This is a genomic window from Thioalkalivibrio sp. AKL7 (genome assembly GCF_000381705.1).
GTDB lineage: Bacteria > Pseudomonadota > Gammaproteobacteria > Ectothiorhodospirales > Ectothiorhodospiraceae > Thioalkalivibrio > Thioalkalivibrio versutus.
Genome location: NZ_KB906954.1, coordinates 1 through 56749 on the forward strand (window position 1 = coordinate 1; position 56749 = coordinate 56749).

Annotated in this window: 51 protein-coding genes, 2 tRNA genes and 1 pseudogene (1 of these 54 cut by a window edge); 46 read left to right on the plus strand and 8 right to left on the minus strand. The window is 65.2% G+C overall.

The window, feature by feature from the left end; genetic code table 11:
- Window positions 1-435 precede the first annotated feature (435 nt).
- Genes carA through greA form a run of 3 tightly spaced genes read left to right on the plus strand, consistent with a single transcriptional unit; the run spans window position 436 to window position 5339 of the window.
- Window positions 436-1569: a glutamine-hydrolyzing carbamoyl-phosphate synthase small subunit gene (gene carA / locus G315_RS0111000; protein ID WP_018146246.1), complete on the plus strand. Its 1134-nt coding sequence runs from the start codon at window positions 436-438 to the stop codon at window positions 1567-1569.
- Between the two features lie 60 nt (window positions 1570-1629).
- Window positions 1630-4863, plus strand: coding sequence for a carbamoyl-phosphate synthase large subunit (carB, locus tag G315_RS0111005; RefSeq protein WP_018146245.1), 3234 nt, complete (start codon window positions 1630-1632; stop codon window positions 4861-4863).
- Window positions 4860-5339, plus strand: a complete 480-nt coding sequence (gene greA / locus G315_RS0111010) for a transcription elongation factor GreA (protein WP_018146244.1) — start codon at window positions 4860-4862, stop codon at window positions 5337-5339. The genes carB and greA overlap by 4 nt, the downstream gene beginning before the upstream one ends.
- Window positions 5340-5388: 49 nt before the next feature.
- Here greA and yhbY read toward each other — a convergent pair whose 3' ends face one another.
- Window positions 5389-5688, minus strand: a complete 300-nt coding sequence (gene yhbY, locus G315_RS0111015; protein WP_018146243.1) for a ribosome assembly RNA-binding protein YhbY — start codon at window positions 5686-5688, stop codon at window positions 5389-5391.
- A 67-nt stretch (window positions 5689-5755) separates the two neighbouring features.
- On the opposite strand from yhbY, the gene rlmE reads away from it, so the two are divergent.
- From rlmE to G315_RS0111170, 31 genes are all read left to right on the plus strand, one after another.
- Window positions 5756-6382: a 23S rRNA (uridine(2552)-2'-O)-methyltransferase RlmE gene (rlmE, locus tag G315_RS0111020; RefSeq protein ID WP_018146242.1), complete on the plus strand. Its 627-nt coding sequence runs from the start codon at window positions 5756-5758 to the stop codon at window positions 6380-6382.
- Window positions 6383-6425: 43 nt separating this feature from the next.
- The gene (gene ftsH / locus G315_RS0111025) at window positions 6426-8405 is read left to right on the plus strand and encodes an ATP-dependent zinc metalloprotease FtsH (protein WP_018146241.1); all 1980 of its coding nucleotides are present in this window, start codon (window positions 6426-6428) and stop codon (window positions 8403-8405) included.
- Between the two features lie 104 nt (window positions 8406-8509).
- Complete coding sequence (gene folP / locus G315_RS0111030) at window positions 8510-9397, plus strand: dihydropteroate synthase (RefSeq protein ID WP_018176463.1); 888 nt, start codon at window positions 8510-8512, stop codon at window positions 9395-9397.
- On the plus strand, window positions 9397-10737 hold the full coding sequence (gene glmM, locus G315_RS0111035; protein ID WP_018167905.1) for a phosphoglucosamine mutase: 1341 nt from the start codon (window positions 9397-9399) through the stop codon (window positions 10735-10737). Before folP ends, glmM begins: the two co-directional genes overlap by 1 nt.
- Before the next feature lie 145 nt (window positions 10738-10882).
- Window positions 10883-11650: a triose-phosphate isomerase gene (tpiA, locus tag G315_RS0111040; protein ID WP_018146238.1), complete on the plus strand. Its 768-nt coding sequence runs from the start codon at window positions 10883-10885 to the stop codon at window positions 11648-11650.
- Window positions 11647-12030, plus strand: coding sequence for a preprotein translocase subunit SecG (gene secG, locus G315_RS0111045; RefSeq protein ID WP_019612517.1), 384 nt, complete (start codon window positions 11647-11649; stop codon window positions 12028-12030). The genes tpiA and secG overlap by 4 nt, the downstream gene beginning before the upstream one ends.
- A 22-nt stretch (window positions 12031-12052) precedes the next feature.
- Window positions 12053-12137 (plus strand) — tRNA-Leu (locus tag G315_RS0111050).
- Window positions 12138-12402: 265 nt separating this feature from the next.
- A complete protein-coding gene (locus G315_RS0111055; protein WP_018146236.1) occupies window positions 12403-12759 on the plus strand; it encodes an NADH-quinone oxidoreductase subunit A in 357 nt (118 codons plus the stop codon).
- Window positions 12750-13226: an NADH-quinone oxidoreductase subunit B family protein gene (locus G315_RS0111060; RefSeq protein ID WP_012982122.1), complete on the plus strand. Its 477-nt coding sequence runs from the start codon at window positions 12750-12752 to the stop codon at window positions 13224-13226. The genes G315_RS0111055 and G315_RS0111060 overlap by 10 nt, the downstream gene beginning before the upstream one ends.
- Before the next feature lie 17 nt (window positions 13227-13243).
- On the plus strand, window positions 13244-13963 hold the full coding sequence (locus tag G315_RS0111065; RefSeq protein WP_018146235.1) for an NADH-quinone oxidoreductase subunit C: 720 nt from the start codon (window positions 13244-13246) through the stop codon (window positions 13961-13963).
- A complete protein-coding gene (locus tag G315_RS0111070; protein WP_018146234.1) occupies window positions 13956-15209 on the plus strand; it encodes an NADH-quinone oxidoreductase subunit D in 1254 nt (417 codons plus the stop codon). The genes G315_RS0111065 and G315_RS0111070 overlap by 8 nt, the downstream gene beginning before the upstream one ends.
- Entirely contained in the window at window positions 15209-15739 is a 531-nt protein-coding gene (nuoE, locus tag G315_RS0111075) for an NADH-quinone oxidoreductase subunit NuoE (RefSeq protein ID WP_019612518.1), read from the plus strand. The genes G315_RS0111070 and nuoE overlap by 1 nt, the downstream gene beginning before the upstream one ends.
- A gap of 1 nt (window position 15740) precedes the next feature.
- Window positions 15741-17021: an NADH-quinone oxidoreductase subunit NuoF gene (gene nuoF, locus G315_RS0111080; RefSeq protein WP_018146232.1), complete on the plus strand. Its 1281-nt coding sequence runs from the start codon at window positions 15741-15743 to the stop codon at window positions 17019-17021.
- Window positions 17022-17054: 33 nt separating this feature from the next.
- Window positions 17055-19454 (plus strand): NADH-quinone oxidoreductase subunit NuoG, encoded by a 2400-nt coding sequence (nuoG, locus tag G315_RS0111085; RefSeq protein ID WP_018146231.1) that lies wholly within the window; start codon window positions 17055-17057, stop codon window positions 19452-19454.
- 12 nt (window positions 19455-19466) lie between these two features.
- On the plus strand, window positions 19467-20531 hold the full coding sequence (gene nuoH / locus G315_RS0111090; protein ID WP_018146230.1) for an NADH-quinone oxidoreductase subunit NuoH: 1065 nt from the start codon (window positions 19467-19469) through the stop codon (window positions 20529-20531).
- Window positions 20532-20541: 10 nt separating this feature from the next.
- Entirely contained in the window at window positions 20542-21030 is a 489-nt protein-coding gene (gene nuoI, locus G315_RS0111095) for an NADH-quinone oxidoreductase subunit NuoI (RefSeq protein ID WP_018146229.1), read from the plus strand.
- 15 nt (window positions 21031-21045) lie between these two features.
- Window positions 21046-21702, plus strand: a complete 657-nt coding sequence (locus G315_RS0111100) for an NADH-quinone oxidoreductase subunit J (protein ID WP_018146228.1) — start codon at window positions 21046-21048, stop codon at window positions 21700-21702.
- Between the two features lie 89 nt (window positions 21703-21791).
- Window positions 21792-22097 carry an NADH-quinone oxidoreductase subunit NuoK gene (nuoK, locus tag G315_RS0111105; protein WP_018141813.1) on the plus strand — a complete coding sequence of 102 codons (306 nt, stop codon included), beginning with the start codon at window positions 21792-21794 and terminating at the stop codon, window positions 22095-22097.
- A gap of 6 nt (window positions 22098-22103) precedes the next feature.
- Window positions 22104-24113 carry an NADH-quinone oxidoreductase subunit L gene (gene nuoL / locus G315_RS0111110; protein WP_018146227.1) on the plus strand — a complete coding sequence of 670 codons (2010 nt, stop codon included), beginning with the start codon at window positions 22104-22106 and terminating at the stop codon, window positions 24111-24113.
- Between the two features lie 52 nt (window positions 24114-24165).
- The gene (locus tag G315_RS0111115; RefSeq protein WP_018146226.1) at window positions 24166-25680 is read left to right on the plus strand and encodes an NADH-quinone oxidoreductase subunit M; all 1515 of its coding nucleotides are present in this window, start codon (window positions 24166-24168) and stop codon (window positions 25678-25680) included.
- 13 nt (window positions 25681-25693) lie between these two features.
- The gene (gene nuoN, locus G315_RS0111120; RefSeq protein WP_018146225.1) at window positions 25694-27142 is read left to right on the plus strand and encodes an NADH-quinone oxidoreductase subunit NuoN; all 1449 of its coding nucleotides are present in this window, start codon (window positions 25694-25696) and stop codon (window positions 27140-27142) included.
- Window positions 27143-27145: 3 nt separating this feature from the next.
- Window positions 27146-27490, plus strand: coding sequence for a DUF2818 family protein (locus G315_RS0111125; RefSeq protein ID WP_026182153.1), 345 nt, complete (start codon window positions 27146-27148; stop codon window positions 27488-27490).
- A gap of 60 nt (window positions 27491-27550) precedes the next feature.
- Window positions 27551-27627 (plus strand) — tRNA-Met (locus G315_RS0111130).
- A gap of 214 nt (window positions 27628-27841) precedes the next feature.
- On the plus strand, window positions 27842-28297 hold the full coding sequence (rimP, locus tag G315_RS0111135; protein ID WP_018146223.1) for a ribosome maturation factor RimP: 456 nt from the start codon (window positions 27842-27844) through the stop codon (window positions 28295-28297).
- Window positions 28298-28374: 77 nt separating this feature from the next.
- Window positions 28375-29868, plus strand: coding sequence for a transcription termination factor NusA (gene nusA, locus G315_RS0111140; protein WP_018146222.1), 1494 nt, complete (start codon window positions 28375-28377; stop codon window positions 29866-29868).
- Between the two features lie 64 nt (window positions 29869-29932).
- Window positions 29933-32695, plus strand: coding sequence for a translation initiation factor IF-2 (gene infB, locus G315_RS0111145; protein WP_196799827.1), 2763 nt, complete (start codon window positions 29933-29935; stop codon window positions 32693-32695).
- Complete coding sequence (gene rbfA, locus G315_RS0111150; protein WP_018146220.1) at window positions 32695-33162, plus strand: 30S ribosome-binding factor RbfA; 468 nt, start codon at window positions 32695-32697, stop codon at window positions 33160-33162. Before infB ends, rbfA begins: the two co-directional genes overlap by 1 nt.
- Before the next feature lie 31 nt (window positions 33163-33193).
- Window positions 33194-34165 (plus strand): tRNA pseudouridine(55) synthase TruB, encoded by a 972-nt coding sequence (gene truB / locus G315_RS0111155; RefSeq protein ID WP_018146219.1) that lies wholly within the window; start codon window positions 33194-33196, stop codon window positions 34163-34165.
- Between the two features lie 114 nt (window positions 34166-34279).
- On the plus strand, window positions 34280-34549 hold the full coding sequence (rpsO, locus tag G315_RS0111160; RefSeq protein WP_018146218.1) for a 30S ribosomal protein S15: 270 nt from the start codon (window positions 34280-34282) through the stop codon (window positions 34547-34549).
- A gap of 122 nt (window positions 34550-34671) precedes the next feature.
- Window positions 34672-36759 carry a polyribonucleotide nucleotidyltransferase gene (gene pnp / locus G315_RS0111165; protein ID WP_018146217.1) on the plus strand — a complete coding sequence of 696 codons (2088 nt, stop codon included), beginning with the start codon at window positions 34672-34674 and terminating at the stop codon, window positions 36757-36759.
- Window positions 36760-36828: 69 nt separating this feature from the next.
- Window positions 36829-37446: a class I SAM-dependent methyltransferase gene (locus G315_RS0111170; protein ID WP_018146216.1), complete on the plus strand. Its 618-nt coding sequence runs from the start codon at window positions 36829-36831 to the stop codon at window positions 37444-37446.
- Window positions 37447-37623: 177 nt separating this feature from the next.
- Here G315_RS0111170 and G315_RS0111175 read toward each other — a convergent pair whose 3' ends face one another.
- Window positions 37624-37902 carry a hypothetical protein gene (locus G315_RS0111175; protein ID WP_018146215.1) on the minus strand — a complete coding sequence of 93 codons (279 nt, stop codon included), beginning with the start codon at window positions 37900-37902 and terminating at the stop codon, window positions 37624-37626.
- Window positions 37903-38013: 111 nt separating this feature from the next.
- Between G315_RS0111175 and G315_RS0111180 the strand changes: the two genes are divergently transcribed.
- Together G315_RS0111180 and G315_RS0111185 are read left to right on the plus strand one after the other, a co-directional pair.
- Window positions 38014-39462: a circularly permuted type 2 ATP-grasp protein gene (locus G315_RS0111180; protein ID WP_018146214.1), complete on the plus strand. Its 1449-nt coding sequence runs from the start codon at window positions 38014-38016 to the stop codon at window positions 39460-39462.
- A gap of 1 nt (window position 39463) precedes the next feature.
- Complete coding sequence (locus G315_RS0111185; RefSeq protein ID WP_026313083.1) at window positions 39464-40423, plus strand: alpha-E domain-containing protein; 960 nt, start codon at window positions 39464-39466, stop codon at window positions 40421-40423.
- A 19-nt stretch (window positions 40424-40442) separates the two neighbouring features.
- Here G315_RS0111185 and G315_RS0111190 read toward each other — a convergent pair whose 3' ends face one another.
- Window positions 40443-41267 (minus strand): proteasome-type protease, encoded by an 825-nt coding sequence (locus tag G315_RS0111190; RefSeq protein ID WP_018146212.1) that lies wholly within the window; start codon window positions 41265-41267, stop codon window positions 40443-40445.
- 162 nt (window positions 41268-41429) lie between these two features.
- Here G315_RS0111190 and G315_RS0111195 point away from each other — a divergent pair, with 162 nt between their 5' ends.
- Window positions 41430-42026 carry a histidine phosphatase family protein gene (locus G315_RS0111195; RefSeq protein ID WP_018146211.1) on the plus strand — a complete coding sequence of 199 codons (597 nt, stop codon included), beginning with the start codon at window positions 41430-41432 and terminating at the stop codon, window positions 42024-42026.
- A gap of 107 nt (window positions 42027-42133) precedes the next feature.
- Window positions 42134-42733, plus strand: a complete 600-nt coding sequence (locus G315_RS0111200) for a histidine phosphatase family protein (protein ID WP_019612520.1) — start codon at window positions 42134-42136, stop codon at window positions 42731-42733.
- Window positions 42734-42797: 64 nt separating this feature from the next.
- Here the strand turns inward: G315_RS0111200 and G315_RS0111205 are convergent, their stop codons facing one another.
- A complete protein-coding gene (locus tag G315_RS0111205) occupies window positions 42798-43247 on the minus strand; it encodes a host attachment protein (protein WP_018146209.1) in 450 nt (149 codons plus the stop codon).
- A 235-nt stretch (window positions 43248-43482) separates the two neighbouring features.
- Here G315_RS0111205 and G315_RS0111210 point away from each other — a divergent pair, with 235 nt between their 5' ends.
- Both G315_RS0111210 and G315_RS0111215 read left to right on the plus strand, forming a co-directional pair.
- Complete coding sequence (locus G315_RS0111210) at window positions 43483-44520, plus strand: DUF21 domain-containing protein (protein WP_018146208.1); 1038 nt, start codon at window positions 43483-43485, stop codon at window positions 44518-44520.
- A gap of 20 nt (window positions 44521-44540) precedes the next feature.
- A complete protein-coding gene (locus tag G315_RS0111215; protein ID WP_019612521.1) occupies window positions 44541-45122 on the plus strand; it encodes a GNAT family N-acetyltransferase in 582 nt (193 codons plus the stop codon).
- A gap of 29 nt (window positions 45123-45151) precedes the next feature.
- On the opposite strand, the gene G315_RS0111220 is transcribed toward G315_RS0111215, so the two are convergent.
- From G315_RS0111220 to G315_RS0111230, 3 genes are all read right to left on the minus strand, one after another.
- Window positions 45152-45538: a YajD family HNH nuclease gene (locus tag G315_RS0111220; protein ID WP_018146206.1), complete on the minus strand. Its 387-nt coding sequence runs from the start codon at window positions 45536-45538 to the stop codon at window positions 45152-45154.
- 70 nt (window positions 45539-45608) lie between these two features.
- On the minus strand, window positions 45609-46643 hold the full coding sequence (locus tag G315_RS0111225; RefSeq protein WP_038032303.1) for an alpha/beta fold hydrolase: 1035 nt from the start codon (window positions 46641-46643) through the stop codon (window positions 45609-45611).
- The gene (locus tag G315_RS0111230; protein ID WP_018146204.1) at window positions 46633-48654 is read right to left on the minus strand and encodes a site-specific recombinase; all 2022 of its coding nucleotides are present in this window, start codon (window positions 48652-48654) and stop codon (window positions 46633-46635) included. The genes G315_RS0111225 and G315_RS0111230 overlap by 11 nt, the downstream gene beginning before the upstream one ends.
- Window positions 48655-48920: 266 nt before the next feature.
- Here G315_RS0111230 and G315_RS0111235 point away from each other — a divergent pair, with 266 nt between their 5' ends.
- The 3 genes from G315_RS0111235 (at window position 48921) to G315_RS0111245 (ending at window position 51475) form a co-directional block, all read left to right on the plus strand.
- Window positions 48921-49535: a BMC domain-containing protein gene (locus tag G315_RS0111235; RefSeq protein ID WP_018146203.1), complete on the plus strand. Its 615-nt coding sequence runs from the start codon at window positions 48921-48923 to the stop codon at window positions 49533-49535.
- Between the two features lies 1 nt (window position 49536).
- Window positions 49537-50109, plus strand: coding sequence for an NUDIX hydrolase (locus G315_RS0111240; RefSeq protein WP_018146202.1), 573 nt, complete (start codon window positions 49537-49539; stop codon window positions 50107-50109).
- Window positions 50110-50185: 76 nt separating this feature from the next.
- The gene (locus G315_RS0111245) at window positions 50186-51475 is read left to right on the plus strand and encodes a TlpA disulfide reductase family protein (RefSeq protein WP_019612523.1); all 1290 of its coding nucleotides are present in this window, start codon (window positions 50186-50188) and stop codon (window positions 51473-51475) included.
- Between the two features lie 144 nt (window positions 51476-51619).
- Here the strand turns inward: G315_RS0111245 and G315_RS14575 are convergent.
- Window positions 51620-51718, minus strand: a pseudogene (locus G315_RS14575) (rhodanese-like domain-containing protein); the annotation flags it as partial.
- Window positions 51719-51899: 181 nt separating this feature from the next.
- Here G315_RS14575 and pgaA point away from each other — a divergent pair.
- The 3 genes in view from pgaA to pgaC are tightly spaced (at most 9 nt apart) and all read left to right on the plus strand, a layout consistent with a single transcriptional unit that may run on beyond the window.
- Window positions 51900-54296 (plus strand): poly-beta-1,6 N-acetyl-D-glucosamine export porin PgaA, encoded by a 2397-nt coding sequence (gene pgaA / locus G315_RS0111250; RefSeq protein WP_018146200.1) that lies wholly within the window; start codon window positions 51900-51902, stop codon window positions 54294-54296.
- Entirely contained in the window at window positions 54296-56350 is a 2055-nt protein-coding gene (pgaB, locus tag G315_RS0111255; protein WP_018146199.1) for a poly-beta-1,6-N-acetyl-D-glucosamine N-deacetylase PgaB, read from the plus strand. The genes pgaA and pgaB overlap by 1 nt, the downstream gene beginning before the upstream one ends.
- Window positions 56351-56359: 9 nt before the next feature.
- Window positions 56360-56749, plus strand: the 5' end (the start) of a protein-coding gene (pgaC, locus tag G315_RS0111260) for a poly-beta-1,6-N-acetyl-D-glucosamine synthase (protein ID WP_018146198.1). Its footprint extends 873 nt past the window's final position; 390 of the gene's 1263 nt are visible here — the first part of the coding sequence; the start codon lies at window positions 56360-56362; its stop codon lies off the right edge, out of view.

A 56749-nucleotide genomic window follows, 5' to 3' on the forward strand; every position in this document is an offset into this window, starting at 1 on the left:
CTTGGGTACTTCTTTGCACGAGCAAAGAAGTACCTCGCGGCGCGCTGGCGAGTCAGCGCGTGGCAGGCGGCCGGACGCAGCCACCGTAAACACCGAGCGATGAACCAGGGCTAGCCTGAAAAGGCCAGGCTAGCCACGGAGCATCGGCTTCATACCTGGGCCGGGTAGGCAGTGTTCGGGCCCGGAAAGCGGGCGTCGAGCGGCGGGCGGAGACGCCGGGCGTGGGGATCTCGTTGGACGCCGCGCGCGGCGCTCGCGTACACTTGAAGGCGTAATCGTATCTGTCCTCCGAGCACCGAATCGTTGCCGAAAAAGGGGTTCACACCCCGGTAGAATGGTGCGGACGAGGGCGGGTCGCAGATCCCGAACGAATCGCAGTACCGCTGCCGGCGAATCGCCTGGCGGCCCCGACCCAGACCACCCGGAGGTCCCCCTGTGTCCGCGCCTGCTCTGCTCGTCCTGGAAGATGGCACTGTGTTTCATGGTCAGGCGATTGGCGCCCTGGGCCAGACGGTTGGCGAGGTGGTGTTCAACACCGCGATGACCGGGTACCAGGAGATCCTCACCGATCCGTCCTATCACCGGCAGATGGTCACGCTGACCTACCCGCATATCGGCAACACCGGAACGAACCCGGAAGACGACGAGTCCTCGCGGGCTCATGCCGCGGGCCTGATCATCCGTGATCTGCCGCCGCTGGTGTCTAACTGGCGCTCGCGCGAGTCGCTGCCGGACTACCTGCTGCGTCACGGCATCGTGGCGATCAGCGGGATCGATACCCGCAAGCTGACCCGCATCCTGCGCGAGAAGGGCGCGCTGAACGGCTGCATCCAGGCTGGTGATGTGGACGAGGGCGCGGCCCTGGCGGCCGCGCGCGAGTTCCCCGGGATCAAGGGCATGGATCTGGCGCGCGAGGTGACCACGCGCAGCCGCTACGAGTGGCTGGAAGGGACCTGGCAGCTGGGCGAAGAGCCGGCGCGGGTCGATGCGAAGGCCGCCGACTATCACGTGGTGGCTTACGACTTTGGCATGAAGCAGAACATCCTGCGCATGCTGGCGGATCGCGGCTGCCGCGTGACCGTGGTCCCGGCCGAGACGCCGGTGGACGAGGTGATGGAGCTCAAGCCCGACGGGGTGTTCCTGTCCAACGGGCCGGGCGATCCCGAGCCCTGCACCTATGCGATCGAGGCGATCCGGGATTTCTGCGAGCGCAAGCTGCCGCTGTTCGGGATCTGCCTGGGGCATCAGTTGCTGGGTATCGCCAGTGGCGGCAAGAGCGTGAAGATGAAGTTCGGCCACCACGGGGCGAACCACCCGATCCGGCACGAGGCCAGCGGGCGAGTGATGATCTCGTCGCAGAACCACGGCTTCGCGATCGACGAGGACAACCTGCCGGAGACGCTGACGCCGACGTACCGGTCGCTGTTCGACGGCACGCTGCAGGGCATCGCCCGCACCGACTGCCCGGCGTTCAGCCTGCAGGGGCACCCCGAGGCAAGCCCGGGGCCGCATGACGTGTCCCCGGCGTTCGACGACTTTGTCGAGATGATGCGCACGGCGCGCAGCTAACGCCTTCCCCCCGATTTTCCGACCGAATTTCCGATTTCGACAGCCTGCGAGAGCCGTCACATGCCCAAGCGTACCGACATCCAGAGCATCCTGATCCTCGGGGCCGGCCCGATCGTGATCGGTCAGGCCTGCGAGTTCGACTACTCCGGCGCCCAGGCCTGCAAGGCCCTGCGCGAGGAGGGCTACCGGGTGATCCTGGTGAACTCCAACCCGGCGACCATCATGACCGACCCCGAGATGGCGGATGCCACCTACATCGAGCCGGTGGACTGGCAGACGGTCGCCCAGATCATCGAGAAGGAGCGCCCGGACGCGGTGCTGCCGACCATGGGCGGGCAGACCGCGCTGAACTGCGCGCTGGACCTGTCCCGGGAAGGCGTGCTGGAGAAGTTCGGTGTAGAGATGATCGGTGCCAACGAGGCGGCGATCGATATGGCCGAGGACCGCGACCACTTCAAGGCGGCGATGGCTGATATCGGCCTGGATACCCCGACCGCGATGCTCGCGCACTCCTGGGAGGAGGCGCAGGAGATCCAGCCGAAGATTGGCTTTCCGGTGATCATCCGGCCGTCGTTCACCCTCGGTGGTTCGGGCGGCGGCATCGCCTACAACCGCGAGGAGTTCGAGTACATCGTCAAGAACGGGATCGATCTCTCGCCGGTGAACCAGGTGCTGCTGGAGGAGTCCGCGCTCGGCTGGAAGGAGTTCGAGATGGAGGTGGTCCGCGACAAGGCGGACAACTGCATCATCATCTGCTCGATCGAGAACCTCGATCCGATGGGCATCCACACCGGTGACTCGATCACCGTGGCCCCGGCGCAGACCCTGACCGACAAGGAATACCAGATCATGCGCGACGCCTCGCTGGCGGTGTTGCGCAAGATCGGCGTGGAGACCGGCGGCTCCAACGTGCAGTTTGCGATCAACCCGGAAAACGGGCGCATGATCGTGATCGAGATGAACCCGCGGGTGTCGCGTTCCTCCGCGCTGGCCTCCAAGGCGACCGGCTTCCCCATCGCCAAGGTCGCGGCCAAGCTGGCGGTGGGCTACACCCTCGACGAGCTGAAGAACGACATTACCGGCGGCCTGACGCCGGCCTCGTTCGAGCCGTCCATCGATTACGTGGTCACCAAGATCCCGCGCTTCACCTTCGAGAAGTTCCCGCAGGCGGATGCGCGCCTGACCACCCAGATGAAGGCGGTGGGCGAGGCCATGGCCATTGGCCGCACCTTCCAGGAGTCGTTCCAGAAGGCGCTGCGCTCGATGGAGACCGGCATGGACGGCCTCGACGAGCGCATCGATCTGACCGCCGATGACGTGACCGATCAGCTACGCACGAAGCTCGCCAACCCCAGCCCCGAGCAGGTGCTGTACGTGGCCGATGCCTTCCGTGCCGGTTTCTCGATCCAGGATATCTTCGACCTGACCGCGATCGACCCCTGGTTCCTGGCCCAGATCCAGGAGCTGGTGGACGTCGAGAAGGGCGTGAAGGACCGCATCCTGGGCGAGATCAGCGCCGAGGAGATGTACCGTCTGAAACAGCGCGGATTCTCCGACCTGCGCCTGGCGAAGCTTGTGAACGATACCGAGAAGGCGGTGCGCAAACACCGCCATGGACTGGGCGTGCGCCCGGTGTACAAGCGGGTGGATACCTGTGCGGCCGAGTTCGCGACCACCACGGCCTACATGTACTCCTCGTACGAAGAGGAGAACGAGGCGGATCCCACCGACAAGCAGAAGATCATGGTGCTGGGCGGCGGGCCCAACCGCATCGGTCAGGGCATCGAGTTCGACTACTGCTGCGTGCACGCCGCACTCGCGATGCGCGAGGACGGGTACGAGACCATCATGGTTAACTGCAACCCGGAGACCGTCTCGACCGACTACGACACCTCGGACCGGCTGTATTTCGAGCCGCTGACGCTGGAGGACGTGCTGGAGGTCGTGGCGACCGAGAAGCCGGCCGGCGTGATCGTGCAGTACGGTGGCCAGACGCCACTGAAGCTCGCGCGGGACCTGGAGGCCGCCGGCGTGCCGATCATCGGCACCAGCCCGGACTCCATCGACCTGGCCGAGGACCGCGAGCGCTTCCAGGCCCTGCTGAACAAGCTGGGGCTCAAGCAGCCGCCGAACCGCACCGCGCGCAGCGAGGAGGAGGCCGAGAAGCTGGCCGAGGAGATCGGCTACCCGCTGGTCGTACGTCCGTCCTACGTGCTCGGTGGGCGCGCGATGGAGATCGTGCGCGACCGCGAGGACCTGCGCAGCTACATGAAGAACGCGGTGTCCGTCTCCAATGATGCCCCGGTGCTGCTGGACCGCTTCCTGGATGACGCCATCGAGGTCGATGTGGACGCGATCTCGGATGGCGAGAACGTGATCATCGGCGGGATCATGGAGCACATCGAGCAGGCCGGCGTGCACTCGGGCGACTCCGCCTGTTCCCTGCCGCCGTTCTCGTTGTCCATGGAACTCCAGGACGAGATGGTCGAGCAGGTGCGCAAGATGGCACTGGGCCTGAAGGTCGTCGGCCTGATGAACACCCAGTTTGCGATCAAGGGCGACGATATCTACGTGCTGGAGGTGAATCCGCGGGCCTCGCGCACCGTGCCGTACGTCTCCAAGAGCGTCGGACGGCCACTGGCCAAGATCGCCGCGCGTTGCATGGTCGGGCAGACCCTGCCCGAGCAGGGCGTGGGCGATGCGGTCTATCCGGACTATTATTCGGTGAAGGAATCGGTGTTTCCGTTCGCCAAGTTCCAGGGCGTGGACCCGATCCTGGGGCCGGAGATGAAATCCACTGGCGAGGTGATGGGGGTCGGGCGCAGTTTTGCCGAGGCGTTCGCCAAGAGCCAGCTGGGAGCGGGCGTACTGTTGCCGTCCACCGGCAAGGCCTTCGTGTCGGTGCGCGAGATCGACAAGCCGCACGTGGCGGAAGTGGCCCGGCGCCTGGTGGAGTTGGGCTTCGAGGTCCTGGCGACGCGTGGCACGGCGAACGTGCTGGAGGAAGCCGGCATTCAGGTGACGCGCGTGAACAAGGTCACCGAGGGTCGCCCGCACATCGTGGACATGATCAAGAACGACGAGATCAGCTTCATCATCAATACCGTGGAGGGGAAGCAGTCGACCTCCGACTCCTACACCATTCGCCGCGAGGCGTTGATGCACAAGGTGGGCTATACCACCACGATCGCCGGGGCCAAGGCCACCGTACAGGCCCTGGATCACCTGGGGGCGAATGACGTCTTCCGGCTGCAGGACCTCCACCAGGAAAATCTCGGAGGGAAAAGCGCATGAACAAGACGCCCTTGACCGTGACTGGCGCGGAAAAGATGAAGGAAGAGCTGAAGAAGCTGAAGGGCGAGGATCGCCCGCGCGTGGTCAACGCGATCTCCGATGCGCGCGAGCATGGTGACCTCAAGGAGAATGCCGAGTACCACGCGGCCCGCGAACAGCAGAGCTTCATCGAGGGCCGCATCCGCGAGCTGGAGTCGAAGCTCTCCAACGCCCAGATCATCGACGTGGCCACCCTGCCGCAGACCGGCAAGGTGGTGTTCGGGACCACCGTGGTGCTGGAGGCGACTGCGGACGGGCGCCAGGTCACCTACAAGATCGTTGGTGACGACGAGGCCGATATCAAGAACAACATGATCTCGGTGTCCTCGCCGATTGCGCGGGCGCTGATCGGCAAGGAAGAAGGCGACGTCGTGACCGTGCAGGCCCCGGGCGGGGAGACGGAATACGAGATCCTGGAGGTTCGCTACGTCAACTGATGACGTGGCGGGTCCCGGTCGCGCTCAGGGGCGCAACCGGGCGGTGGGGTCAGGCCGGGTCCAGGGAGACCTTCGGGTCATCCGGGTTGCGGCGGAACAGGGTGGCGACATAGCCGACGCGTTGCACTCGCGCGGCGCCAGTGCGTTCACAGAGCTCTTCCACGGTGCCGTTGCGGACCTCGCGGTCGCCGATGTTCACCTTGATCTTGACCAGCTCGTGGTGGGTCAGCGCCAGCTCCAGCTCCGCCAGTACGGCATCAGTCAGCCCATTGCGGCCAATGGTCACGATGGGCTTGCGCGGATGGGCGAGGCTGCGCAGATGGCGGCGTTGCGCGTCGGTCAGATTCACAGGAGGCCATTTTCAGTGTTTAAACATCAAAATTGTAGCATGCCGTCCGCAGCTGCGAGGCCGCTCAATGCCCAAGCGTAGCCGCTCCAGTCAGCGCTGGCTGAAGGAGCATTTCGACGATCCCTACGTCCAGCGGGCCCAGCAGGAGGGTTACCGCGGGCGGGCGGTGTACAAGCTGCAGGAGATCAATGAGCGCGACCGGTTGCTGAAACCCGGCATGCGCGTGGTGGACCTCGGTGCGGCACCGGGCGGCTGGACGCAGTACGCCGCTCGGAAGATTGGCCGCAAGGGCGTGCTGATTGCCACGGACATATTGCCGATGGACCCGGTGCCGGGCGCGGAGATCGTCACCGGCGACTTCCGCGAGGACGCCGTGCTGGACGCGATACTTGCCCTTGTGGGCGATGAGCGTGCCGATCTTGTGCTTTCCGACATGGCCCCCAACCTGACCGGGACGGGTGCGGTGGATCTGCCGCGTTCGATCCATCTTTGTGAACTGGCGCTGGACTTGGCGACACGCATTCTGAACCCCGGGGGCGCATTTCTGGTCAAGCTGTTTCAGGGTGAAGGTTCGGATGCCTATCTGGCCGAGGTGCGTCGGCGGTTCGGCTCGGTAAAGGTGCGCAAGCCGAAGGCATCGCGGCCACGGTCACGCGAAGTGTACGTATTGGCGCGCGAGCCCCGGGATGTGTAAAGCTGCCAAAAGCTAACGATTAAATGTTCTTCGAGGTGTCGTTTTGAACGGTCTGGCCAAGAATCTGATCATCTGGGCGGTAATTGCCGTCGTCCTGATGTCCGTCTTCAACAACTTCGGCCCGCAGCAGCAGACGCAGGATGTTCGGAGCATTACGTACTCCGAGTTCATCCGCGACGTGCAGGGCGGTCGCGTGGACAACGTGACCATCAAGGGCGAGAAGATCGAGGGTACGACGATCGAGGGCCAGGCGTTTACCACGGTGAACCCGAACGACCCCGGTCTGATCGGCGACCTGTTGCAGAACAACGTGGAGCTGAATGCCCACGAGGAAGCCGAGCGCTCCCTGCTGATGAGCATCCTGATTAGCTGGTTCCCGATCCTGTTGCTGATCGCCGTGTGGATCTACTTCATGCGCCAGATGCAGGGCGGTGGTGCCGGTGGCAAGGGCGCGATGTCCTTCGGCAAGTCCAAGGCCAAGCTGATGTCCGAGGACCAGGTCAAGGTCAGCTTCAATGACGTGGCCGGCTGCGACGAGGCCAAGGAGGAGGTGACCGAGCTGGTCGACTTCCTGCGCGACCCGTCCAAGTTCCAGAAGCTGGGTGGCCAGATTCCGCGCGGCGTGCTGATGGTCGGCTCTCCGGGTACCGGCAAGACGCTGCTTGCCAAGGCGATTGCCGGCGAGGCCAAGGTACCGTTCTTCAGCATCTCCGGTTCCGATTTCGTCGAGATGTTCGTTGGCGTGGGCGCCTCGCGCGTGCGCGACATGTTCGCCGAGGCCAAGAAGCACGCCCCCTGCATCATCTTCATCGACGAGATCGACGCGGTCGGCCGCCAGCGTGGCGCCGGTATGGGCGGCGGTCACGACGAGCGTGAGCAGACCCTGAACCAGCTGCTGGTCGAGATGGACGGCTTCGAGGGCACCGAGGGGGTTATCGTGATTGCCGCGACCAACCGTCCGGACGTGCTTGACCCGGCGCTGCTGCGCCCGGGTCGCTTCGACCGCCAGGTGGTGGTGCCGCCGCCGGACGTACGCGGTCGCGAGCAGATCCTCAAGGTGCATATGAAGAAAACGCCGATCTCCGACGATGTGCGTCCGGATCTGATCGCGCGGGGCACGCCGGGTTTCTCCGGCGCGGATCTGGCCAACCTGGTCAACGAGGCGGCGTTGTTTGCGGCGCGCTCCAACAAGCGCCTGGTGGACATGTCCGACTTCGAGCGCGCCAAGGACAAGATCATGATGGGCGCCGAGCGCAAGTCCATGGTGATGTCCGAGGACGAGAAGAAGCTGACCGCCTACCATGAGGCCGGCCACGCGATTGTTGGCCTGACGGTGCCGGAGCACGACCCGGTCTACAAGGTCAGCATCATCCCGCGCGGGCGAGCCCTGGGCGTGACCATGTTCCTGCCCGAGGAGGACCGCTACAGCCACTCGAAGACGCGTCTGGAGAGTCAGCTGGCGAGCCTGTTTGGCGGGCGTCTGGCAGAAGAGATTATCTTCGGCAATGACAAGGTGACCACCGGAGCCTCGAACGATATCGAGCGCGCCACTCAGATCGCCCGCAACATGGTCACCAAGTGGGGCCTGTCGGAAAAGCTCGGCCCGCTGGATTACGGTGAGGAAGAAGGGCATCCGTTCCTGGGTGGGCAAATGGGCAAGTCGAAGCCGATGTCCGACGACACTGCGCGCCAGATCGATGCCGAGGTCCGTCACATCATCGATGCGAACTACCAGCATGCGAAGCAGATCCTGGTCGACAATATCGATACGCTGCACGCGATGGCGCGGGCGCTGATGAAGTACGAGACCATCGACGACAAGCAGATCGCGGACATCATGGCCGGGCGCGAGCCCCGCGAGCCGGCGGATTGGGATAGCGGCGGCGGTTCCGGTGGCTCGGCGCAGGCCAGCGACGAAGCCGAGGGTGGTGCCTCGGATGCCGACGGCGACGCCAAGGACGGCTCCGATGGCCGGGGTGACGATGACAAGGGCGTGGTCGGCGGTCCTGCGCCGCAGTCCTGATCCGTCCACTTTGTGACCGGGCTTGGATCCGGTCGCCGCCACTGGCCGCCAGGCCCTCGTCCTGGCGGCCTTTCTCGTTGGGTACTCACAGGAGAACGCCGATCGTGCCGACTGACGCACCGGTACTGCAATGCGGGGGGCACGCCCTGGACCTTGGGCAGCCGCGCATCATGGGGATTCTGAACGTCACTCCGGACTCGTTCTCCGACGGTGGCCAGTACGCGCGGGTGGAAGATGCGCTGACGCGGGCCCGCGCCATGGTCGCGGAGGGGGCGGAGATCCTTGACGTGGGCGGCGAATCCACTCGCCCCGGTGCGGCGCCAGTGGCGCTGGAGGATGAGCGTCAGCGGGTGCTTCCGGTCATCGAAGCCCTGCGCGCGGAACTGGATGTTCCGCTGTCCGTGGACACCATGAAGCCGGAGATGATGCGCGAGGCGGTTGCCGTCGGTGCCGGGATGCTGAATGACGTGAACGGCTTTCGCGCCGAAGGGGCGCTGGCGGTCGCGATGGGGGCGGCCCGCGAGCGTGGCGTAGCGCTTTGCGCGATGCACATGCAGGGCGATCCGCAGTCGATGCAGCGGGCGCCGCATTACGACGATGTGGTGGACGAGGTGCGCGCCTTCCTCGAGCAGCGGGTGGCGGAGTTGTTGCGTGGCGGCGTGCCGCGCGGCCAGATCCTGCTGGATCCGGGCTTCGGCTTCGGCAAGACCCTGGAGCACAACGTCGCGCTGTTTCGCGGCCTGCCGCGCCTGGCGGCCTCCGGCTTGCCGCTGCTGGTGGGCGTCTCGCGCAAGTCGATGATCGGTCAGCTGCTGGATGACCGTCCGGTCGCTGAGCGGGATCCCGGCAGTGCCGTGGCGGCCCTGTTGGCGGCACAGGCCGGTGCGCGTGTCCTGCGTGTGCACGATGTCTCGGCGACCCGTGATGCCCTGGCGCTATACTCAGCGTTGCGACCGGATGGTGGCGACGGACAGGACAATCGAGGGAACTGATGGGCAAGTATTTCGGAACCGACGGCATCCGTGGGCGCACCGGCGACTGGCCGATGACGCCGGAGTTTGCGCTGCGCCTCGGGTATGCCGTGGGCGAGGTGCTGGGCGAGAACGGCCACCGCCAGGGGCCGGTCCTGGTGGGCAAGGACACGCGCGTGTCCGGCTACATGTTCGAGTCGGCACTGGAGGCCGGGTTGTCCGCCGCCGGGCTGGATGTCGCGTTGCTGGGACCGATGCCGACCCCGGCCATCGCCTACTTGACGCATACCTTCCGTGCCACTGCGGGCGTCGTGATCAGTGCCTCGCACAACCCATTCCACGACAACGGGTTCAAGTTCTTCACCCCCGAGGGCGACAAGCTGCCGGATGCGACCGAGGCGGCCATCGAGGCGCGTCTCGATCAGCCGGCACAGCCCATCAACAGTGCGCGTCTGGGCAAGGCCGTGCGCATCCAGGATGCCGCTGGACGCTACGTCGAGTTCTGCAAGAGCGCGATCCCGGCGCGTTCCGAGCTGCGCGGGATGAAGATCGTCATCGATTGTGCCCACGGCGCGACCTACAACGTCTCCCCGCACGTGTTCGAGGAGCTGGGGGCGCAGGTCGAGATCCTCGGCGCCAGTCCGGACGGCTACAACATCAATGACGGGGTCGGCGCCCTGCATCCGGAGAACGTCGCCGAACAGGTGCGGGCGACCGGGGCGGATCTCGGGATTGCGCTGGACGGCGACGGTGACCGGGTGATCCTGGCCGATGCCGATGGCACCGTGGTCGACGGGGACCAGATCCTCGGTATCCTGGCGCTGGCGCGGCAGCAGGCCGGGGGCTTCGACGGCGGTGTGGTCGGGACCCTGATGACCAACCTGGGTCTGGAGCAGGCCCTGGGGGGCGCCGGCATCCCGTTCGTGCGTGCGAAGGTCGGGGATCGCTATGTCCTGGAGGAGCTCCGCCGTCGCGACTGGACCCTGGGCGGCGAGGGGTCGGGTCATATTGTCTGTCTGGAGCACACCACGACCGGCGACGGTACGGTGGCGGCGTTGCAGGTTGCACACCTGATGCACCGTACCGGCCAGCCGCTCTCGGCGCTCGCAGCGGCCATTCCCAAGCTGCCGCAGTGCCTGATCAACGTGCCCGTCAGCGGTGCCGCGGCCGGCTGCCTGGAGGCCGAGCCAGTGCGCGCCGAGGTCGCCGCGGTGGAAGATCAGCTCGGCCAGCGTGGCCGGGTCCTGCTGCGTCCCTCCGGTACCGAGCCCCTGGTGCGGGTGATGGTTGAGGGCGAAGATGTCGACGAGACCCGCTCGGCCGCCGAGCGCATCGCAGACAGCATCCGGGCGGCGATCTGATCGCCGCTACGACGCCTCGCCTGCGCGCCCCGCGATGGCTTGGTTGATTTGCTACCGGTGCGCCGGTAACATCCCGCCGCTCTAATCATCATGATCGGACCCCGTGTATCTGCGGGGTTCGGCCGATCGCAGGAGGAAGATCCGCATGCGCACGCCGCTGGTCGCCGGAAACTGGAAGATGAACGGTTCGCGGGACGCGAACCGCGCGCTCCTGTCCGCCCTGAAGGGCAGCCTGGGCGACATCCGGGGCGTGGACGTGGCGGTTTGCCCGCCCGCGGTCTACCTCGCCGAAATCGCGAACGACCTGTCCGGTGGCTCCATCGCCGTCGGCGCGCAGGATTGTTCCGACCAGGAAAAGGGTGCCTACACCGGCGAACTGGCCGGCTCCATGCTGGCCGAGGTCGGTTGCCGCTATGTGATCGTCGGGCATTCCGAGCGCCGCGAGCGGCAGAACGAGGACAATGCCTGGGTAGCAGCCAAGTTCGTTGCGGCGCAGGCCGCCGGGCTGACGCCGATCCTGTGTGTGGGCGAGCAGAAGGCCGACCGAGAAGGCGGGCGCACCGAGACTGTGGTCGCCGAGCAACTCGATGCGGTCCTGGATGCGGCCGGAGTCGAGGCGTTCGACCGCGCCGTGATCGCCTACGAGCCGGTTTGGGCGATTGGCACCGGTTTGACCGCCACGCCGGAACAGGCCCAGGAAGTGCATGCATTCATCCGCAACCGTGTTGCGGGTCGTGACCCGCAGGTCGCAGCCGATCTGCGCATCCTCTACGGGGGCAGCATGAAGGCCGATAATGCGGCCGGCCTCCTGGCGCTCGAGGACATCGACGGCGGTTTGATCGGCGGTGCCTCGCTGGATGCCGACGCATTTTCCGCCATTGCCCGCGCCGCGGGCGAGCAGGTCGCGGCATGATTTACGGCCTGCTCCTGGTGGTCCAGGTCGCGGTATCGCTTGGCCTGATCGCGCTGATCCTGATGCAGCACGGCAAGGGCGCCGATGCCGGCGCGGCCTTCGGCAGCGGCGCTTCGGCGACGGTGTTCGGTGCGGCCGGGTCGGCCAACTTCCTGAGCCGCTCGACGGCCGTGCTGGCGGTGGTCTTTTTCCTCAACAGCCTGACGCTGGCGTATCTGGCGGCATCCAGCCCGGAGGCCGAGAGCCTGCTGGACCAGATGGAGGCGATGGAAGAAGAGGGCGATGGTCCGCCGGGCCTCCCGGCCGAAGTGCTCCCGGGGCAAGAGCCCCCGGGTGGCAGCGGCCCACAATCCGGCCGGCCGGCCGATGTGCCCGATTGAGATCCGGTACCTGTACGAATTGGCAGATGTGGTGGAATTGGTAGACACGCTATCTTGAGGGGGTAGTGGCGCAAGCCGTGTGGGTTCGAGTCCCACCATCTGCACCAAATACTCGTTGCCCCGGGCCGCTGAATATCTGTCGGCGCCCGGAGTAATCAGCAATAAAAACAGCATCTTATAAAATTACGAATACTTGACACCGTTTTTGGGCATCACCTAGACTCCGTGCCCGGTGTACGGCTCTGCCGCGTCTCTGCGGGACCGAGTCGTACCCGCGCTTTCAACCAGCAACGCTGAACGGCTCGCCGGCGCGCTCGATCCACGCGACGCCTCGCGAACCTGCCCGCCTGAGGCGGCGTACGGGAGAGAGAAATGCTGGAAGGTTATTTACCCATCCTGCTGTTCATCGCAGTAGGCATCGTGATCGGCGTCGTGCCGCTGGTGGTCGGTATGGCCGTGGGTCCGCACAAGCCGGACGCGGCGAAGAATTCGCCCTACGAGTGCGGCTTCGAGGCCTTCGAGGATTCGCGGCTGAAATTCGATGTCCGCTTCTACCTGGTCGCGATCCTGTTCATCATCTTTGATCTCGAGATCGCGTTTCTCTTCCCGTGGGCCGTGTCGCTAGACACCATTGGCCTGTTCGGGCTTCTTGCGATGGCCCTGTTTCTTGTCATTCTGGTCGTCGGTTTCATCTACGAGTGGAAGAAGGGGGCGCTGGAATGGGAATAGAAGGCGTTCTTGAGAAGGGCTTCGTCACCACCTCGGCGGACAAGCTCATCAACTGGGCCCGCACCGGGTCGCTCTGGCCGATGACCTTCGGTCTCGCGTGCTGCGCGGTGGAGATGATGCATGCCGGTGCCGCGCGCTACGACCTCGACCGCTTCGGGATCATCTTTCGGCCGAGCCCGCGCCAGTCGGACGTGATGATTGTGGCCGGCACCCTGGTCAACAAGATGGCGCCGGCTCTGCGCAAGGTCTACGACCAGATGCCCGAGCCGCGCTGGGTGATCTCCATGGGGTCCTGCGCCAACGGGGGCGGGTACTACCACTACTCCTACGCGGTGGTGCGCGGTTGCGACCGCATCGTGCCGGTGGATGTCTATGTGCCGGGGTGCCCGCCGACGGCGGAGGCGCTGCTCTACGGCATTATCCAGTTGCAGAACAAGATCCGGCGCACGAACACGATCGCGCGCTGACGCACCCGGGGTAGCAGATGGCTGAACAAGACAACTGGACCGACGCCCTGCGGGCGGAACTGGGCGATGCCCTGGAAAGCCTGCACGAGGCGAACGGCGAGATTACTGTCGATATCGCACCGGGCTCCTGGCGCGAGGCAGGCGAGAAGCTGCGCGACGCCCTGGGCTTCGAGATCCTGATCGACCTGTGCGGGGTGGACTACCTCGAATACGGGCAGGACGAATGGGGCACCGACTCCGCCACCAATACGGGCTTTTCCCGCGGAGTCGAAGCGGCGACCTCCGGGCGTTTCACCTTCGATGATGCGCCGGAAGATTCCAACTGGGACGGCCCGCGGTTCACCGTGGTGGCTCACCTGCTGTCGCTCGAGCATAACCGCCGCGTGCGGATGCGCGCCTGGCTGAGCGACGAGGAGTTCCCCGAGGTCGAATCCCTCGTGGATGTCTGGGCCTCGGCCAACTGGTTCGAGCGCGAGGCCTTCGATCTGTTCGGCATCCTGTTCTCCGGGCATCCGGACCTGCGCCGCATCCTCACGGACTACGGCTTTGTGGGGCATCCGTTCCGCAAGGACTTCCCGCTGATCGGGCATGTCGAGATGCGTTATGACGCCGAGCAGGCCCGTGTGGTGTACCAGCCGGTGACGATCGAGCCGCGCGTGCTGGTGCCCAAGGTGATCCGCGCCGACCATCGCTACAGCGAGGGCGAGAAGCCGGGCGAAGGAGCCGAGAATGCCTGAGATTCGCAACTTCACCCTCAACTTCGGGCCGCAGCATCCCTCCGCCCACGGCGTATTGCGCCTGGTGCTGGAGATGGATGGCGAGGTGGTGCAGCGGGCCGACCCGCACATCGGCCTGCTGCACCGCGGCACCGAGAAGCTAGCGGAGAGCAAGCCGTACAACCAGTCGATCGGCTACATGGACCGTCTGGACTACGTGTCCATGATGGCCAACGAGCACGGCTATGTGCTTGCGATGGAAAAGCTGCTGGGCATCGAGGCCCCGCTGCGCGCGCAGTACATCCGGGTGATGTTCGACGAGATCACCCGCATCCTGAACCACCTGATGTGGCTGGGCGCGCATGCGCTGGATATCGGCGCCATGGCGGTGTTCCTGTACGCCTTCCGTGAGCGCGAGGACCTGATGGACTGCTACGAGGCGGTGTCGGGTGCGCGCATGCACGCGACCTATTACCGCCCCGGCGGTGTCGCGCGGGACCTGCCCGGCACGATGCCGAAGTATCAACCGTCCTCCTGGAAGTCGCAGGAGGTGGTGGATGACCTGAACAAGATCCGTCAGGGCTCGTTGCTGGACTTCATCGAGGCGTTTACCGAGCGCTTCCCCGGCTGTGTGGACGAGTACGAGACCCTGCTGACCGATAACCGGATCTGGAAGCAGCGCACCGTCGGGATCGGTGTGGTCGACCCGGATCGTGCCAAGCAGCTGGGCTTCACCGGCCCGATGCTGCGCGGCTCGGGAATCGAGTGGGACCTGCGCAAGAAGCAGCCCTACGAGGTCTATGACCGTCTCGACTTCGACATCCCGGTGGGCACCAACGGCGATTGTTACGACCGCTACCTGGTGCGCATCGAGGAGATGCGCCAGTCCAACCGCATCATTCGTCAGTGTGTGGACTGGCTGCGCCAGAATCCGGGCCCGGTGCTCCTCGAGGATCACAAGATCACCCCGCCGAAGCGCGAGGAGATGAAGGCCGACATGGAGGCCCTGATCCACCACTTCAAGCTGTTCACCGAGGGCATGTGCCTGCCGGAAGGCGAGGCCTACGCGGCGATCGAGCATCCGAAGGGCGAGTTCGGGGTCTACCTGGTCTCGGATGGTTCCAACAAACCGTATCGTCTGAAGGTCCGTCCGCCGGGCTTTGTGCACCTGTCCGCGCTGGACGAGATGGCGCGCGGCCACATGCTGGCCGACGTGGTCGCCATCATCGGGACCCAAGACATCGTATTCGGGGAGATCGACCGCTGATGGCTGCCGAACAGAAAACTGTCGCCTTCCACAAGCACGCCGCGAAGAAGGTCGAGCTGAGCGCGCACGAGCGCGAAGAGATCGATGCCTGGCTGGCGCGCTATCCCGAGGATCAGAAGCGCTCGGCCGTTCTGGGTGCTCTGCGTGCGGTGCAGCACGAGGATGGCTATCTCTCCACCGCGAAGATGGACGCCGTGGCCGACTATCTCGGGTTGCCGGCGATCGCGGTGTACGAGGTGGGTTCGTTCTACTCCATGTACGAACTGGAGCCGGTGGGCAAGCACACCATCATGGTGTGCGACAACATCTCCTGCATGCTGCGCGGCGCCGAGCCGATCATCGAGCACCTCGAGAAGCGTCTGGGCATCAAGCGCGGCGAGACTACACCGGACGGCAAGTTCTACCTGAAGCTGGAAGAGGAGTGCCTTGCAGCCTGTTGCGGCGCCCCGATGATGCAGGTGGACCACAAGTACTACGAGAATCTCACCCCCGCGCGGGTCGACGAGATCCTCGACGGTCTGGAGAAGTAGCATGGCCAACCAGATCTGCTTTGCGACGCGTTACCTGGATAACGCCGCCGCGCTCGAGACCTACAAGAGCGTCGGCGGCTATCAGGCGCTGGAGAAGGTCTACAAGGGCAAGATGGCCCCCGAGGACGTGATCGAGGAGGTCAAGACCTCCAACCTCCGCGGCCGCGGTGGCGCGGGTTTCCCGACCGGTCTCAAGTGGTCGTTCATGCCGCGCAACAGCCCGGGGCAAAAGTACATCGTCTGCAACTCGGACGAATCCGAGCCGGGGACTTGCAAGGATCGCGAGATCCTGATGTACAACCCGCACGCCCTGATCGAGGGCATGGCCATCGCCGGCTATGCGATCGGCGCGACGGTGGGCTACAACTACATGCGCGGCGAGTTCATGGACGAAGTGAACACGCGTTTTACGGCCGCGCTGCAGGAGGCCTACGAAGCCGGCTACCTCGGCAAGGACATCTTCGGCTCGGGGGTGGACTTCGATCTGCATCCGTCGCTGGGGGCCGGTGCCTATATCTGTGGCGAAGAGACGGCACTGCTGGAATCGCTGGAAGGCAAGAAGGGCCAGCCGCGCTTCAAGCCCCCGTTTCCGGCCAACTACGGCCTGTACGGCAAGCCGACCACGATCAATAACACCGAGTCGCTCGCCTCGATCCCGTCGATCATCCGCAATGGCGGCCAGTGGTTCGCGGATCTGGGTGTGCCCAAGTCCGGGGGCGAGAAGCTGTTCTCGGTGTCCGGGCATGTGAACAAGCCGGGCAACTTCGAGATCCCACTGGGCACTCCGTTCCAGGATCTGCTGGAAATGGCCGGCGGTGTACTGAACGGGCGCAAGCTGAAGGCGGTGATCCCGGGCGGATCATCGGTGCCGGTGGTGCCGGGCGACGTGATGCTGAAGGCCAACATGGACTTCGATTCCATCGCGCATGCCGGCTCCATGCTGGGTTCCGGGGCGGTGATCGTGATGGACGAGACCGCCGACATGGTGAAGTCCCTGCAGCGGATCTCTCGCTTCTATTTCTCCGAGTCCTGTGGCCAGTGCACGCCCTGCCGCGAGGGGACTGGGTGGCTCTACCGCATGCTCACTCGCATCGTCGAGGGCCAGGGCCGACCCGAGGACCTGGAACGGCTGGACGACGTGGCCAGCAAGATCGAGGGCCATACCATCTGCGCCCTGGGCGACGCCGCCGCCATGCCGGTGCGCAGCTTCGTCAAGCATTTCCGCCACGAATTCGAATACTACATCCAGCACGGCCGGAGCCCGGTGGCAGACGCCGCCTGACGCTCTACCGCGCCATCGCATCAGGAATCGAGCATGAGTCAGGATCAGAAACAAGATCTGGTCAGCATCGAGATTGACGGCCGTACGGTGGAGGCGCCCAAGGGCGCCATGCTCATCGATGTCGCCGATGATGCCGATATCCGCATTCCGCGGTTCTGCTACCACAAGAAGCTGTCGGTGGCGGCCAACTGCCGTATGTGTCTGGTCGAGGTGGAAAAGGCACCCAAGCCGCTGCCGGCCTGCGCCACGCCGGTGATGGACGGCATGAAGGTGTACACCCAGTCCCCGCTGGCGCTGCGCGCGCAGAAGGGGACCATGGAGTTCCTGCTGATCAACCATCCGCTGGACTGCCCGATCTGTGACCAGGGCGGCGAGTGCGAGCTGCAGGACGTGGCCATGGGCTACGGCGAGAGCGTGTCCACCTATACCGAAGCCAAGCGCGTGGTGAAGGACAAGGACATCGGTCCGCTGATCGAGACCGAGATGACCCGCTGCATCCACTGCACCCGTTGTGTGCGCTTCGGCGAGGAGATCGCCGGGGTGCGCGAGCTGGGCGCGACCGGACGCGGCGAGCACATGCGCATCGGCACCTACGTCGAGAAGACCGTGGCCCACGAGCTCTCCGGCAACGTGATCGACCTGTGCCCGGTGGGGGCGCTGACTGCCAAGCCGTCGCGCTACAGCGCGCGTGCCTGGGAATACGCGCAGGCGGCGACGATTGCCCCGCATGACGCGGTCGGCTCCAACCTGTTCCTGCATACCGACGACGGCCGTGCGATGCGGGTCGTCCCGCGCGAGAACGACGCGGTCAACGAGACCTGGATCTCCGACCGCGATCGCTTCAGCTACACCGGTCTGTATGCGGAGGATCGACTGACCCGCCCACGGATCAAGGTCGACGGCCAGTGGCAGGAGGTCTCCTGGGAGACCGCATTGAGCTACGCCGTCGAGGGCCTGAAGGAAGTGGCCCCGGATCGCATCGGTGCGCTGCTGTCGCCCTCGCTTTCGCTGGAAGAACACTACCTGGCGCAAAAAGTGCTGCGGGGCATGGGTGTCACCGACATCGATCACCGCGTGAATCAGCGCGATTTCCGCGACGAGGCGGCGGCCCCGCTGTTCCCGTATCTGGGGGTCGCAATTGGCGAGCTCGAAAACGCGGATGCCGTTCTGCTGGTGGGCAGCAACCCGCGTCGCGAGCAGCCGTTGCTGGCACACCGCCTGCGCAAGGCGGCCTCGCGTGGTGCACATGTGAGCCTGATCAACGACATGCTGCTGGACCTGACCTATCCGGTTCAGGCCCAGCTGGTCGGCGACGAGCATGACCAGGTCCTGGCGCTCGCCGGGATCGCCGGGCAGCTCGCCGCGGCCGGCAAGTCGCTGCCCAAAAAGCTGGAGAAGATCGTCAAGGCGGCCGCGACAGACGACGGCGAGACGCGGGAAGCCTTCGAACGTGCAGCCCGGGCGCTGCTGGACGCGAAGCGAGGCCATGTGCTGCTGGGCGCCGCTGCAATCAACGGGCCAGCCTTTGCCACGTTGCGGGCCCTTGCAGGCTGGATCGCCAAACATACCGGTGCCAGCCTGGGCTACCTGCCGCAGGGCGCGAATGCCGCGGGTGCCTGGCTGGCTGGCGTCCTGCCGCATCGTGGCCCGGGTGGGGCGGAGCTGGATGTCGCCGGTACGAATGCCGCCGAGATGCTCGAGCAGGGACGCGATGCATTCGTGATCGCCGGGCTGGAGCCGGGCCGCGATGGGGTCGATCCGGCGGCCTTCCAGGCAGCCCTGGAGCGTGCCGGTCTGGTGGTCGCCCTGAACAGCTTCGCCACACCTGAACTGGAGGCTGTGGCAGATGTGCTGCTGCCGATCGCCACAAGCTTTGAGCAATCCGGGACCTTCGTGAACGCCGAGGGCCGTTGGCAGAGTTTCCGCGCCGCCTCGCGCGCCCCCGATGACGCCCGGCCGGGCTGGAAGGTCTGGCGCGTGCTCGGCAATCTGCTCGACCAGAGCGGCTTCGATTACCTGGATTCGCCCGCGGTGCGGGACGAGCTGAAGGGCCAGCTGGCGGATGCCAGCTTCGATACCGGCGTGAACCTCAACAAGGTACAGGTAGAGGTGCCCGAGGGCGGCGCGGGCGACGGGCTGTACCGTGTGCAGGCGGCCGCGCTCTACAGCGGTGATCCGCTGGTGCGCCGTGCCGAGCCGCTGCAGACCAGCCCCGAGGGGCTGCTGGCCGAGAGCGTGCTGGTGCATCCCGAGTCCGCCGGCGAGCACGCCCATGGCAGCCGCGTGCGACTGCGTCAGGGCAAGGCCGAAACGGAGTTGACCCTGTTGCTGGACGATTCGGTGCCGCCGGGTCTGGCCGTGACCTTTGCGGGTTCCGCGGCCATGGGGGCCCTCGGCCTGCCGAACACCACGGTCACGCTGGCGCGGGCCTGAGGGACTTAAGACATGTTCGACTGGATGATGAACCTCTTCTACAGCCTTCCGACGGTCATGCAGATCCTGATCGGCATTCAGCTGATCGTGATCCCGCTAATGCTGGCCGTGGCCTACACGACCTTCGCCGAACGCAAGGTCATCGGTTACGCCCACGTGCGCATCGGCCCGAACCGGGTGGGCCCGCGCGGCTGGCTGCAGCCGATCGCGGACGCCCTGAAGCTGTTGACCAAGGAGGTCATCCTCCCGACCAACGCCAATCGCTTCCTGTTCCTCAGCGCCCCGGTGCTTACGATTGCGCCGGCTTTGGCGGCCTGGGCGGTGGTTCCGTTTTTCGACGGCGGGGCCCTGGCGGACGTGAACGCCGGCCTGCTGTATCTGCTGGCCCTGACCTCCCTCGGTGTGTACGGCATCATCATCGCGGGCTGGGCCTCGAACTCGAAGTACGCGCTGCTGGGCTCGCTGCGCTCGGCCGCGCAACTGGTCTCCTACGAGATCGCGATGGGCTTTGCCCTGGTGGGCGTGCTGATGGCTGCCGGCACCCTGAACGTGGGCGGGATCATCGAGGCGCAGTCCGGGAGCATGTACCACTGGTTCCTGCTGCCGCTGCTGCCGATGTTCTTCGTGTACTTCATCTCCGGGATCGCGGAGACCAACCGTGCGCCCTTCGACGTCGCGGAGGGCGAGTCCGAGATCGTGGCCGGGTTCCATGTGGAATACTCCGGCATGGCGTTCGCAGTGTTCTTCCTGGCCGAATACGCCAACATGATCCTGATCTCGGCGCTGACCGCGATCCTGTTCCTGGGGGGCTGGCTGTCGCCGTTCCAGGGCATCCTGCCGGCCGCCGTGTTCGACTGGCCGGTGATCGGGGCGCTGCTGGATCACGGGATTCACTGGTTCCTGTTCAAGACGGCGGTGTTCCTGTTCGCCTTCCTGTGGTTCCGCGCCACCTTCCCGCGCTATCGCTATGACCAGATCATGCGCCTGGGCTGGAAGGTCCTGATCCCGGTGACCATCGTCTGGCTGTTTGTCGAGGGCGTGCTGGTCGCGTTCAACGTCGGCCCGTGGTTCGCCTGAGGAGATCGTGATGAAAGCCGTGCGCCGTTTCTTCAAGAGTTTCCTGTTCTTCGAGCTGCTGCTGGGGCTGCGCCTGACCGGGCGTTACCTGTTGAGCCGCAAGTTCACCGTGCAATACCCGGACGAGAAGACGCCGATGTCGCCGCGCTTCCGCGGGCTGCACGCCCTGCGCCGTTATCCCAACGGCGAAGAGCGCTGCATCGCCTGCAAGCTGTGCGAGGCGGTGTGCCCGGCGCTGGCAATCACTATCGACTCCGAGGAGCGCGACGACGGCACGCGGCGGACCACGCGCTACGACATTGACCTGTTCAAGTGCATCTTCTGCGGCTTCTGCGAAGAGGCCTGTCCGGTGGATTCCATCGTCGAGACGCACCTGTTCGAGTACCACTTCGAGAACCGGGGCGAGCAGATCATGACCAAGGACAAGCTCCTGGCCATTGGTGACCGCTTCGAGAAAGAGATCGCGCAGGCCCGCGCGGTCGACGCCCCCTACCGGTAACGCAGGGAACGCCTCATGACCTTCGAGCTTGTCCTTTTCTACCTGTTCGGTGCGATCCTGCTGGGAGGGGCGCTGGCGATGATCAGCGTGCGCAACCCGGTGCATGCGGCGCTGTTCCTGGTGCTTTGCTTTGTTGCCGCCGCGGCATTGTGGGTCATGGCGGAGGCCGAGTTCCTGGGCATCGTCCTGGTGCTGGTGTACGTCGGCGCGGTCATGGTGCTGTTCCTGTTCGTGGTGATGATGCTGGACATCAACCTCGCCAAACTGCGCGAGGGCTTCGCCGAGTATCTGCCGGCGGGGATCGTGGTCGCGCTGGCCATGGCCACCGTGCTGGTGCTGGTGATTACCCGCTACATCACCATGGACGCCCCCGAGCGGGCCGGCCCCGAGTACGCCAACACCGAGGCCCTGGGCGCGATCCTGTACACCGAGTACGTCTATCCGTTCGAGATCGCCGCGGTCATCCTGCTGGTCGCGATCATCGCCGCGATCTCGCTGACCATGCGCAAGCGGCCGGATAACAAGTCGATCGACCCGGGCAAGCAGATGGCGGTCTCCCGCGAAGGGCGGGTGCGCATGGTCGCCATGCCGTCGGAGAAGAAAGAAGCCCCGCGCCGGGGTGCGCAGGGGTCCGGGGCGAACGCCCCGGGCAGGGACGACGGCTCGAAGTAGGCACACCGAGTACACAGGCATCCCGGCCGCGCGCCGGGACCCGGACACCGGGGGCGGCCAACGTCCCCGAAAGAACTCAGGGCTAGAACATGATTACGCTAGAGCACTACCTGGTGCTGGCCGCGCTTTTGTTTTCCATTAGCGTGGCCGGGATCTTCCTGAACCGGAAAAACGTGATCGTGCTGTTGATGTGCATCGAGCTGATGATGCTCGCGGTGAACATCAACTTCATTGCCTTCTCGTTTTTCCTGCAGGACCTCGCGGGCCAGGTGTTCGTGTTCTTCATCCTGACCGTCGCCGCGGCCGAGGCGGCCATCGGCCTCGCCATCCTGGTGTTGCTGTTCCGTAATCGCGGAACCATCAACGTCCAGGACATGGATGCAATGAAGGGATAACCGGCCATGGATACGATCTATCTACTCATTGTTCTGGCGCCGCTGTTCGGCGCGATCGCCGCTGGCCTGTTCGGTCGCCAGATTGGCCGTGCCGGAGCGCACACCGTCACCATCCTGGGGGTGGCGGTGTCGTTCATCCTGTCTGTGGTGGTCTTCTGGGCCCATGTCTTCGGGGATGCCGGGGTCTACAACGAGACCCTCTACACCTGGCTGGTGTCGGACGGCATCCAGTTCGAAGTCGGGTTCCTGGTCGACAACCTGACCGCGATGATGATGCTCGTGGTCACCTTCGTCTCCCTGATGGTGCACATCTACACCATCGGGTACATGAAGGACGATCCGGGCTATCAGCGCTTCTTTGCGTACATCTCGTTGTTCACCTTCTCCATGCTGATGCTGGTGATGGCGAACAACTTCATGCAGCTGTTCTTCGGCTGGGAGGCCGTGGGCTTGGTCTCCTATCTGCTGATTGGCTTCTGGTACAAGCGCCCGACCGCGACCTACGCGAACATGAAGGCGTTCATCGTGAACCGCGTCGGGGACTTCGGCTTCCTGATCGGCATCGCCGCGCTGGTGTTCTATACCGGCAGCCTCAACTACACCGAGGTGTTCGCCGAAGGCCAGGCGATGAGCGAGGCCACGATCACCATCTGGCCGGGCTGGACCTTCGGCCTGCTGGATCTGGCCCTGATCTTCCTGTTCATCGGTGCGATGGGGAAATCCGCCCAGGTGCCGCTGCATGTCTGGCTGCCGGATTCCATGGAAGGCCCGACGCCGATCTCCGCGCTGATCCACGCGGCCACCATGGTGACCGCGGGCATCTTCATGGTCGCGCGCATGTCGCCGCTGTACGAGTTCTCGGTCGCGGCGCTGTCGTTCATTCTCATCATCGGCGCGATCACTGCGTTCTTCATGGGCCTGATCGGTCTGGTGCAGAACGACATCAAGCGCGTGGTCGCCTATTCGACGTTGTCCCAGCTGGGTTACATGACCGTGGCTCTGGGGGCGTCGGCGTACGCCGCGGGGCTGTTCCACCTGATGACCCACGCCTTCTTCAAGGCGCTGCTGTTCCTGGCGGCCGGCTCGGTGATCATCGCCATGCACCACCTGCAGGACATGCGCGCGATGGGCGGCCTGCGTCGGTACATGCCGATCACCTACGTGACCGCGCTGATTGGTTCGCTGGCCCTGATCGGCTTCCCGTTCTTCTCCGGGTTCTTCTCCAAGGACGCGATCATCGAGGCGGTGGGCTATTCCGAAACCCCGGGGGCCACGTTCGCCTACTGGCTGGTGCTGGCCGGGGTGTTCGTCACCGCGCTGTACACCTTCCGCATGTTCTTCATGGTGTTCCATGGCGAGGAGCGCTATGACCAGGCACACAAGTACATGCCGGACCACGGCGACGAACACGACGATGAGCATGGCGATGACCACCACCACGGTCCGTTGCAGCCGAAGGAGTCGCCGTGGGTGGTGACCGTGCCGCTGATCCTGCTGGCGATCCCGTCGGTCGTGGCTGGCTACTTCATCGGTCCGATGTTGTTTGGTGACTTCTTCGCCAACAGCCTGTTCGTGTTGCCGGAGCAGGATGTGCTGGCGACCAAGGGCGAGACCTACACCGGGGTCATCGGCTTTGTACTGCACGGTCTGATGCTGCCGGCGTTCTGGCTGGCAATGGCCGGCCTGGCGACCGCCTGGTACCTGTACATGAAGCGCCCGGAACTGCCGGCGTTGATCGCCGAGCGCCTGAAGCTCGGGGTGCGCATCCTCGAGGACAAGTACGGCTTCGACCGCTTCAACGACTGGTTCTTTGCCGGGGGGTCGGTGCGTCTCGGGCGGGCGCTGTGGCGCTATGGTGACGCGCTGATTATCGACGGCTTGCTGGTCAATGGCACGGCGCGCTCGATCGGCTGGATCTCGTCGCGTGTCCGCCACATGCAGTCCGGCTTCCTCTACCACTACGCGTTCGTGATGATCATCGGCCTGCTGGTCCTGATGTTCGCCTTCGTGATCTGAGCGGCTTCGACACCCATGCGCTCGAAGCCCATCGCTGTTTCAAGGAACGACCATGTTTGCTGACTGGCCTATCTTGAGTCTGTTGATCTGGCTGCCGATTCTCGGTGGCTTCCTGGTGCTCGCCGCCGGGCGCGACGCGCCCCGTGTGGCGCGTCGGCTCGGGCTCGCGGTGGCCGTAGCGACCTTTGTCGTCAGCCTGCCGCTCTGGTTCGTGTTCGAGCGGGGGACCGCCGAGATGCAGTTCCAGGAGCTGGCCTCCTGGATCCCGGCGTTCAACGTGAACTACCACCTGGGTGTGGACGGCATCTCCATGCCGCTGATCCTGCTGACCACGCTGATCACCGTGGTCGTCGTGGTTGCCGCGTGGGAATCGGTGAAGGACCGCATTGCCTACTACATGGCCGCGATGCTGGTGATGGAAGGCCTGATGATTGGCATGTTCGCATCGATGGATGCGGTGCTGTTCTACGTGTTCTTCGAGGCGATGCTGATCCCGATGTTCCTGGTGATCGGGATCTGGGGCGGTCCGCGGCGCGTCTACGCCACCCTCAAGTTCTTCCTCTACACCTTCCTCGGTTCAGTGTTCATGCTGGTCGCGCTGATCTGGATGTACATCCAGTCCGGCAGCTTCCTGATCCAGGATTTCCATGCCCTGCAGATCGGCCTGACCGCGCAGATCCTGATCTTCCTCGCGTTCTTCATGGCGTTCGCGGTGAAGATCCCGATGTTCCCGGTACACACCTGGCTGCCGGATGCCCACGTGGAGGCGCCCACTGGCGGCTCGGTGATCCTGGCCGCGATCATGCTGAAGATCGGGGGCTATGGCTTCCTGCGCTTCTCGCTGCCGATCACCCCGGATGCCAGCGCCGTGCTGGACACCATGATGATCGTGCTGTCGCTGATCGCGATCGTCTACATCGGCCTGGTGGCACTGATCCAGAGTGACATGAAGAAGCTGATCGCGTATTCGTCGATCGCGCACATGGGCTTCGTGACCCTGGGCTTCTTCCTCGCGTTCTACATCTACTCCAACACCGGTGACTGGGAAGGCGCCTCGCTGGGGATCGCCGGCGGCATGGTGCAGATGATCTCGCATGGCTTCATCTCGGCGGCGATGTTCCTCGCGGTCGGCGTCCTGTATGACCGGTTGCACAGCCGGCAGATCGCCGACTACGGCGGCGTGGTGAACACCATGCCGTGGTTCGCCGCGTTCTTCGTGCTGTTCGCCATGGCCAACACCGGCCTGCCGGGCACGTCCGGGTTCGTCGGCGAGTTCATGGTCATCCTGGCCGCGTTCAAGGCGGATTTCTGGATCGCCTTCCTCGCCGCGACCACCCTGATCCTGGCCGCTGGCTACACCCTGTGGCTGGTCAAGCGCGTGATCTTCGGCGCGGTGGCCAACGAGAACGTGGCCGGTCTTTCCGACATGAATCGCCGCGAGTTCTTCCTGATGGGCGTGCTGGCCTTCTTCACGCTGCTGCTGGGCGTATGGCCGGCCCCGCTGCTGGATGTGATGAACGCGACCATCGACCACCTCGTGGCGCATATCGCGCAGTCGAAGCTCTGAAGGGGCGCCTGACATGAATTTCGAGATCCCCAATTTCCTCCCCGCCGTGCCCGAGATGTTCGTGCTCGGGATGGCGTGCCTGATCCTGGTGATCGACGCGTTCCTGCCGGATTCGCGGCGTGATGTCACCTACGGCCTGGTGCAGGCGACCCTGGTCGCGGCGGCGGGTCTGACACTGTGGATGATGGGGCCGGAGACGGTCCTGACCTTCTCGGATACCTTCGTGAAGGACCCGATGGCCGACATCCTGAAGGTGGCGGTGTACGTGACCAGCTTCCTGGTCTTCCTGTATTCGCGTCCGTACCTGATGGAGCGCGGCATCCACAAGGGCGAGTTCTACGTGCTGGGCCTGTTCGCGGTGCTCGGCATGATGATCATGATCTCGGGACACAACTTGCTGACCCTGTACCTGGGCCTGGAGTTGCTGTCGCTGTCGTCCTACGCGCTGGTCGCGTTCTGGCGCGACAACTCGCGCGCCACCGAGGCGGCCATGAAGTACTTCGTGCTGGGTGCGCTGGCATCCGGTTTGCTGCTCTACGGCATGTCCATAATCTATGGCATGACCGGTTCGCTGGATATCGCCGTGATCGCCGCCGAATTGGTGGCTGCGGACGAGAGCATGAACGTCCCGCTGGTCTTCGGTCTGGTGTTCCTGGTGGTCGCCATCGCGTTCAAGCTGGGGGCGGTGCCGTTCCATATGTGGGTGCCGGACGTCTACGACGGTGCCCCCACGGCGGTCACGCTGTTCATCGCCACGGCGCCGAAGATTGCGGCATTCGCCTTCCTGATGCGGCTGCTGGTGGAAGGCATGGGTCCACTGCACGCCGACTGGCAAGGCATGCTGATTATCCTCGCGGTCCTGTCGCTCGCAGTGGGCAACGTGATCGCCATCGCCCAGACCAGCATCAAGCGCATGCTGGCCTATTCGACCATTGCCCATATCGGGTTCCTGTTCATGGGGATCCTGGCGGGCACCGACAGCGGGTACGCCTCCGCAATGTTCTACGTGATCGTCTACGCGATCACGGCCGCCGGTGGTTTCGGAATGATCGTGTTCCTGTCGCGCAAGGGGTACGAAGCGGACCAGATCGATGACTTCAAGGGGCTCGCCAAGCGCAACCCCTGGTTTGCGTTCATCATGCTGCTGCTGTTGTTCTCCATGGCCGGTGTACCGCCGACGGTCGGCTTCTACGCCAAGCTGGCGGTGATCCAGGCCGCTGTGGGCGCGGAACTGGTCTGGCTGGCGATCGTCGCGGTGATCTTCTCGATCATTGGTGCCTTCTACTACCTGCGTGTGGTCAAGATGATGTTCTTCGACGAACCCCAGGAAGGTGCGGAGGAGCCGGTCCAGCCGTCCGGTGCGCTGGCCGCTGCGCTTAGCATTAATGGGCTTGCGGTACTGCTGTTGGGAATTTTCCCGGGTCTGCTGCTGTCTTTAACCCACTACGCAATTATCGGGTAACTCGTGACACAGTGGATTCCGTTTGATGTTCTAGTCTGGGGGTATGTGGTGGTGGCGTTTATCAGCGCCAACCTGCCCTGGCTCAGTGATCGTATCGGCCTGATGGTGTTGCCGGAGAGTGGCATCAAGGGTCCGTGGACCCGTATTGGCGAATGGCTAGTGCTGTATATCGTGATCGGCGCAATCGGGAAGGGGCTGGAGTTCCAGGCGACGGGCGGCATCCATCCGCAGGGCTGGGAGTTCTACGTGATCACCCTGTCGCTGTTCGCGATGTTTGCCCTGCCCGGATACATCTGGCGCTACGACCTGCGCCCACACCTGCGGGCTGGCCAGCGCCGGGCACGATAAATAATCGGCGACAGGCCTTGCGGGGCGGGTCGCCGCTTTGGTATAGTTCTGCGTCTCGGATGCGGGGTGGAGCAGTCTGGCAGCTCGTCGGGCTCATAACCCGAAGGTCGCAGGTTCAAATCCTGCCCCCGCTACCAATTGTCAGAGAGGCCCCGTACGGGGCCTTTTTGTTAAGGACCGATGGTCCGGTCGCAACTGCTCGCGGTCGGCCCGCCGTCCTTAAGGCCGCGCTCCCGCGCGCCTCGCAGCGGATGTTTCGCTGCAGTCATCTTGAGAGGTGTACGAGGGGCGTTCGGCGCCCTTTTTTTGTTTCTGGGTCCCGCCCGCGGGACGGAGTCGATCGAGACGCCCTTGTCGCAGAAGGCTGAACAACTGAAAACACTGCTGACCCCGGTTGTCGAGGGGGAAGGCATGCAGCTGTGGGGGCTGGAGTACCACTCCGGTTCCACGCCGCCTGTCCTGCGGATCTATATCGATGGCGAGAATGGCGTCACTGTGGACGATTGCGCGCGCGTCAGCGATCAGGCCGGTGCGGTCATCGAGGTCGAGGAGGCTCTGAAGGGGAACTACACCCTGGAGGTGTCCAGTCCCGGTATCGAACGCCCTCTGTTTACCCCCGAGCAGTTCCGGAGCTACATCGGTCATCCGGTGAAGGTGCGTCTGGCATGGCCGGAGCATGACCGCCGCAATTTCCGTGGCGTACTGCTGTCGGTGGAAGACCCGATGATCGAGGTGGAAGTGGACGGCATGGCCTACGAGCTGCCGCTGGCCGCGATCCACAACGCGCGTGTCCTTGAGCAGCTATAAAAAATAGCTGTAGTCCAGGGCGCTGCTACGCTTTTTGTTGAATCGGCAGGCAACTGCCGAGTGCGGAGAGGCAAGACATGAACAAGGAGATCCTGCTGGTCGCTGATGCTGTGGCGAACGAGAAAGGAGTGGAGAAGGACATCATCTTCGAAGCCCTGGAATCGGCCCTGGCGATGGCGACCCGCAAGTACCACGGCGGCAAGATGGACGTTCGCGTGAGCATCGACCGCGAGGAGGGTGATTACGAGGCCTTCCGGCGCTGGACCGTGGTGGACGACGAGGACCCCGAGTTCGAATCCCCGGAATACCAGACGCTGCTGTCCTATGCCCAGCAGAAGAATCCGGATGCCCAGGTCGGCGACGTGATCGAGGAGCCGGTCGAGGCCGTGGACTTCGGTCGCATTGCGGCCCAGGCCGCGAAGCAGGTCATCGTGCAGAAAGTACGCGAGGCCGAGCGAGCCAAGGTCGTCGCGGAGTACCAGGATCGCGTTGGCACGCTGGTCATGGGGATCGTCAAGCGTACGGATCGCAATGGCACCTATGTGGACCTCGGGAGCAACGCCGAGGCCCTGATCCCGCGCGAACACATGATCCCGCGCGAGACCGTGCGTACCAATGACCGGCTGCGCGGCTATCTCAAGGAGATCCGCCCCGAGGCCCGCGGCCCGCAGTTGATCCTCAGCCGCACCGCGCCGGAGTTCCTGATGGAGCTGTTCAAGCTCGAGGTACCCGAGGTCGGCCAGAACATTATCGACATCATGGGCGCGGCCCGTGACCCGGGTATGCGTGCCAAGATTGCGGTGCGCTCCAACGACCCGCGTCTGGATCCGGTCGGCGCCTGCGTCGGCATGCGCGGCTCGCGTGTGCAGTCGGTGTCCAACGAGCTGGCCGGCGAGCGCATCGACATCATCGTCTGGGACGAGAATCCGGCTCAGTTCGTGATCAATGCGATGTCGCCGGCGGAGGTCCTGTCGATCGTGGTCGACGAGGACAAGCAGTCGATGGATATCGCGGTCGAGGAGGACAAGCTGTCGCTGGCCATCGGCCGTGGAGGCCAGAACATCCGCCTGGCCTCCCAGCTGACCGGCTGGGAACTGAACGTGATGACCGAGGAACAGGCGGCCGAAAAGAGCGACGCCGAGGCCCAGCAGTTGGTCGCGTTCTTCATGGAGGCCCTGGATGTCGACGAGGAAGTTGCCAGCATCCTGGTTCAGGAAGGCTTTACGACCCTGGACGAAGTGGCCTATGTGGAAGAGGCAGAACTGCTGGCGATCGAGGAGTTCGACGAGGCCATGGTCGAGGAGCTGCGCAATCGTGCGAGCGACGCGCTCCTGACCAAGGCCATCGCGGCCGAGGGTGGCGATGGCTATCAGCCCGCGGAGGATCTCCTCGGCATGGAAGGCATGAGCCCGGCGCTGGCGAACAAGCTGGCGTCACATGGCGTGTGCACCATGGAGGACCTGGCGGAGCAGGCATCCGACGACGTGGTCGAGATGACCGGCCTGGATACGGAAGAGGCGTCGGCGCTGATTATGACGGCGCGCGCCCCGTGGTTCGAAACCGGGGAGTAAGCCCCGGTCGCTCGTCTCGCGGACGCGTATCACAGGCTGTCGGTTGGCCTGAAAAGAATCTGGAATGGAGGTAGGCGCCATGGCGCAAATGACAGTGCAGCAATTCGCGGAATCGGTGGGAACACCGGTTGACCGCCTCATGGTTCAGCTCAAGGAGGCGGGCGTCGAGGTCGATGGTCCGGAAGCGGCGATCACCGATGCCGAAAAGCGCAAGCTGCTCGATCACCTCCGTCAGGCGCATGGCGAGGGCGACGCAGGGCGCGTGACCCTGAAGCGCCGGACCCAGGCGCAGACCCTCAAGGTCAGTTCCGGCCAGGGGCGCTCCAAGACGGTCAACGTCGAGGTGCGCAAGAAGCGGACCCTCAAGCCCAAGCCGGCCGAGGCGCAGCCCGAGGCCCCGGTGGAAGAGGCCCCGGTGGCCGAGGAGCAACAGGCCCCGGCGCCCGAGGCCCCGGAAGAAATCCGTGCCGCCGGCCAGGCGGAAGAGACGGCCCCCGAGGCCCCGGTCGAGGACGAGACCCCGGTCGCCGAAGAGGTGCCGGTCGAGGAGCCCAAGGCTGAAGAGCCGGTCGTCGAGACTCCGGCCGAGCCGGAACCCGAGGTGGCCGAAGAGGCGCCGGTCGAGGAGCCCGCTGCCGAACCGGAACCCGTGTCCGAGAAGCCGAAGCGTCCGCTCAGCCGTACCGAGCAGCTGGCGCTGCAGGTGGAGGCCGAGCGCGAAGCCCAGCGCAAGGCGTCCGACGCGCGCAAGCAGGAAGCCGTTGAACGCGAAGAACGCCAGAAGCGTCGGGCGAAAGAGCTCGAGGCCCAGGAGGCCAAGCGCGAGAAGGAAGAACAGACACGGTTGGAGCGCGAAGCCGCAGCGCGGCAGGCCGCTCCGGCGGCTGCCCCGGCAGCCGATGCCAAGGCCGGCAAGGGCGCCCGCAAGGGTGGGCGTAAGGACGAGCGCAAGGAGCTGCATGTCGCCGGGGACCGCCGCGGTCGCCGCAAGAAGGGCGAGAGCCGCAAGGCCCAGTCCGCTGCGGCTCAGGCCGTGACCAGCAAGCACGGCTTTGCCAAGCCGACCGCGCCGGTGGTGCGGGATGTCGAGGTGCCGGAAACCATTACCGTGGCCGACTTGGCCCAGGCGATGGCGATCAAGGCGCCGCAGCTGATCAAGGCCCTGATGGGCATGGGCGTGATGGCCACCATCAACCAGTCGATTGATCAAGACACCGCGATGCTGGTGGTCGAGGAGATGGGGCATAACCCGATCGCCGCGAAGGAAACCTCGGTCGAGGACGAGATCGATACCGGTCTCGAGCAGAATGCCGAGGCCCGGCCGCGGCCGCCGGTGGTGACCGTGATGGGTCACGTCGACCACGGGAAGACCTCGCTGCTGGACTATATCCGCAAGGAGAAGGTCGCCTCTGGCGAGGCGGGTGGGATTACCCAGCACATCGGCGCCTACCACGTTAAGAACAACCACGATGGCGTGACCTTCCTGGATACCCCGGGGCATGCCGCGTTTACCGCAATGCGTGCCCGCGGCGCCCAATCCACCGACATTGTGATCCTGGTGGTTGCGGCGGATGACGGCGTGATGCCGCAGACCATTGAGGCGATCCAGCATGCGAAGGCTGCGGGTGTACCGATGGTCGTGGCGGTCAACAAGGTCGACAAGCCCGAGGCCGAACCGGATCGGGTCATGAACGAACTGGCCCAGCACGAGGTGATCCCCGAGTCCTGGGGCGGCGATACCCAGTTCATTCAGGTCTCTGCCCATACCGGCCAGGGGATCGACGATCTGCTGGAGTCCCTGGGGCTGCAGGCCGAGGTGATGGAGCTGAAGGCCCCGGACGAGGGTCCGGCGCGGGGTGTGGTCATCGAATCGCGCCTGGAGAAAGGCCGCGGCCCGGTCGCGACCATTCTGGTCCAGTCCGGCAAGCTCAAGCACGGCGACATCGTGCTCTCGGGCAAGGAATACGGCCGCGTGCGGGCGATGTTCGACGACACCGGCACGGCCGTGAAGGAAGTCGGCCCGTCGATGCCGGTCGAGGTCCTGGGCCTGTCCGGGGTGCCGGACGCTGGCGACGAGGTGCTGGTGGTGGCCGATGACAAGACGGCCCGCGAGGTCGCAGAACATCGCGACACCAAGCAACGGGAACGCAAGCTGGCCGCGCAACAGGCGTCGAAGCTGGAGAACATCTTCAACCAGATGCAGGACGGCCAGATCGCGACCGTGAACATCCTGATCAAGGCGGATGTGCAGGGCTCGGCCGAGGCCCTGCGCGAGTCGCTGATCAAGCTGTCCACCGACGAGGTCCGCGTGAAGGTGGTCTCCGCCGGCGTGGGCGGGATCTCCGAGTCCGACATGAACCTGGCGATGGCCTCCGAGGCGATCGTGATCGCGTTCAACGTGCGTGCCGATGCGGGCGCGAAGCGCCTCGCGGCGGAGAACGAGATCGACGTGCGCTACTACTCGGTGATCTACGAGGCGATCGACGACGTGAAGCAGGCGCTGTCCGGTCTGCTGTCGGCCGAGATCCGCGAAGAGATCGTCGGCCTGGCGCAGGTGCGCGACGTGTTCAAGGCCTCGGGCTTTGGTCAGGTGGCCGGCTGTCTGGTGATGGAGGGCGCGGTCAAGCGGGGCAACCCGATCCGCGTGCTGCGCGACAACGTCGTAATCTACGAGGGCGAGCTGGAGAGCCTGCGTCGCTTCAAGGACGATGTGAACGAGGTCAAGGCCGGTACCGAATGTGGTATCGCGGTGAAGAACTACAACGACGTGAAGGCGGGTGACCAGATCGAGGTCTTCCAGCGCGTCGAGGTGGCCCGGACGCTCTGATGCCCGGTAACCGCGACTTCCATCGTTCCGACCGTGTCGGGGAGCAGATCCAGCGCGAGCTGGCCGAGCTCATCCGCATGGAGGTCAAGGACCCGCGGGTCGGCATGATCACGCTGGCCGGGGTCGAGGTGTCGCGCGATCTGGCGTATGCCCGAGTGTATTTCACCCAGCTCGGCGGGGCCGAGAAGGGTCAGGAGGCGCAGAAGGGCTTGAACAGCGCCGCCGGTTTTCTGCGTCGGGCCCTGGGGCAGCGCATGCGTCTGCGCTCGGTGCCGCAACTGCGCTTCATCTATGACGATACGCCCGAGCGCGGTGCGCACCTGTCGTCACTGATTAACCAGGCGCTGGCCGAGGATCGGGCGCATCATGCCGACGATCCCGAGACCCTGGATGGGGACGGCGCGGCAGATGACGGTGGCTCCGACAAGCGACGCGATCCGGACGAGGGACCGGAACGCGGGGCCTGAGCCCGGGCGTTTGCGGCCGGGCGGTTCATCCATGGCGAGCAAGCGTCGCGACGTCGACGGCATCCTGTTGCTGGACAAGCCGCGGGGGCGCAGTTCCAACCAGGCGCTGGGCCGGGTCAAGTATCTGTTGCAGGCGAAGAAGGCCGGTCATACCGGGGCACTGGACCCGCGGGCGACGGGCCTTTTGCCGTTGTGCTTCGGGCAGGCCACCAAGGTCTCCGGCTGGCTGCTGGATGCGGACAAGCGCTATGTCGCCGAGGCGCGCCTGGGTGTGGAGACGGACAGCGCGGACCTCGATGGCGCAGTGATCCGCGAGGCGGCGGTGCCGCCCATCGAGCCGGCCACCCTGCGCGAGCTGGAGCGGCGGTTCAGTGGCGACCAGGCGCAGGTCCCGCCAATGGTCTCGGCCCTAAAGCATCAGGGCAAGCGCCTGTACGAGCTCGCGCGTCAGGGGGTGGAGGTGGACCGCCCCCCGCGTCCGGTGCAGATCCATTCCCTGGAGATCGAGCAGATCGCGGCGGATGGCCTGCGTTTGAAGGTGCACTGTTCCAAGGGGACCTATATCCGTTCGCTGGTTGCCGACATCGGGCATGCGCTCGGTTGTGGAGCGGCGGTGGATACGTTGCACCGGGTCGGGCACGGCCACTTCGATGCCGCCGCGATGGTCTCGCTGGAGGCCATTGAGGCGGCCTTCGAGGCGGGCGGGGTCGCCGCCATCGAGGCCTTGCTGCAACCGGCGGAGGCGGCGCTGGCGCACTGGCCGTCGGTCACGCTCGACGCCGCCGCCAGCGCCGCCATGCGCCATGGCAACCCGGCCGCGCCGACCGCCGTGGTCGGGCAGGCCCCAGGGGCGGCGGATGCGCCGTACGAAGGGGATACTGGCTGGCCCCTGGTGCGGATTTTTGATGATGGTGGCCGCTTCCTGGCGGTCGGTGTTCGCGACCCCGACGGGCAGATCCGGGCGCGGCGTTTGTTCGTGCCGGCGGCGCACGCGCCGGCCTGAGCGTGCCCGGTCTCTTTCTGTTCACGTCGTCGTGCGTCGTGCTACCATTGCCCGCCTATCGCCAGCGCCACTGGTCGGTTAACGGTTTAGAAATTTTTCAGGAGTCAGGTTTTCATGTCGCTCACCACCGAAGAAAAATCGGCCATCGTCGAGAAGCACAAGCGCGATCCCAACGACACCGGTTCGCCGGAAGTCCAGGTCGCGCTGCTGACGGCCCGCATCCAGCATCTGATGGGGCACTTCGACAAGCACAAGCAGGATCATCACTCGCGCCGCGGCCTGTTGAAGATGGTCAGCACGCGCCGCAAGTTGCTGACCTATCTCAAGCGTCATGACCAGGAACGCTATCAGGCCCTGGTTCAGGAGCTTGGGCTGCGCCGCTAAGGCCGGCATGACGGGCCCGCGCCATTGGTGCGGGCCCGTTCGCTTTCGGGCCGGCACCAATGGGTCGCGAGAGCCAGAATTCAGGCATCAAAGTCGCAAGAACACGGGAAACGGGAAATAACGTGGCATACAAGAAGTCATTCCAGTACGGAAACCATACGGTCACCTTCGAAACCGGTGACATCGCTCGTCAGGCCAGTGGCGCCGTCATCGTCAATATGGCCGAGACCGTGGTGCTGGTCACCGTGGTGGCTCGCAAGGAAGCCGACCCGGGCCGAGACTTCTTCCCCCTGACCGTGAACTACCAGGAACGCACCTACGCGGCCGGCAAGATTCCGGGTGGATTCTTCAAGCGCGAGGGGCGCCCGAGCGAGAAGGAAACCCTGACTTGCCGCCTGATCGACCGACCGATCCGTCCGCTGTTCCCGGAAGGCTTCAAGAACGAGACCCAGGTGGTCGCGACGGTTATGTCGATCAACCCCGAGGTGGATCCCGATATCCCCGCGATGCTCGGGACCTCGGCCGCGCTGGCGCTCTCCGGCGTGCCCTTCGCCGGTCCGATTGGCGCCGCGCGGGTCGGTTACCGCGCCGGTGAATACCTGCTGAACCCGACCTACAGCGCCCTGGCGGATTCCGACCTTGATCTTGTCGTGGCGGGTACCGAGAACGCCGTGCTGATGGTGGAATCCGAGGCCAACCAGCTCTCCGAAGAGGTGATGCTGGGTGCGGTGATGTACGGCCACGAGCAGATGCAGGCCGCGATCCAGGCAATCAAGGAACTGGCGGCCGAGGCCGGCAAGCCCGCGTGGGAGTGGCAGCCGACGGCGTCGCTCGAATCGCTCGAGGAGCAGATCCAGGGGGTGGTCGGCGAAGAACTGGTAGAGGCGTACCAGATCGCCGAGAAGCAGGCGCGCACGCAGCGCATTGGCGATCTGCGCGGCAAGGCCGTGGAGGCCCTAGTCAGTGAAGACGAGTCCGGGCCCAGCCTGGATGACGTGAAGACGGCCTTCCACGACCTGGAGTACCGCCTGGTCCGTGATCGTATCCTCGACGGCAACCCGCGCATCGATGGCCGCGACACCAAGACGGTACGCCCGATCCACGTGGATACGGGCGTGCTGCCGCGTGCGCACGGCTCCGCCGTGTTTACCCGGGGCGAGACGCAGGCGATGGTGGTGGCCACCCTCGGCACCGATCGCGATGCCCAGATCATCGACGCCCTGGAAGGCGAGCGCCGCGACCGTTTCATGCTGCACTACAACTTCCCGCCTTACTGCACCGGCGAAACCGGCTTTGTCGGGTCACCCAAGCGCCGCGAGATCGGCCACGGGCGCCTCGCCAAGCGTGGCGTGCAGGCGGTGATGCCGAACGAGGCGGACTTCCCCTATGTGCTTCGCGTGGTCTCCGAGATCACCGAATCCAACGGGTCCAGCTCCATGGCCTCTGTCTGCGGTACCTCGCTGGCGCTGATGGATGCCGGCGTGCCGCTGAAGGCCCCGGTTGCAGGTATTGCGATGGGCCTGATCAAGGAAGGCGATCGCTTCGCCGTGCTCTCCGACATCCTCGGCGATGAGGACCATCTGGGGGACATGGACTTCAAGGTGGCCGGCACCAACGACGGCGTGACCGCGTTGCAGATGGACATCAAGATCGACGGGATCACCCGCGAGATCATGGAGCGGGCGCTGGCCCAGGCCCGTGAAGGCCGCATGCATATCCTCGGATGCATGAACGAAGTGCTGCCGCATCATCGTGACGAGATGTCCTCGCACGCGCCGCGCTTCATTACGATGAAGATCAACCCGGACAAGATCCGCGACGTGATCGGCAAGGGCGGGGCGACCATTCGCGCACTGACCGAAGAGACCGGCGCGACGATCGACATCCAGGACGACGGCACGGTGAAGGTCGCCTCCACTGATCAGGCGGCGGGCCTCGAGGCCAAGCGCCGTATCGAAGAGCTGACCGCGGATATCGAGGTCGGGCGCCAGTACACCGGGAAGGTGGCGAAGATCATGGACTTCGGGGCGTTCGTCTCGATCCTGCCGGGCCGTGACGGTCTGGTCCACATCTCGCAGATCTCCGACGAACGTGTCGAGAGCGTCGGCGATTTCCTCTCGGAAGGGGATTCGGTGACGGTGCGGGTCCTGGAAGTGGACAAGCAGGGCCGCATCCGTCTGAGCATGAAGGCGGTCGAACCCGAGTCCTGATCGGACTCGCTTCGATCACGGGCGTTGCTTTTTCCGGCGCCCGGCCATTCAGACTCGGGACGCGTGGGCATGGACCTCGTCAGCATTCGCAAAAGTTACCGGCGCTACGCTCGCCACTACGATGCCACCTTCGGTCGAGTGTTCGCGACCGGGCGGGCCAGCGCGCGGGAGACCCTAGCGCCGGTCTCGGGCAAGCGCATCCTGGAGGTCGGGGTCGGCACCGGGATCTCGCTGCCGGATTATCCGGATGACTGCGAGGTGGTGGGGATCGATGTATCCCGCGAGATGCTGGAGGTTGCGCGTGGGCGCCTGAACGGCGGTCTGCCGGCGGTATCCGGCCTGTGCGAGATGGATGCCGAACAGCTCGGCTTCGCCGACAATAGCTTTGATGCGGTGGTCGCGATGTATGTGGCCACCGTGGTACCCAACCCCGATGCCCTGTTCGCCGAGATGTGGCGAGTCTGCCGCCCCGGGGGACGCTTGCTGGTGGTCAACCACTTTGCCTCGCAGCAATGGTTGTTGCGCGGCGTCGAGCGCTGCCTGCGGCCGCTGTCGAAGGCCGTTGGGTTCCGGCCGGACATGGAATACGAGGACTTCGTGCGCGTGACCGGGCAGGAGCCCTGCATGGTCGCCCCGGCCAGCCTGTTCGGCTACTGGAAACAGGTCGAATTCCGCAAGCCTGTCTGAACGTTCGTCCTCGCATGGCGCCGCCACGAGCACCGTGATTGCGAGGAGCGTAGCGACGAAGCAACCTCCGTCCGTATCCCCTGCGTTTTGTTCGGTTCGGTTGCCTGGCCGCCCAGGAAGGCCGCCATGTCGCCACATTCCTTGCGATGGCAGGGCTTGTGACAAGGCCATGGCTGGTCAGCGGCGGGTGAACAACGGCAGCTCGTGGCGCCGCGCATTGGCGGCGAGAAACTGCCCGCGGCCGTCCCGCTCGGCATCCAGCCCGGCCTGTTCCGTTGAAGGTTCCCCCAGGATTGTTGCCAGGAACACCTCCAGTTCCCGCCCGTCCACCCGCAACCTGCCGAAGGGCGTGCCGTCTGCGGCCGCATACCAGAACAACCGTGGCTGCCAGTTGCATCCCTGGATCTTTGGGTGGCGGTAGAGTTCGATCAGGCGCTGTTCGAGTGCGTCGGACATGGGAACCTCGGTCGGGGCGGGCCGGACGAAACGCTGTGGGCAGAAACGTCGACTGTCGCCAAAAGGCGTTACTGTAGAACAACACCATCCCCGCGTCAGAGGACCCGACGAATGGCCATCGACTGGAAGCAATACGATTCCGCCCCGTTTTACGACGAACTGATCGAGAAACCTGGCCAGCCACGCCCTCCGGCTCGGGCACTCGCGGAATACCTGGCCTCGCTGGACGCGGGCGAGATCCACAGCCGCAAGCAGGCCGCGGACAGCGCGATTCTCGAGATGGGTATCAGCTTCACGGTCTACACCGAAGGCGAGAACATCGACCGCGCCTGGCCGTTCGACATCATCCCGCGGGTCATTGCGCGCAAGGAATGGGATCAGGTCACGGCCGGCCTGGAGCAGCGCCTGAATGCCCTGAATCTGTTCATTGACGATATCTACAACGAGCAGCGGATCTTCCAGGACAAGGTGATTCCGCGCTACGTCCTGAACCAGTCAAAGAACTTCCGCGAACAGTGTGTTGGCATCAAGCCGCCGCAGGGCGTCTGGGCACACATCTGCGGCTCGGACCTGGTGCGCGACGGCTCGGGGCAGTTCTACGTGCTGGAGGACAACCTCCGCGTGCCCTCCGGCGTGTCGTACATGCTGGAGAATCGGCAAGTCACCAAGCGGGTGTTCCCGGAGCTTTTCGAGAGTTCCAGCATCCTGCCGGTGGATGAATATCCCACCCAGCTGTTCGACATGCTCGCCTCGATCTCGCCGCGTCCGCAGGACTACCCGGAGATCGCGGTGCTGACGCCGGGGATCTACAACTCGGCCTACTTCGAGCACTCCTTCCTCGCCCAGCGCATGGGCGCGGAGCTGGTGGAGGGCGCGGATCTGGTGGTCGGCGACGACGACTGCGTCTACATGCGCACCATCGATGGTCTGGAGCGCGTCGACGTCATCTACCGGCGCATCGACGACGAGTTCCTGGATCCGGAGGTCTTCAATCCGGATTCGATGCTGGGCGTGCCCGGGCTGATGCGCGCCTGGCGCCAGGGCAACGTGGGGCTCGCCAACGCGCCGGGCGCGGGCGTGGCCGACGACAAGGTGATGTATGCCTTTGTGCCGGACATTATCCGCTATTACCTGGATCAGGAACCGATCATCCCCAACGTGCCGACTTATCTCTGCGTCAACGAGAAGGATCGTGCCTACGTGCTGGATCACCTTGACGAGCTGGTGGTGAAGCCGGCCAATGAGTCCGGTGGCTACGGCATGCTGGTCGGCCCGCACGCAACCAAGAAGCAACGGGCCGAGTTCGCCCAGCTGATCAAGAAAGACCCGCGCAACTACATCGCCCAGCCGACGCTGGACCTTTCGGTGGCCCCGACGCTGTGCGGTGACGAGATCGAACCGCGGCACCTGGATCTGCGCCCGTTCGTCCTGCAGGGGGTGCGCACCGACGTGACCGCCGGCGGGCTGACCCGCGTGGCGATGCGCAAGGGCTCGCTGGTGGTGAACTCCTCGCAGGGCGGGGGCAGCAAGGACACCTGGATCGTGGACGAGGAGAACTAAGATGCTCTCGAGAGTCGCAGAACGCGTGTACTGGATGGCGCGCTACGTTGAGCGTGCCGAGAACACGGCGCGCATGGTCATGGCCTTCAATCTGCTGGCGCTGGACATGCCGAAATCGGTGCAGCTGTCCTGGAAGGGGCTGGTGGACGTCACCGGTAACGAGGCCCTGTTCGACAACCACTACCAGCGCGAAGATGAACGTAACTGCGTGAAGTTCCTGCTGGCCGATGCCGACAACCCCAGTTCCATCCTCAACTCCCTGCGCGCCGCGCGCGAGAACGTTCGCACCACGCGCGATCTGGTGCCCTCCGAGGCCTGGGAGGTGATGAACGAACTCTATCTGTTCGCGCGCGACCATATCGATCAGGGTATCGGCAAGCGCGGGCGTTTCGAATTCCTCTCGGACGTGATCCAGCGCTGCCAGACCCTGACCGGGCTGCTGGCCGGAACCATGAGCCACGATGCCGCCTACGACTTTATCCGCCTGGGGCGCAACCTGGAGCGGGCCGACATGGGGACGCGGCAGATCGACGTTGGCGCACTGCGCCACCTGAAGAAGGACGGCGAGGACCCGGGCCCCTACGAGGGACTGCTGTGGACCAGCATCCTGCGTTCGGAGAGCGGCTTCCAGATGTATCGTCAGCATGTGAAGCGGCGCATCAACGGCGTGGATGTGGTGCGCTACCTGTTGCAGGACACCGCCTTCCCGCGGTCGGTTACCCACGCCCTGACCCAGGTACAGGACGCGCTGGAAAAACTGCCGAACAACGAACTGCCCCTGCGCCTGGTGATCCAGGGGCGCCGTCACGCGGCCGATGCGCACGTGGACGAATTGATCAAGGAAGAGGCCCTGCACGCCTTCATCGACGTGCTGCAGCGGGATATCGGAGATATTCACGGCGCGAACGCCGAGACCTGGTTCCTGGCCTCGCCGGCGCAGGTGCAGACTCAGGCGGCGTAGCGTCGCCGCGCTGCGGTGTTCAGCGCCGCGGCTTTTTCGTCTTGGCCGAGGAAGACCCCGCCGTCTTGCCGGAGCCGCGGCTGACGCGCGTCCCGCGCAGCTTGCGTTCGTGGGCGGATTCCCAGTCGAAGCGCGGCAGGTCGGTGAAGGCCTTCTTGATGTTCATGTCCCAGGCCTGGGTGAGCGACCGCAGGTAGTCGTCGTCCGTCTCCAGGCACAGGTAATGGTCGAAGGTCAGGGTGCCGCGCTCATAGACCATCACCTCGATCGGTGGCCCCACGGTCAGGTTCGAACGGATCGTCGAGTCGATGGAGACCAGGGCACAGCGCGCGGCATCGCCCAGCGGGGTGGTCGGGTCGATGATGCGGTCCAGAATCGGCTTGCCGTATTTGCTCTCGCCGATCTGCAAGAAGCGTGTCTGCTGCGAGGTGGTGATGTAGTTGCCCTGCGGGTAAACCATGAAGATCGCCGGCGCGTCCTGGCCGATCTGGCCGCCGATGATCAGCGTGGCCTCGGCCTTGATGCCGGAGCGGGACAGTGCCTCGGAGTGCTTTTCCGCCTCTTCGCGGTTGAGCCGGCCCAGATAGTCGGCCGCATCCGACATGCGCTCCACGGTGGCCAGGCTCTCGTCGGCACCTTCTTCCATGTCCCGTTTGAGCTGCTGTACCACGGATTGCGTAGTGGCGAGGTTGCCGGCAGCGAGGACCACAAAGACCCGCTGACCCTCGATCTCGAAGGTGTGCATCTTGCTGTAGGTGCTGACCTGGTCGACGCCGGCATTGGTGCGGGAGTCGGAGGCGAAGACGAGACCGTCGTCCAGATCGATGGCGACACAATAGGTCATGGGGACGCGGGTTTCCGGGCAAGGGGGTGACGGCATACTAGGGCTGGGGTCGGGGGGCGTCAACGCGCCAGGCGGATGGTTGCGCCCAGAACATATATCGAACCGATGCCCTTGGGTGACGGTCTCTTGCTTCGTTGAACCCCTTCCTCACTGGAGGTCCCGATGCTTCGGCGCTGGTTCTTGTTCCTGATCATCCTTGGATTTCCCCCCGTAACCGCGAGCGCCGACACACTGGCCCCGGATGCGCTGATCGAGCGCATGCAGGCGGGTGGGCTGGTGATCTACTGGCGGCATGCGGCCACCGACCGCAGCCAGCGGGACACCGACCTGTCCGACATGAGCCGTTGCGAGGGGCAGCGCAATCTCGACGACCGCGGGCACGAGCAGGCGCGTCAGGTGGGCGAGGGCTTCGAACGCCACGCGATCCCGGTCGAGCGCATCCTGAGTTCGCCCTTCTGCCGCAATGTCGACAGCGCCCGGATTGCCTTCGGCGAGGATTCCTGGGAGGTCCGTGACGACCTGTTCAATGTGCCGCCCGTGCGTGACCGTCAGCGCCAGCAGGAGTTACTCGATGCATTGCGGCGCTATCTGGTGACGGCGCCGGGGGATGCCGGGAAGAACGTGGTGATCGTGGGCCACAACATCAATCTTCAGCAGGCCGCCCGGGTGCGCATCGACGAGGGTGAAATCGCCGTGTTCGAGCCCGGCAGCGACTCGCCCCGGGTACTCGGGGTGCTGACGCCCGACGATTTCGACTGAGCCCCGGGAGACTGTGAGGCGCGGGCCCGGTGGGTGCCGGGTACCGCGGCCGCAGAGCGTCCGCACACAAGGGAAACACCGAATCCATCACTCGCGAGGAGGACGGCATGCGAAATGGGATGCTGAGCGCAATCCTGGCCCTGTTGCTGGTGGCGTTCGGTACCGCAGATGCGGAGACGCTGGCACCGGATGCGCTGATCGAGCGTATGCAGGCGGGTGGGCTGGTGGTGTACTGGCGGCATGCGGCGACCGATCGTTCGCATGACGACTACGACCTGTCCGACATGGACGATTGCGAAGGACAGCGCAATCTGAGCACGCACGGGCGCGAGCAGGCGCGCCAGGTGGGCAAGGGCTTCGAGCATTACGCGATCCCGGTGGAGCAGGTACTGACCAGCGAGTTCTGCCGTAACTGGGAGACCGCGCACTATGCCTTCGGTGACTACGAGATTCGGACCGAGCTCTACAATCTGCCGATTATCCAGGACGATGAACGCCGCGAGGACCTGATCGAAGGCCTTCGGGGGCATCTAAATACTCCGCCCAGGGATCCGGAGAAAAACATCGTCGTTGTGGGCCACGATCTCAACCTGCGCCACGCCGCGGATGTGGAAATCGAGGAGGCGGAAATGGCGGTGTTCGAGCCACACGCCGACGGCCCGCGCCTGCTGGGCACGCTGCAGCCGGACGATCTCGGCAAGCGTTGAGGGGCGTTGGGTCCGACCGGTCGCACCCTGGCCCCGCTATGCGGGGCCAGGGCTGGAATGGTGCCTAGTAGAGGAAGTCGGGCAGGTGCTTGCGCAGGGTGGTGGCGTCGGTCGACTTGGTGATGTTCTTGGCGACCTCGGCGGTGACGCTATGGGCGACGGTCGGGTCCAGCATTTCGCGCAGGGCGCCCAGGAACGAGGGGGCGGCGACGATCACCAGTTTTTTGAAGGTGCCGTCGTTATGGGCGGACTTGAGGCGTTCGGCCACCTGTCGGGCAAAGCGGTTGCGCTCGTTGGCGGCGGGGTCGGTGCTGTCCTGCATGGCGTGGCGGGCGTCCCCGCTGGCGCTGCTCCAGCTGCGCCCGGGACGATCCGAGACGAGATCCTGATTGTGGGCGCGGGATTCGCTGTGCGAGAGCGTCTCGCTCTCGTGCATCCCCTGGCAGGCACGGCCCTCGCAGGTGAAGATGCGGGCTCGTGCGGCGTCGGCGACAACGATCCAGACAGTATCCATGCAGATCCTCCTGTAGCGTATTCGGTGGCCCGACCGGCCGTTTCCTGACGTACCGGGCCGCTGTGGCGCCGGCCCGACAGGCATCGGCCCCATCTCCGAGTGTAGATGTTTTGCCGGTTTGCGGGTGCGGCTTGGCATGACGAAACGTACGTTCCGTGCGGGCGCGCACGGCTTGCCACGCGGTACCCTGAAGCCTCTCCCGTTCGTGCGCCGTGTTGCCCAAGGAAAAGACCCCATGAGCGTCCTCACCTGGCTGGGTATCCTCGTCTGCCTGTCCCAATCGGCGATTCTGTCCGGACTCAATCTCGGACTGTTCTCGCGCAGCAAGCTGGAGCTGGAGGTCGAGGCGCAGAAGGGCGACCGGCGCGCGGAGCGCCTGCTGGCCCTGCGCGCCGATGCCAACTTTGCCCTGGTGACCATTCTCTGGGGAAACGTCTCCGTCAACGTGCTGCTGGCGTTGTTGTCGGGTTCGGTGATGGGCGGCGTGGCGGCATTCCTGTTCTCTACCGTGGTGATCACGATCTTTGCCGAGATTCTGCCGCAGTCCTACTTTTCGCGGCATGCCCTGCGGGTCGCGGGGGCGCTGTATCCACTGCTGCGCTTCTACCAGATCCTGATGTACCCGGTGGCACGGCCCACTGCCTGGGTGCTGGACCGCTGGCTGGGGGGCGAGGAGATTCGCTTCTTCCCCGAGCGGGATCTGCATCACCTGATCGACCTGCACATGCAGGCCCACGGCAGCGAGATTACCCGGGTCGAGGGGCGGGGCGCGCGGAATTTCCTCGAGCTGGACGACATCCTGGTGCAACACGAGGGCCAGGCGCTGGCCCCGGACAGCGTGATCACGCTGGACTTCGAGGCCGGGCGTCCGGTGTTCCCGGCGATCGAGCCCCGTACCGATGATGCGTTCCTGCGTCGACTCAATGGGCCGGGTCGCAGCTGGATGGTGGTCATCGATCCCGAGGGCGAGCCGCGCACGGTGATCCGGGTCGCGGATTTTACCCGCGAGGCGCTGTTTGCGCCGGAGCGGTTCGATCCCCACCATCACTGCCATCACCCGCTGGTCGTGCGTGATGGCAGCCACCGGCTGGGCAGCCTGGTACCCCATTTCCGGGTGCGCCCGGCCAGCAGCGGCGACACGGTGGTTGGGGACGACGTGATCCTGCTGTGGACCGATAGTCAGCGCCGGATATTGAGTGGGTCGGATATCCTTGGGCGCCTCTTGCGTGGTGTCGGCCGAGAGGCCCCTGCGGACACGCCGGCGCCGGTTTGATTGCCATGCCGGGAGGACGAATGGAGTTCAGGAGCGTGGGAGGGGCGGGGATTGCCCCCTATCTGGAGGATGTTGCACGCCTGCGCATCGCAGTCTTCCGCGAGTGGCCATATCTCTACGACGGCAGCGCGGAGTACGAAGAGCGGTATCTGCAGGACTACGTCGACTGCCCGGACAGTACGCTGGTACTCGCGCTGGAAGGTGATCGCGTCGTGGGGGCCTCCACTGCGCTGCCGCTGGCTGCGGCCGAGGCGGAATTCCAGGCTCCCTTCCTTGAGCAAGGACTGGACCCGGCGGCGTATTACTACCTGGCGGAATCGGTACTGGAGCCGGACTTCCGCGGCCAGGGGGCGGGGCATCGGTTCTTCGACGAGCGCGAGGCGGCAGCGCGGCGCCTGGGCTTTGCCCATGCCACCTTCTGCGCGGTGGTGCGCCCGGAGGATCACCCGCGACGCCCGGCCGGTTACCGGCCCCTGGACGGGTTCTGGAAGAAGCGCGGCTACCGGCGCGCCGAGGGGCGGGTTGGCCACTTCCCGTGGCCGGATATCGGCGAGAGGCAGGAGAGCCTCAAGCCATTGCAGTTCTGGTGGCGCCGGCTCTGACCCGATGCCGACTCCAGCCCGCAGTCGTTCTACGCCTTCGAGTCGTCGCCGCCCCGGTCGTTCGTGTCAAGCAACCCGGCCAGCCCGGCAAACGGGTTGTGGGTGGCCGAGGAGGTGCTCGCCGTATTCCCGCTGCCCGGAGTGGCGTCGGTGTAGCGCTGGTGTTCGTTGTCGTGGCAGTACAGGCACAGCAGCTCCCAGTTGCTGCCGTCGGATGGATTGTTGTCGTGGTTGTGGTCGCGGTGGTGCACGGTTAGCTCGCGCAGATTGACGCGGGTGAATTCGCGCCCGCAGCGGCCGCATACCCACGGATACATCTTCAACGCTTGCTCGCGGTAGCCCTGTTCCCGTTCCGCCTGGTCGCGGCGGCTGCGGGCAACCAGGTCGTCGAGGCGGTTGGGGGTCGAGTGGCTCATAGGGCGTTCTCCGAAGGTTGGCTGGGTCCACCGTAGCGCCAGCGCGCGGTGGTGGCCAGAGAAACCCGAGTCAGTGCTTTTCGCGCAGGTACTGCGCCAGGGCGTCGGGCGAGCGTTCGTGGCCCGAGGGGAGGCTTCCTTGGGGGTCCCGCAGCCAGGCGGCGATGTCGTCGAACGTGGTCTCGGCCCCGGTATACCGGGTCAGCATGTGATAGCCCTCGGGGTACAGCGCGGCCCGATGGTCATCGGATCCCTGGGCGCTCAGGGCCTCCAGCAGGCGCGCCAGGGGCAAGGGTGGCACCAGATCGTCGCGCGCTCCGTACAGCGTCAGGCTCGGTGGGGGCAAAGCCGGGCCCGCCTCCAGCGCGTGGGTCATCAGGGTGGTCAGGCCGTCCAGGGCATCGATGCGGGCATCACGCAACACCAGCGGGTCGTCACGCATCTGTTGTAGCACCGCGGGGTCATCGGTGGGGTGGATGTCGAGGTCAGCGGCCATCTCGCCGTCCAGGCGCCAGCCGGGCGCCAGGCGCGTCCCGAGCCACAGGCCGAAGCGCTGATACCAGGGCATGTCGCCACGGCTCCAGACCGCCGGGGCGATCAGGACCGTGCCGGCGACCCGGGGCGATGCAGTGGCGGAATCGGTCGTTTCCTCCATCGCCAGCAGCGCGACAGCGCCGCCCATGCTCTTGCCGATCAGGTAGGGCGTCTGGTCGGGGTAGCGCTCTTGCAGCAGCCGGAGTGCGGTGCGGGCGTCCTCGGCCAGCAGGCGGTGACCGGACCAGTAGCCAGCGTTGCGCGTGGCTCCGAAGCCGCGCTGGTCATAGGCATACACCGCAATGGCGTGCCCGGCCAGCGCCTCGCCCAGCGCCTGCATGCTGCCACCGTGGTCGTTGAAGCCGTGCAGGGCCAGCACAACCTGCTCGGGGGTGTCCGGCCCCCAGCGGTGCAGCGGCAGCCGGTCGCCATCCGTCGTGTGGATCACCTCGGAGGCGATCATCGGGGTGCGGGTCTCGTCACCGGAGGGGCTGGGTACCGTCCCGGCACAGCCGGCGAGCGATAGCGCGAGTGTCGGCGCCAGCAGACGCAAGGCCCTGCTAACGAGCATCGGACTCGTCGTCGCCTCCGTTGGTCGTGGTCTGCGCGCCGGGCGGGAACAGGAATTCGCCCGGACGTTCGCGCAGGTGGCGACCATAGGCGCGAACGACGCGGCCAAAGGTCCCGATGCGCACGCCACGGGCGCGCAGCGCAACGTACAGCGCGAGCCCGAAGCTGACCCACAGGTTGACCGCCCCGATCAGCAGCACGAACCCCAGAAACAGGACGAACATGCCCAGCCCGGGCGCTTCGCTGGCGGTGACATAGCCGAGGTTGGCCGAGGCAAAGGCGACGTGCTGGATGTCCAGGGGCAGGTTCAGCAGGTAGCCGACATATCCGGTCACTCCCAGAAGCACGCCGAACAGGAAGTTGCCGATCAGTGCACCGTAGTTGTGGCCGATCCAGTCGGCCAGGCGGTGGCGTGCCCCGGTCGGCAGCAACCGGCGCAGCAGCGGATGCTCGCGCAGGCGGCCGGGCAGGTCGAGGTAGGCGCAGCGGTTGTCGAAGAAGCCCGCAATCAGGCCGGAGACGAACAGCCAGACTCCGGCGATCGCGGCAAAGAATAGCGCCAGGCCCATGATCGGGTGCAGCCCGTCCACGAGGTAGTCGACCTCACGACCGGACAGGACTGGTGCGCTGAACAGACCCGCCGCAAACAGACCGATCAGGATGGCGGTCGGCAGCGCGATGCCCACGTTGCCGAGTACGGCGGCGAACTGCGAACGGCCCACCCGCATCAGGAGATCGGCCATCGTTCGTGGATCGGCTGTGCCGCGTTCGCTTTCTTCGATGGCGGCGGCCAGACGCGCGGCGGTCATGGCCGGCTGCTTGGTGGCCACGGTGAAATGCAGGATGTGGATCAGCACAAAGCCGAGGCCGTAGTTCAGGCTCACCCACAGGGTGTTGACCGCGTGGGACAGTCCCAGGGATTCGATCTGGATTTTGATCAGGGCCATGACCGCGATGATCAGCCCGGCGCCGGCTCCGGAGCGCAGCATCTGGAAGTATTCGCCGCGCGACTGCGTGATGTAGTGCTCGCCGGTGTCGCTGACTTGCTGGGTGATGCTGCGCGAGACCAGCTTGATGTTGTCCTGCCACAGCGCGCGTACGCCGTGCTGGCGGGCGCTGATGGTGATGAGTTCGCGGAACACCCCGACCGAGGCCGCGCGCGTGTCGCGGTCCGCGTCCGGCTCCAGCAGGTCCAGTAGCTTGTGAATGCGGCCGAGGGTCTGGTCCAGACGTTCCAGAAGGTGGGTGAGCGACAGGCTGTTGCCATGGGTGATGGCCAGCTGGCGCAGGCGCGCGATCTGCTCGCTGCACTGCTCCAGTAGCACCCGGGCATGGCGGTCATCCATGCGCTCGTGATCGGGGTCTTCCAGCGCGGCGCGGTAGTCACGCACGTAGGCGGAGATCTCGCGCTCCTGGGCGACAAAGGCCGAGTTGTGCTCGGCGATCGATGGGTCCAGGCGCAGCAGTTCCGGCTCCAGCTCCTCCGCGGCCACCCAGATCGACAGCATCTCCAGGGCGTAGAGGATCTCCTCGCGCGCCCGTTGCAGGACCCCGGGGTGTTCCCCGGTCAGGCAGCCCAGGGCCTCCAGCAGGCGCCACCAGGCATCATCCGGCAGGGCCGCAACCCAGGCGGCGTCATCGGTCTGGTGAAACACGTGATAAAGCACGTCTTTCAGGTCGCCCCGGTCCATCGGGCGCGGATTGATCCGCTCGTAGATCAGCTCCGCGGCCTCGCGGAAGAAACCCTTGCGCGAGAACAGCCCGATCCCGGTGTACAGCGTCAGGTGCCGGGCGTCCTCCAGCCCGTCCTCCAGGCGCTCACGCAGCCGGTCCTGCAGGCGCGGGTTCTCGCCCAGGGCGAGGGTTAACTGCTCAATACGGGAGATCACCGGCGCGACATTGCGCGGGTCTTCCGGGCGCAGCCAGTCCACGAGCTGGCGCAGGGTCTCGGCCAGATCGAGATCGGCGTCTTCCACGCTGGCGAGGAGGTGTTCCGCATCCTGCTTCGGCATGACAATCCCTGTGGCTGCGGGGTTGGCGTTGCATTATACGAGCGTCTTCCCGGGACGTGTGGCCGCCCGAAGGCCGGCCCCTGAAGGCACTCAACGTTGAGCTTGGCGCGCGCTGCGTTCACAATACGTCCTCCAATTCTCCCGCGTGTGCACGCGAGCCCGCCCATTTCGGGGCGGCTTGCATGAGGCGTGCGCGAATTCCCGCGCGGGTTCGGGCCGCAACGTGCGGGAACCATGGGCCGCGGGCCCTGGCCCAGAGCGAATCGATGATCCAGCTGCGCACCTACGTCTACATGGATTCCCTCCAGCCGCAGCTGGCGGAATACATGGCTACGGTCTCCCAGGGCTTCCTGCCCGTTCCGGGAGACTCCTGCCTGTGGGTGGAAGTGTCCCCGGGGATGGCGGTGCACCGCCTGACCGACGTCGCACTGAAGGCGACCAACGTGCACCTCGCGCAGCAGGTGGTGGAGCGCGAATTCGGCTCCATGGTGATTCACCATCGCAGCCAGAGCGAGGTGATCGAGGCCGGCCGGGTGCTGCTGGAGCGTCTCGGTGCCAGCCAGGAGGACCGCCAGCCCTGTCGCATCCCGTGGCAGGAGACCATCCGTGGGATGACCCCGGACCACACCGTGTTGATCAACCGCCAGAACCGCCGCGGGAACATGATCCTGCCGGACCAGAGCATGTTCATCCTCGAGGCGGAACCGGCCGGCTACATCATTTATGCCGCGAACCAGGCACTGAAGGCATCCAATGTTTCGCTGATCGACGTGCGCGCAGTCGGCGCTTTTGGTCGCTTGACCCTCGCGGGACGGGAAGGCGACGTGGACGAGGCGGCGCGTGCGGCGATCCACGCGCTGCACAACCCCGCCGGGACCTGAGATGCATCGCGCCCAGCTGCTGGACCTGCTCGCCCGACACCAGACGACCTTCATCGAGGAGGCCGGCTACGTCCGCCGCGCCCTGGAGTTCGTCAGCGAGCACCCGGACTGCTTCCACTGCGATCTCCTGCCCGCGCATGTAACCGGTTCCGCCTGGGTGGTCAGCCCCGACCGTGAGCAGGCCCTGTTGCTGCTGCACGGCAAGCACCACCGCTGGTTCCAGCCCGGCGGGCATGCCGACGGCCAGGCCGACATCCTGCAGGTGGCGCTGCGCGAGACCCACGAAGAGACTGGCCTCGCCCCCGAGCAGATCCGCCTGGTGGAAGAGGATGTCTTCGATCTCGATATCCACACCATCCCGGCCAGCCCGCATTTCCCGATGCACGAGCACATCGACGTGCGCTTCCTGCTGGAAATCGACGACCGCCTGCCGGTGCCCGGCAGCGACGAGTCGAACGACATCCTCTGGGTGCCGCTGCAGCACGTCTCGCGCTACAACAACTGCCGTTCCCTCTGGCGCATGGTGGAAAAGACCCGCCGTCTACGCACGTTCCGGCATACGCACCCGCGCTGACCCAATCCCTCGGGGCTCTTCCGGGCGGCGTTCCCGCGGGCATGACGGGACGCTATAGTCGCGGTTGGTTCCCTTGATGGATGCCCGCGTGTCGACACGATTCCTGCCGCGTCTGTGCCTGCTGCTGTCTCTGCTTCTGCTGTTTCCGCCGGCGGGTGCCGGAGAGGTTGAATCGCGGACGTTGACAGTCACCGATCCGGCCGGCGTCGACCTGGGCGTCACCGTGTACCCGGCCACTGGCGATCGGCTCTACCTGTGGCTGCTTCCGCAGGCGGGCGAACACGCCAACCATGCGCGCTTCGGGCACGAGCTGGCGGCGATGGGCGTGGAGGTCTGGCAGGTCGATCTGCTGGATGCCCATTTCCTCCCGCGCACCAATGAGAGCATGCGCAGCCTGGATGGCGTCAGTGTGGCCGCATTGCTGCGCGCGGCGCACGCGCAGACCGGCAAGCAGGTGATGCTGGTCGCCTCGGGCCGCCCGGCGATCACCGCCCTGCGCGGCCTGCGTCAGTGGCAGGAGGACGGCCCCGAAGAGGCCTACGTACTCGGTGCGGCGCTGGCCTTCCCCAACCTGATGGTCGACACGCCGGTGGCGGGTGCCCACGCCGAGTTCGTCGATGTGGTGCGTGCTACCAGTCTGCCGGTCTTTCTGCTGCAGCCCGCACAGGGCGTCTATCGCTGGCACCTGGACGACATCCTGACCGACCTGCGCCGCGGCGGCAGTGCGGTGTTCGTGCAGACGGTCCCGGATGTGCGCGACTTCTATTACCTGCGCCGCACCGATCCCGAGCCGGAGGAACAGGCCGCGGCCGAGCGCCTGCCTGCGCAACTGCTGCAGGCGGGCCGGCTCCTGGCCAGCGTCCCGCGCCCGCTGGCGGCCGCGCCGCTGCCGGAGGCCACCCGTGCGATCGAAGTCGGCCGCGGGCTGGTGGCGCGCGATCGTCCACGGCCGGTCGCGGACTTCGCGCTGACCGATCACCTGGGTGACGAGCAGTCGCTGTCCGATTACGACGGCCAGGTGGTGCTGCTGAATTTCTGGGCCAGCTGGTGTCCGCCCTGCGTGCACGAGATCCCGTCGATGAACCGCATGGCCGAGACCCTGGGCGAGGGCTTCGCCATCGTATCGGTCAATTATCAGGAAAGCGCCGAGCACATCACGGCCTTCATGCAAGAGGTGCAGGTGGATTTCCCGGTCCTGATGGACTTCGACGGACGGGTGGCTGCCGATTGGCGCGTTTTTGCCTTCCCCAGTTCGTTCATTCTCGATCGTGACGGCCGCGTGCGCTATTCGGTCAACAGCGCCATTGAGTGGGACGACCCCGATGTCATCGCCACGGTCGAGGCCTTGATGGCGGAGCCGAAGTAGCTGATTCGCTGCCTGGCGGAGTCACCGCCGATTCGCCACCCATTCCGTCCTTGCGAGCACCGCGAAGTAATCGGGTGGGGCTGTGCCCTGGTCTGGCCGATGGCGTCGCTGCGCTTGCAACGACGAGGCAGGTGTCCTCTCGGGCTAGCCGTCGGTCTCGCCCTCGACCGTGGTCAGGCCGAAGGCGTGCCACATCTGCATGCCGCCGCGGTACCACTTGAGGCGCTCGGCCGGGTAGCCGAGGCCCCCGAATCGGCTTCCGGGAGGATTGTTAATATCCGGTCTCCTGCATGTTGTATGTGATAGCCTTCACAAAAATGAAAGGTCGCGGGTTAGGGGGCTGATGGACAGGGGAGTGGAGTATGACCGGGCGCGCATGCCCAGGGTCTTTGTCGGGAAGTGGGCACGGGTCACTTGCGGCGTTTTGCTGCCATGGATCCTGTCGGTCCCCGGCTACGCTGCAACTCTGGACCAGCAGCGCGAACAGGCCGTTGCACTTGCCCAGGAAGGGCGGGTGATCGAGGCCGCCGAGCGTTTGCGTGCGCTGGAGGCCCGCTCCCCGAATCAGCCCCGCCTGCAAGCGGACCTGATTGTTGTGTTGCGTCTGGTCGGGGACAACGCCGCGATCGTCTCTCGAACCCAGGACCTCGATCCCGAGTCCGTCCCGGACTATGCCCACATGAGCTGGGCCTTCGCCCTGCGTGACGAAGGCGAATTTGCGGCAGCGGCGACTATCCTGCGCGACTCTAGGAAAAGGCTGGGTAGTTCCGCGCAGATCCTTTTCGCCGTGGCCAGCGCCGAGGCAGGTGATGCAGCAACGGCGCGCCAGGCCCTTGCGGAAATTGACCCCTTGCCCGAATCGGTTCAGGAGCTGGCTCTGATGGCGTATGGCTTGCGCCAGTCGGATACACCGCGTCAGGCTCTGGCAATGGCCAATCGTGCGCGCGCGCGCGATCCACTGCATCCTCTTGCATTCCAGGAGCAGACCCTTTCCCTGTGGACTCTTGGCGCCAGCAACCGGGCGTTGTCCGCGATGCAGGAGCGGCCGGATCTGTTCGAGGACGGTGTTCGCTATCAGGCCGAGGCGGATGCGATCGCGGCGGATATCCGGCAGGCACTGGATATCCGCTCCGAGCTGGAGGCCGAAGGACGCCACGAAGAGCGGGACCGGGAGCTGAATCGGGTCCTGGCCAGCGCGGACGAATTTCTTTCGCGCATCCCGGAGGCGCATCCGCAGCATTTGCGGGTCCGTTTCGATCGAATCGCCTTGTTGCGGGAACTCGAGCGAATGCCGGAGACGGTCGCGGCATTCGAGGCACTACCGGACCGCACGATCGCACCGGCCTATGTGCGTCGGGCGGCGGCCGATGCCTACCTGGCTGAAGAGCAACCCGAAACGGCCCTGCCCCTGTACGAGTCCCTGGTTCCGGAGGACGAGCCGCCGGAGGTCTCGTTGCTGCTGGACCTCTATTACACGCACATCGCGCTCGAGGAATATTCCGCGGCGGCGGCTCTGCTTGAGCGCGCCCAGCGCCACACGCCGGTCTGGCTGGAAATCGATCCGGATCGTGATCCGATCCCCAACTGGGAGCGGGTCGACGTCGATCAGCTTCGGGTGTACGACGCGGCCTATCGCCAGGATCTCGATCGAGCCTGGGAACGCAGTGGAGAACTGGTCCGTCAGGCTCCGGCCCACACCGGTCTGCGGAACACCCAGGCGCGCATGGCTCGCTGGCGCGGCTGGCCGGCGCGCTCGCGTGACATCACCGAAGTGGCGGAGCGCTGGGCGCCCGATGCACGGGATACGCGACTCAATCGGGCGGAGAATGCGCGCGACCTGGGCGAGCACGACACCTGGGTCCAGGAAGTCGAGTCCCTGCGGGCCGATTATCCCCGGAGTACGGATGTTCAGCGCCTGTCCGAAGAGCTGGAAGACCGTGGCCGCCCCTCCATCGAGAGCGAGGTCGTTTTTGGCCGGACATCGGGTGGCGAAGGGCTGGTAAGCGGTGATCGCGACCGGGAATGGCGTACCCGACTGAATTCGCCCTGGTCCGATCATCCACTTCGGGCCTTTCTGGAACATCGCTACACCACGGCGTCATTCGGCGATACCGATGGACGCTATGACCGCATTGGTGCGGGCATCGAGTGGGACGCGCGGCGCCAGCAGGCCTGGTTGCGCTTCGATCGTGATCTCAAGGGGGATGCCAATCCCGGGATCGCGGCCGGATGGTCGCGGTGGCTCGGTGACCACTGGCGGATCGGCGTCGAAGCGGACAGCTACTCGATGGAGACGCCCTTGCGGGCGATCGATGCGGGTCTGAAAGGCTGGTCGGCCTCAGCTTCCGTGGACTGGCGGGCCCACGAATCCCTCTCGGCGTATGCCAACGTGGGCCTGTTGTCGATTGATGACGGCAATCACCGGAGCTCGCTGGGCGGGGGCGTCACACGACGAGTGTATGCCAGTGCCCACCACACGACCGATGTGGGCGCCGATTTCTTTTTCCAGAACAACAGCCAGCCGGGCGGACCCTATTTTAACCCGGAGCAGTCGGCCAGCACCTCCGTTCGGGTGGACCACGACTGGATTACCTGGCGTGACTACGACCGGGCCTTTACGCAACATTTTCACGCCGCGGTCGGTACGGGCTACCAGTCCGGGTTTGGCAGTGACCCGACGGTGGCGCTGCGCTACGAGCATCGCTGGGATCTGGATCGTCGCTGGTCCGTCGACTACGGCCTCGGCTGGGGTTCCACTACCTACGATGGTGACCGGGAAGACCGGCTGTTCGGGCTTGTGCGCCTGCGAGGGACCTTCTGATGCGTCGTCTTATGATCATCCTGCTGATGCTTGCGGGGGTATCGCATGGCCTAGTGCATGCGCAGGACGCCTTCACCATCCCGGGTGGGCACTTCCTCGCGCTTTCCTATCATGATGTACGCGACGACGTGCAGCCGGGGAGGGATGCGGACCCGTACGCCGTCAGCACGCAGCGGCTGGTGGAATGGTTTGACTGGATGGAGCGGCAGGGGTGGCGGCCGGTTTCGTTGCAGCAGATCGTTGATGCCCGCGAGGGAAGGGAGCCGCTGCCGGCCAATGCGGTGCTGCTGACCTTCGATGATGGTCTGGCCAGTGTCTACAGCCACGTGTTCCCGTTGTTGCAGGCCTATGAGTATCCGGCGCTGGTCGCGCTGCAGACCGGTTGGTTGGAGACCGTCTGGGCGGGCGAGGATGTCACCTACAACCCCGAGACATTCGCGGATGTCGCGAGCCCCGAGCCGGCAGCAGATCAGCCCCCGCCCGGGACCGTCACGTACAACGAAGCGCCGCTCGGAGCCGAGGGCTTTCTGGCGCTGTCCGAGTTGCGCGAGATGCAGGCATCGGGGCTGGTGGAATTCGCCAGTCACAGTCACGACCTGCATCGCGGCATCCTGGCCAACCCGCAGGGGAACGAGCAGCCAGCGGCCATTACGCGTCGTTATGACCCGGAAAGCGGCCGTTACGAGGACCACGACACGTTCCGTCAGCGGATCCTCGATGACATGCGGGCCAGCAGTGCCTCGCTGGAGGCGATGGTAGGTGTTGCGCCGCGCGCCATCGTCTGGCCCTACGGCGCTCACAGTGCGGAGGTGGACGCACTGGCGACGGAGGCCGGGATGCCCTGGTCGATCTCGCTAGGCGCGGACCCGGTCAACCACCCGGAACAAGCGCGGGTCAACCGCTTGCTGATCAGTGGAGATCCGCGGCCGGTACAGATTGCGCAGAGCGCGCGTCCCGAATCCGCGACACGTGCGACATCGCCGCAGCCACAGCGGGTGGTCCATGTGGATCTTGACTACGTCTACGATCCCGATCCGGAGCAGACCAATCGCAATCTCGGTGTACTCCTGGACCGCATCCAACGGATGCAGGTCCGCACGGTCTACCTGCAAGCCTTTGCCGACCCGAACGGTGATGGCAACGCGGATGCGTTGTACTTTCCGAATCGGCACCTGCCCGTGCGTGCCGACTTGTTCAATCGCGTCGCCTGGCAGCTGCGGACGCGGGCCGGGGTGCGTGTGTATGCCTGGATGCCTCTGCTCTCGTTCGATTTGCCCGACCGGGACCTCCATGCCGCGCTATCGGTGCGCCGGCCCGGACCCGAAGGTGCCCCCGTTCCGGCGGACCGCGACTATCGCCGCTTGAGCCCGTTTCTCCCCCGGTCTCTGGAGATTGTCGGCGATATCTATGCGGATCTCGGGATGGCGGCAAGCGGTATCGCCGGGGTGTTGATCCACGACGACGCCTATCTGGCCGCCGACGAGGACCTGGCGGCCTGTCAGGGCGGAGCGCGCTGGCCCGGAACGGACCGCCCGCTCTCGGATTGCACTCTGCGGCCGGAGGAGAAGACCCAGGCCCTGATCGATTTCGGGGACGAGGTGATCGGCCGGCTGCGCTATTTCACCAATCTGTCTCTCGAATTTCGCACCGCGCGCAACCTGTATGCGCGGGTGATTCTCGAACCGGAAGCCGAGGAGCGGTTCGCCCAGGCGCTGCCCGCTGCGGTCGAGGCATACGACGAGGTCGCCATCATGGCCATGCCCTGGCTGGACGGGACCGAGCTTCCGCCGGATGTCTGGCTGGCCCGACTCGCGGATGCGGTGGAGGAGCAGATCGGGGGCTTCGAGGACGTTGTATTCGAGTTGCAGGCGCGTGACTGGCGCGGCGAAGGCCGCTGGCTGGAAGCGACGCTCTTGCGCGACTGGATGGAGCAGCTTGTGCGGCGCGGGGTGCTGAACTTCGGGTACTACCCGGACGACTTCCTGCGGGATCAGCCGGAATTCGGCCCCACGTTCGAGGGCATGTCTCTGAATGCCTTCCCTCATCCGCGATAGGGAGTCGGCATGACCTTCAACGCCCTGACCAATTTTGCCTTCTTCTACCCGCTAATCATGGCCTGGGTCTGGATCATTGGGGGCGTCTGGTATTACCTCCGCTGGGAGCGCCGCAAGGGGGCCGACCCCGATCATCCGCCCGACAGTGGCAGTCTGGCTGCGTGCAGCATCATCATTCCTTGCTTCAACGAGGCAGAGGTGATTCGCGACACGATCCATTACGCCCATGCGAGCGAGTACCACGACTTCGAGATCATCGCCGTCAACGATGGCAGCAGCGATGCAAGCCCCGAGATCCTCGAACAATTGACCCACGAGTATCCCCGTCTGCGCGTGGTGCACCTGGCCAGCAATCAGGGCAAGGCCGTTGCCCTGCGGACCGGGGCACTGGCGGCGCAG

What these genes read in the sequence shown, in the direction of transcription:
- G315_RS0111230 (WP_018146204.1), bottom strand. Translation starts at nt 48,654, where the DNA reads ATGCCGAAGCAGGATGCGGAACACCTCCTCGCCAGCGTGGAAGACGCC.
- nusA (WP_018146222.1), top strand. Translation starts at nt 28,375, where the DNA reads ATGAACAAGGAGATCCTGCTGGTCGCTGATGCTGTGGCGAACGAGAAA.
- G315_RS0111210 (WP_018146208.1), top strand. Translation starts at nt 43,483, where the DNA reads ATGAGCGTCCTCACCTGGCTGGGTATCCTCGTCTGCCTGTCCCAATCG.
- G315_RS0111170 (WP_018146216.1), top strand. Translation starts at nt 36,829, where the DNA reads ATGGACCTCGTCAGCATTCGCAAAAGTTACCGGCGCTACGCTCGCCAC.
- rlmE (WP_018146242.1), top strand. Translation starts at nt 5,756, where the DNA reads ATGCCCAAGCGTAGCCGCTCCAGTCAGCGCTGGCTGAAGGAGCATTTC.
- G315_RS0111240 (WP_018146202.1), top strand. Translation starts at nt 49,537, where the DNA reads ATGCATCGCGCCCAGCTGCTGGACCTGCTCGCCCGACACCAGACGACC.
- rbfA (WP_018146220.1), top strand. Translation starts at nt 32,695, where the DNA reads ATGCCCGGTAACCGCGACTTCCATCGTTCCGACCGTGTCGGGGAGCAG.
- G315_RS0111175 (WP_018146215.1), bottom strand. Translation starts at nt 37,902, where the DNA reads ATGTCCGACGCACTCGAACAGCGCCTGATCGAACTCTACCGCCACCCA.
- G315_RS0111205 (WP_018146209.1), bottom strand. Translation starts at nt 43,247, where the DNA reads ATGGATACTGTCTGGATCGTTGTCGCCGACGCCGCACGAGCCCGCATC.
- G315_RS0111220 (WP_018146206.1), bottom strand. Translation starts at nt 45,538, where the DNA reads ATGAGCCACTCGACCCCCAACCGCCTCGACGACCTGGTTGCCCGCAGC.
- G315_RS0111195 (WP_018146211.1), top strand. Translation starts at nt 41,430, where the DNA reads ATGCTTCGGCGCTGGTTCTTGTTCCTGATCATCCTTGGATTTCCCCCC.
- nuoF (WP_018146232.1), top strand. Translation starts at nt 15,741, where the DNA reads ATGGCCAACCAGATCTGCTTTGCGACGCGTTACCTGGATAACGCCGCC.
- G315_RS0111060 (WP_012982122.1), top strand. Translation starts at nt 12,750, where the DNA reads ATGGGAATAGAAGGCGTTCTTGAGAAGGGCTTCGTCACCACCTCGGCG.
- G315_RS0111215 (WP_019612521.1), top strand. Translation starts at nt 44,541, where the DNA reads ATGGAGTTCAGGAGCGTGGGAGGGGCGGGGATTGCCCCCTATCTGGAG.
- G315_RS0111185 (WP_026313083.1), top strand. Translation starts at nt 39,464, where the DNA reads ATGCTCTCGAGAGTCGCAGAACGCGTGTACTGGATGGCGCGCTACGTT.
- rpsO (WP_018146218.1), top strand. Translation starts at nt 34,280, where the DNA reads ATGTCGCTCACCACCGAAGAAAAATCGGCCATCGTCGAGAAGCACAAG.
- glmM (WP_018167905.1), top strand. Translation starts at nt 9,397, where the DNA reads ATGGGCAAGTATTTCGGAACCGACGGCATCCGTGGGCGCACCGGCGAC.
- nuoG (WP_018146231.1), top strand. Translation starts at nt 17,055, where the DNA reads ATGAGTCAGGATCAGAAACAAGATCTGGTCAGCATCGAGATTGACGGC.
- nuoI (WP_018146229.1), top strand. Translation starts at nt 20,542, where the DNA reads ATGAAAGCCGTGCGCCGTTTCTTCAAGAGTTTCCTGTTCTTCGAGCTG.
- nuoL (WP_018146227.1), top strand. Translation starts at nt 22,104, where the DNA reads ATGGATACGATCTATCTACTCATTGTTCTGGCGCCGCTGTTCGGCGCG.
- G315_RS0111055 (WP_018146236.1), top strand. Translation starts at nt 12,403, where the DNA reads ATGCTGGAAGGTTATTTACCCATCCTGCTGTTCATCGCAGTAGGCATC.
- G315_RS0111180 (WP_018146214.1), top strand. Translation starts at nt 38,014, where the DNA reads ATGGCCATCGACTGGAAGCAATACGATTCCGCCCCGTTTTACGACGAA.
- G315_RS0111190 (WP_018146212.1), bottom strand. Translation starts at nt 41,267, where the DNA reads ATGACCTATTGTGTCGCCATCGATCTGGACGACGGTCTCGTCTTCGCC.
- nuoE (WP_019612518.1), top strand. Translation starts at nt 15,209, where the DNA reads ATGGCTGCCGAACAGAAAACTGTCGCCTTCCACAAGCACGCCGCGAAG.
- G315_RS0111100 (WP_018146228.1), top strand. Translation starts at nt 21,046, where the DNA reads ATGACCTTCGAGCTTGTCCTTTTCTACCTGTTCGGTGCGATCCTGCTG.
- G315_RS0111115 (WP_018146226.1), top strand. Translation starts at nt 24,166, where the DNA reads ATGTTTGCTGACTGGCCTATCTTGAGTCTGTTGATCTGGCTGCCGATT.
- tpiA (WP_018146238.1), top strand. Translation starts at nt 10,883, where the DNA reads ATGCGCACGCCGCTGGTCGCCGGAAACTGGAAGATGAACGGTTCGCGG.
- nuoH (WP_018146230.1), top strand. Translation starts at nt 19,467, where the DNA reads ATGTTCGACTGGATGATGAACCTCTTCTACAGCCTTCCGACGGTCATG.
- G315_RS0111245 (WP_019612523.1), top strand. Translation starts at nt 50,186, where the DNA reads ATGGATGCCCGCGTGTCGACACGATTCCTGCCGCGTCTGTGCCTGCTG.
- G315_RS0111200 (WP_019612520.1), top strand. Translation starts at nt 42,134, where the DNA reads ATGCGAAATGGGATGCTGAGCGCAATCCTGGCCCTGTTGCTGGTGGCG.
- truB (WP_018146219.1), top strand. Translation starts at nt 33,194, where the DNA reads ATGGCGAGCAAGCGTCGCGACGTCGACGGCATCCTGTTGCTGGACAAG.
- infB (WP_196799827.1), top strand. Translation starts at nt 29,933, where the DNA reads ATGGAGGTAGGCGCCATGGCGCAAATGACAGTGCAGCAATTCGCGGAA.
- secG (WP_019612517.1), top strand. Translation starts at nt 11,647, where the DNA reads ATGATTTACGGCCTGCTCCTGGTGGTCCAGGTCGCGGTATCGCTTGGC.
- G315_RS0111225 (WP_038032303.1), bottom strand. Translation starts at nt 46,643, where the DNA reads ATGCTCGTTAGCAGGGCCTTGCGTCTGCTGGCGCCGACACTCGCGCTA.
- greA (WP_018146244.1), top strand. Translation starts at nt 4,860, where the DNA reads ATGAACAAGACGCCCTTGACCGTGACTGGCGCGGAAAAGATGAAGGAA.
- G315_RS0111070 (WP_018146234.1), top strand. Translation starts at nt 13,956, where the DNA reads ATGCCTGAGATTCGCAACTTCACCCTCAACTTCGGGCCGCAGCATCCC.
- nuoN (WP_018146225.1), top strand. Translation starts at nt 25,694, where the DNA reads ATGAATTTCGAGATCCCCAATTTCCTCCCCGCCGTGCCCGAGATGTTC.
- nuoK (WP_018141813.1), top strand. Translation starts at nt 21,792, where the DNA reads ATGATTACGCTAGAGCACTACCTGGTGCTGGCCGCGCTTTTGTTTTCC.
- G315_RS0111065 (WP_018146235.1), top strand. Translation starts at nt 13,244, where the DNA reads ATGGCTGAACAAGACAACTGGACCGACGCCCTGCGGGCGGAACTGGGC.
- carB (WP_018146245.1), top strand. Translation starts at nt 1,630, where the DNA reads ATGCCCAAGCGTACCGACATCCAGAGCATCCTGATCCTCGGGGCCGGC.
- G315_RS0111235 (WP_018146203.1), top strand. Translation starts at nt 48,921, where the DNA reads ATGATCCAGCTGCGCACCTACGTCTACATGGATTCCCTCCAGCCGCAG.
- pgaB (WP_018146199.1), top strand. Translation starts at nt 54,296, where the DNA reads ATGCGTCGTCTTATGATCATCCTGCTGATGCTTGCGGGGGTATCGCAT.